This window comes from Spiribacter vilamensis (genome assembly GCF_004217415.1).
GTDB lineage: Bacteria > Pseudomonadota > Gammaproteobacteria > Nitrococcales > Nitrococcaceae > Spiribacter > Spiribacter vilamensis.
Genome location: NZ_SHLI01000001.1, coordinates 455,428 through 512,268, shown reverse-complemented (window position 1 = coordinate 512,268; position 56,841 = coordinate 455,428). Strand labels below are relative to the sequence as shown.

54 protein-coding genes, 1 tRNA gene and 1 riboswitch (2 of these 56 cut by a window edge) are annotated in these 56,841 nt (G+C 64.0%); of the genes, 32 read left to right on the top strand and 23 right to left on the bottom strand.

The window, feature by feature from the left end:
- The 9 genes in view from EV698_RS02575 to EV698_RS02535 are tightly spaced (at most 25 nt apart) and all read left to right on the top strand, a layout consistent with a single transcriptional unit that may run on beyond the window.
- Positions 1-1,277, top strand: the 3' portion of a protein-coding gene (locus tag EV698_RS02575) for a putative bifunctional diguanylate cyclase/phosphodiesterase (protein WP_130502602.1). The gene continues 799 nt to the left of window position 1, outside the view; only the last 1,277 of its 2,076 coding nucleotides appear in the window; its start codon lies off the left edge, out of view; its stop codon occupies positions 1,275-1,277.
- The gene (locus EV698_RS02570; RefSeq protein WP_130502601.1) at positions 1,277-2,398 is read left to right on the top strand and encodes an FIST signal transduction protein; all 1,122 of its coding nucleotides are present in this window, start codon (positions 1,277-1,279) and stop codon (positions 2,396-2,398) included. The genes EV698_RS02575 and EV698_RS02570 overlap by 1 nt, the downstream gene beginning before the upstream one ends.
- Complete coding sequence (locus tag EV698_RS02565; RefSeq protein ID WP_130502600.1) at positions 2,398-4,539, top strand: response regulator; 2,142 nt, start codon at positions 2,398-2,400, stop codon at positions 4,537-4,539. Before EV698_RS02570 ends, EV698_RS02565 begins: the two co-directional genes overlap by 1 nt.
- Positions 4,526-5,038 carry a putative pterin-binding protein gene (locus tag EV698_RS02560; protein ID WP_207220474.1) on the top strand — a complete coding sequence of 171 codons (513 nt, stop codon included), beginning with the start codon at positions 4,526-4,528 and terminating at the stop codon, positions 5,036-5,038. Before EV698_RS02565 ends, EV698_RS02560 begins: the two co-directional genes overlap by 14 nt.
- 20 nt (positions 5,039-5,058) lie before the next feature.
- Entirely contained in the window at positions 5,059-6,843 is a 1,785-nt protein-coding gene (locus EV698_RS02555) for a response regulator (RefSeq protein ID WP_130502599.1), read from the top strand.
- 25 nt (positions 6,844-6,868) lie between these two features.
- Complete coding sequence (gene recC / locus EV698_RS02550; RefSeq protein WP_130502598.1) at positions 6,869-10,336, top strand: exodeoxyribonuclease V subunit gamma; 3,468 nt, start codon at positions 6,869-6,871, stop codon at positions 10,334-10,336.
- Complete coding sequence (recB, locus tag EV698_RS02545; RefSeq protein ID WP_130502597.1) at positions 10,333-14,043, top strand: exodeoxyribonuclease V subunit beta; 3,711 nt, start codon at positions 10,333-10,335, stop codon at positions 14,041-14,043. Before recC ends, recB begins: the two co-directional genes overlap by 4 nt.
- Complete coding sequence (gene recD, locus EV698_RS02540; protein WP_207220473.1) at positions 14,036-15,952, top strand: exodeoxyribonuclease V subunit alpha; 1,917 nt, start codon at positions 14,036-14,038, stop codon at positions 15,950-15,952. Before recB ends, recD begins: the two co-directional genes overlap by 8 nt.
- A gap of 4 nt (positions 15,953-15,956) precedes the next feature.
- The gene (locus EV698_RS02535) at positions 15,957-16,313 is read left to right on the top strand and encodes a thiol-disulfide oxidoreductase DCC family protein (protein ID WP_130502595.1); all 357 of its coding nucleotides are present in this window, start codon (positions 15,957-15,959) and stop codon (positions 16,311-16,313) included.
- On the opposite strand, the gene EV698_RS02530 is transcribed toward EV698_RS02535, so the two are convergent.
- From EV698_RS02530 to EV698_RS02520, 3 genes are read right to left on the bottom strand one after another with little or no spacing between them, the layout of a single operon-like run.
- Positions 16,310-17,422 (bottom strand): mandelate racemase/muconate lactonizing enzyme family protein, encoded by a 1,113-nt coding sequence (locus EV698_RS02530; protein WP_130502594.1) that lies wholly within the window; start codon positions 17,420-17,422, stop codon positions 16,310-16,312. The two genes, EV698_RS02535 and EV698_RS02530, sit on opposite strands and share 4 nt — an antisense overlap.
- Positions 17,419-18,600, bottom strand: coding sequence for an iron-containing alcohol dehydrogenase (locus EV698_RS02525; protein WP_165385696.1), 1,182 nt, complete (start codon positions 18,598-18,600; stop codon positions 17,419-17,421). Before EV698_RS02525 ends, EV698_RS02530 begins: the two co-directional genes overlap by 4 nt.
- Complete coding sequence (locus EV698_RS02520) at positions 18,597-20,087, bottom strand: aldehyde dehydrogenase family protein (protein ID WP_130502592.1); 1,491 nt, start codon at positions 20,085-20,087, stop codon at positions 18,597-18,599. The genes EV698_RS02525 and EV698_RS02520 overlap by 4 nt, the downstream gene beginning before the upstream one ends.
- A gap of 130 nt (positions 20,088-20,217) precedes the next feature.
- On the opposite strand from EV698_RS02520, the gene EV698_RS02515 reads away from it, so the two are divergent.
- A complete protein-coding gene (locus EV698_RS02515; RefSeq protein ID WP_207220472.1) occupies positions 20,218-21,123 on the top strand; it encodes a LysR substrate-binding domain-containing protein in 906 nt (301 codons plus the stop codon).
- Positions 21,116-21,829 (top strand): glycosyltransferase, encoded by a 714-nt coding sequence (locus tag EV698_RS02510; protein WP_130502591.1) that lies wholly within the window; start codon positions 21,116-21,118, stop codon positions 21,827-21,829. The genes EV698_RS02515 and EV698_RS02510 overlap by 8 nt, the downstream gene beginning before the upstream one ends.
- Before the next feature lie 6 nt (positions 21,830-21,835).
- Here EV698_RS02510 and EV698_RS02505 read toward each other — a convergent pair whose 3' ends face one another.
- Positions 21,836-23,071, bottom strand: a complete 1,236-nt coding sequence (locus EV698_RS02505; protein ID WP_130502590.1) for a D-amino acid dehydrogenase — start codon at positions 23,069-23,071, stop codon at positions 21,836-21,838.
- A 155-nt stretch (positions 23,072-23,226) separates the two neighbouring features.
- Positions 23,227-23,317, bottom strand: a riboswitch (glycine riboswitch).
- 51 nt (positions 23,318-23,368) lie between these two features.
- On the opposite strand from EV698_RS02505, the gene EV698_RS02500 reads away from it, so the two are divergent.
- Positions 23,369-23,962 carry a YqiA/YcfP family alpha/beta fold hydrolase gene (locus EV698_RS02500; RefSeq protein WP_130502589.1) on the top strand — a complete coding sequence of 198 codons (594 nt, stop codon included), beginning with the start codon at positions 23,369-23,371 and terminating at the stop codon, positions 23,960-23,962.
- On the opposite strand, the gene EV698_RS02495 is transcribed toward EV698_RS02500, so the two are convergent.
- On the bottom strand, positions 23,934-24,815 hold the full coding sequence (locus tag EV698_RS02495) for a copper resistance D family protein (RefSeq protein ID WP_130502588.1): 882 nt from the start codon (positions 24,813-24,815) through the stop codon (positions 23,934-23,936). The two genes, EV698_RS02500 and EV698_RS02495, sit on opposite strands and share 29 nt — an antisense overlap.
- On the bottom strand, positions 24,816-25,190 hold the full coding sequence (locus EV698_RS02490) for a copper resistance CopC family protein (protein ID WP_130502587.1): 375 nt from the start codon (positions 25,188-25,190) through the stop codon (positions 24,816-24,818).
- Positions 25,191-25,285: 95 nt separating this feature from the next.
- Between EV698_RS02490 and EV698_RS02485 the strand changes: the two genes are divergently transcribed.
- From EV698_RS02485 to EV698_RS02470, 4 genes are read left to right on the top strand one after another with little or no spacing between them, the layout of a single operon-like run.
- Positions 25,286-25,672, top strand: a complete 387-nt coding sequence (locus EV698_RS02485) for a DUF2237 family protein (protein ID WP_130502586.1) — start codon at positions 25,286-25,288, stop codon at positions 25,670-25,672.
- 15 nt (positions 25,673-25,687) lie between these two features.
- Positions 25,688-27,232, top strand: a complete 1,545-nt coding sequence (locus EV698_RS02480; protein ID WP_130502585.1) for a BCCT family transporter — start codon at positions 25,688-25,690, stop codon at positions 27,230-27,232.
- 11 nt (positions 27,233-27,243) lie between these two features.
- Complete coding sequence (locus EV698_RS02475; RefSeq protein ID WP_130502584.1) at positions 27,244-28,323, top strand: flavin monoamine oxidase family protein; 1,080 nt, start codon at positions 27,244-27,246, stop codon at positions 28,321-28,323.
- Positions 28,320-29,117: a hypothetical protein gene (locus EV698_RS02470; RefSeq protein ID WP_130502583.1), complete on the top strand. Its 798-nt coding sequence runs from the start codon at positions 28,320-28,322 to the stop codon at positions 29,115-29,117. The genes EV698_RS02475 and EV698_RS02470 overlap by 4 nt, the downstream gene beginning before the upstream one ends.
- Here the strand turns inward: EV698_RS02470 and EV698_RS02465 are convergent.
- From EV698_RS02465 to EV698_RS02450, 4 genes are all read right to left on the bottom strand, one after another.
- A complete protein-coding gene (locus EV698_RS02465; RefSeq protein ID WP_130502582.1) occupies positions 29,114-30,067 on the bottom strand; it encodes an MBL fold metallo-hydrolase in 954 nt (317 codons plus the stop codon). The two genes, EV698_RS02470 and EV698_RS02465, sit on opposite strands and share 4 nt — an antisense overlap.
- Before the next feature lie 11 nt (positions 30,068-30,078).
- Positions 30,079-30,642 carry a biotin transporter BioY gene (locus EV698_RS02460; protein WP_130502581.1) on the bottom strand — a complete coding sequence of 188 codons (564 nt, stop codon included), beginning with the start codon at positions 30,640-30,642 and terminating at the stop codon, positions 30,079-30,081.
- Between the two features lie 141 nt (positions 30,643-30,783).
- Positions 30,784-31,353, bottom strand: coding sequence for a GNAT family N-acetyltransferase (locus tag EV698_RS02455; protein WP_239016184.1), 570 nt, complete (start codon positions 31,351-31,353; stop codon positions 30,784-30,786).
- Positions 31,328-31,633: a type II toxin-antitoxin system TacA family antitoxin gene (locus EV698_RS02450; protein ID WP_165385695.1), complete on the bottom strand. Its 306-nt coding sequence runs from the start codon at positions 31,631-31,633 to the stop codon at positions 31,328-31,330. Before EV698_RS02450 ends, EV698_RS02455 begins: the two co-directional genes overlap by 26 nt.
- 164 nt (positions 31,634-31,797) lie before the next feature.
- Between EV698_RS02450 and EV698_RS02445 the strand changes: the two genes are divergently transcribed.
- A complete protein-coding gene (locus tag EV698_RS02445) occupies positions 31,798-32,880 on the top strand; it encodes a TRAP transporter substrate-binding protein (protein WP_130502579.1) in 1,083 nt (360 codons plus the stop codon).
- 4 nt (positions 32,881-32,884) lie between these two features.
- On the opposite strand, the gene EV698_RS02440 is transcribed toward EV698_RS02445, so the two are convergent.
- The 3 genes from EV698_RS02440 to EV698_RS02430 are packed head-to-tail and all read right to left on the bottom strand — an operon-like array spanning position 32,885 to position 35,968.
- The gene (locus EV698_RS02440) at positions 32,885-34,255 is read right to left on the bottom strand and encodes a TRAP transporter large permease (protein ID WP_130503975.1); all 1,371 of its coding nucleotides are present in this window, start codon (positions 34,253-34,255) and stop codon (positions 32,885-32,887) included.
- Positions 34,255-34,818: a TRAP transporter small permease subunit gene (locus EV698_RS02435; protein ID WP_239016183.1), complete on the bottom strand. Its 564-nt coding sequence runs from the start codon at positions 34,816-34,818 to the stop codon at positions 34,255-34,257. The genes EV698_RS02440 and EV698_RS02435 overlap by 1 nt, the downstream gene beginning before the upstream one ends.
- A gap of 7 nt (positions 34,819-34,825) precedes the next feature.
- Entirely contained in the window at positions 34,826-35,968 is a 1,143-nt protein-coding gene (locus tag EV698_RS02430) for an iron-containing alcohol dehydrogenase (protein ID WP_130502578.1), read from the bottom strand.
- A 215-nt stretch (positions 35,969-36,183) separates the two neighbouring features.
- Between EV698_RS02430 and EV698_RS02425 the strand changes: the two genes are divergently transcribed.
- The 5 genes from EV698_RS02425 to EV698_RS02405 all read left to right on the top strand — a co-directional run bounded on the left by EV698_RS02425 (position 36,184) and on the right by EV698_RS02405 (position 41,097).
- On the top strand, positions 36,184-37,203 hold the full coding sequence (locus EV698_RS02425; protein ID WP_130502577.1) for an amino acid ABC transporter substrate-binding protein: 1,020 nt from the start codon (positions 36,184-36,186) through the stop codon (positions 37,201-37,203).
- Between the two features lie 90 nt (positions 37,204-37,293).
- On the top strand, positions 37,294-38,481 hold the full coding sequence (locus EV698_RS02420; RefSeq protein ID WP_130502576.1) for an amino acid ABC transporter permease: 1,188 nt from the start codon (positions 37,294-37,296) through the stop codon (positions 38,479-38,481).
- A gap of 3 nt (positions 38,482-38,484) precedes the next feature.
- The gene (locus EV698_RS02415; protein ID WP_130502575.1) at positions 38,485-39,585 is read left to right on the top strand and encodes an amino acid ABC transporter permease; all 1,101 of its coding nucleotides are present in this window, start codon (positions 38,485-38,487) and stop codon (positions 39,583-39,585) included.
- 17 nt (positions 39,586-39,602) lie between these two features.
- Positions 39,603-40,406, top strand: coding sequence for an amino acid ABC transporter ATP-binding protein (locus tag EV698_RS02410; protein ID WP_130502574.1), 804 nt, complete (start codon positions 39,603-39,605; stop codon positions 40,404-40,406).
- A gap of 16 nt (positions 40,407-40,422) precedes the next feature.
- Entirely contained in the window at positions 40,423-41,097 is a 675-nt protein-coding gene (locus EV698_RS02405) for a response regulator (protein ID WP_130502573.1), read from the top strand.
- Positions 41,098-41,102: 5 nt separating this feature from the next.
- On the opposite strand, the gene EV698_RS02400 is transcribed toward EV698_RS02405, so the two are convergent.
- The 3 genes from EV698_RS02400 to ppsR form a co-directional block, all read right to left on the bottom strand.
- A complete protein-coding gene (locus tag EV698_RS02400) occupies positions 41,103-41,525 on the bottom strand; it encodes an Rrf2 family transcriptional regulator (RefSeq protein WP_130502572.1) in 423 nt (140 codons plus the stop codon).
- Positions 41,526-41,537: 12 nt separating this feature from the next.
- Positions 41,538-42,017, bottom strand: a complete 480-nt coding sequence (locus EV698_RS02395; protein WP_130502571.1) for a DUF1249 domain-containing protein — start codon at positions 42,015-42,017, stop codon at positions 41,538-41,540.
- Positions 42,018-42,079: 62 nt separating this feature from the next.
- A complete protein-coding gene (gene ppsR / locus EV698_RS02390) occupies positions 42,080-42,901 on the bottom strand; it encodes a posphoenolpyruvate synthetase regulatory kinase/phosphorylase PpsR (protein WP_130502570.1) in 822 nt (273 codons plus the stop codon).
- 77 nt (positions 42,902-42,978) lie between these two features.
- Between ppsR and ppsA the strand changes: the two genes are divergently transcribed.
- Together ppsA and EV698_RS02380 are read left to right on the top strand one after the other, a co-directional pair.
- Positions 42,979-45,354, top strand: a complete 2,376-nt coding sequence (gene ppsA / locus EV698_RS02385) for a phosphoenolpyruvate synthase (RefSeq protein WP_130502569.1) — start codon at positions 42,979-42,981, stop codon at positions 45,352-45,354.
- Positions 45,351-46,190 (top strand): sulfurtransferase, encoded by an 840-nt coding sequence (locus EV698_RS02380; RefSeq protein WP_239016182.1) that lies wholly within the window; start codon positions 45,351-45,353, stop codon positions 46,188-46,190. Before ppsA ends, EV698_RS02380 begins: the two co-directional genes overlap by 4 nt.
- Before the next feature lie 13 nt (positions 46,191-46,203).
- Here EV698_RS02380 and orn read toward each other — a convergent pair whose 3' ends face one another.
- The gene (gene orn / locus EV698_RS02375; RefSeq protein ID WP_130502568.1) at positions 46,204-46,764 is read right to left on the bottom strand and encodes an oligoribonuclease; all 561 of its coding nucleotides are present in this window, start codon (positions 46,762-46,764) and stop codon (positions 46,204-46,206) included.
- A gap of 73 nt (positions 46,765-46,837) precedes the next feature.
- Between orn and rsgA the strand changes: the two genes are divergently transcribed.
- From rsgA to EV698_RS02345, 6 genes are all read left to right on the top strand, one after another.
- The gene (rsgA, locus tag EV698_RS02370; protein ID WP_130502567.1) at positions 46,838-47,725 is read left to right on the top strand and encodes a ribosome small subunit-dependent GTPase A; all 888 of its coding nucleotides are present in this window, start codon (positions 46,838-46,840) and stop codon (positions 47,723-47,725) included.
- Positions 47,722-48,216, top strand: coding sequence for a hypothetical protein (locus tag EV698_RS02365; protein WP_130502566.1), 495 nt, complete (start codon positions 47,722-47,724; stop codon positions 48,214-48,216). The genes rsgA and EV698_RS02365 overlap by 4 nt, the downstream gene beginning before the upstream one ends.
- Entirely contained in the window at positions 48,217-48,702 is a 486-nt protein-coding gene (locus EV698_RS02360; protein ID WP_130502565.1) for a hypothetical protein, read from the top strand.
- A gap of 237 nt (positions 48,703-48,939) precedes the next feature.
- Positions 48,940-49,899: a glycine betaine ABC transporter substrate-binding protein gene (locus EV698_RS02355; protein ID WP_130502564.1), complete on the top strand. Its 960-nt coding sequence runs from the start codon at positions 48,940-48,942 to the stop codon at positions 49,897-49,899.
- 81 nt (positions 49,900-49,980) lie between these two features.
- Positions 49,981-51,003 (top strand): ABC transporter permease, encoded by a 1,023-nt coding sequence (locus EV698_RS02350; protein WP_130502563.1) that lies wholly within the window; start codon positions 49,981-49,983, stop codon positions 51,001-51,003.
- Between the two features lie 15 nt (positions 51,004-51,018).
- Positions 51,019-52,080, top strand: coding sequence for a quaternary amine ABC transporter ATP-binding protein (locus tag EV698_RS02345; RefSeq protein ID WP_130502562.1), 1,062 nt, complete (start codon positions 51,019-51,021; stop codon positions 52,078-52,080).
- Positions 52,081-52,163: 83 nt separating this feature from the next.
- On the opposite strand, the gene EV698_RS02340 is transcribed toward EV698_RS02345, so the two are convergent.
- Together EV698_RS02340 and EV698_RS02335 are read right to left on the bottom strand one after the other, a co-directional pair.
- On the bottom strand, positions 52,164-52,511 hold the full coding sequence (locus EV698_RS02340) for a carboxymuconolactone decarboxylase family protein (RefSeq protein WP_130503972.1): 348 nt from the start codon (positions 52,509-52,511) through the stop codon (positions 52,164-52,166).
- Between the two features lie 19 nt (positions 52,512-52,530).
- A complete protein-coding gene (locus tag EV698_RS02335) occupies positions 52,531-53,460 on the bottom strand; it encodes a cation diffusion facilitator family transporter (protein WP_130502561.1) in 930 nt (309 codons plus the stop codon).
- A gap of 84 nt (positions 53,461-53,544) precedes the next feature.
- Here EV698_RS02335 and EV698_RS02330 point away from each other — a divergent pair, with 84 nt between their 5' ends.
- Together EV698_RS02330 and EV698_RS02325 are read left to right on the top strand one after the other, a co-directional pair.
- Positions 53,545-54,315: a 3-hydroxybutyrate dehydrogenase gene (locus EV698_RS02330; protein ID WP_130502560.1), complete on the top strand. Its 771-nt coding sequence runs from the start codon at positions 53,545-53,547 to the stop codon at positions 54,313-54,315.
- Positions 54,315-55,358 (top strand): patatin-like phospholipase family protein, encoded by a 1,044-nt coding sequence (locus EV698_RS02325; protein ID WP_130502559.1) that lies wholly within the window; start codon positions 54,315-54,317, stop codon positions 55,356-55,358. The genes EV698_RS02330 and EV698_RS02325 overlap by 1 nt, the downstream gene beginning before the upstream one ends.
- A gap of 10 nt (positions 55,359-55,368) precedes the next feature.
- On the opposite strand, the gene EV698_RS02320 is transcribed toward EV698_RS02325, so the two are convergent.
- From EV698_RS02320 to EV698_RS02305, 4 genes are all read right to left on the bottom strand, one after another.
- Positions 55,369-56,025, bottom strand: coding sequence for an NADPH-dependent FMN reductase (locus EV698_RS02320; RefSeq protein WP_239016181.1), 657 nt, complete (start codon positions 56,023-56,025; stop codon positions 55,369-55,371).
- An 80-nt stretch (positions 56,026-56,105) separates the two neighbouring features.
- Positions 56,106-56,196, bottom strand: a tRNA-Ser gene (locus tag EV698_RS02315).
- A 36-nt stretch (positions 56,197-56,232) separates the two neighbouring features.
- On the bottom strand, positions 56,233-56,565 hold the full coding sequence (locus EV698_RS02310; RefSeq protein WP_130502558.1) for a DUF1820 family protein: 333 nt from the start codon (positions 56,563-56,565) through the stop codon (positions 56,233-56,235).
- Positions 56,566-56,684: 119 nt separating this feature from the next.
- Positions 56,685-56,841, bottom strand: partial view of a peroxiredoxin gene (locus EV698_RS02305; protein ID WP_130502557.1) — the 3' end only. Its footprint extends 506 nt past the window's final position; only the last 157 of its 663 coding nucleotides appear in the window; its start codon lies beyond the right edge, outside the window; it ends in the stop codon at positions 56,685-56,687.

The window sequence follows — 56,841 nt, the reverse complement described above, 5'->3', positions numbered from 1 at the left end:
ACGAACTCACGGACCTGCCAAGACATCGGCATTTCAACCGAGTACTCCGCGACCACATCAGCAAGCAGGGCGGGCAACCCTGGTCGGTCACGGTGATCGAAATCATCGGATTGAGCCGGATCAACGCAATGCTTGGCATCAGCGCTGGCGATCAAATAATCGCCACCTTTGCCCAGCGTCTAAGGGATGTTCTCTCCGCGAATGCTGTGGCGGGACGCCTTGAAGCCAATACCTTTGCAATCGCCTCACCCGTCGACACCATCGATATCCCAATCGCAGACTACGAGGAATGGCTGGCGCCGTTAGCCAGCTCCTTGTCGGTGGCGGGCGAAGAGGTGTTCGTCGATTTCTCCGCAGGCGCGAGTCTCTATCCAAGCGATGCCAGCGACGCGGAAACGTTGATCAATCGCGCGCAGTGGGCGCAGCAGTCGAATCGCGACCGCCGGGGTCATCGGCACGTTATGCTTTACCCGGAAACCGAAGGATTGGAAGAAAGCGGTGTCCTGAGCCTCGAAAGCGATATTCGCAAAGCCCTGGGGCGGGGAGAATTCTTCCTTGTCTACCAATTCCAGCAACCGGCCGACGGCGGGTCTTTCAACGGCGTAGAGGCGCTGCTGCGCTGGCGCCATCCCATTCATGGCGTTATCTCCCCTGGCCGGTTCATCCCCATGCTCGAGGAAATCGGGCTGATTGGCGATGTCGGCGAGTGGGTCCTCGATGAGGCCTGCAGGCAACTGGCGATCTGGCACGAGGCGAACGCGACACTGGTGTTGGGCGTCAATATCTCGGCACAGCAATTCGAGCGCCGTGATCTCGCCGACCGCGTTACCCGAATTGCCCGTCGTCACCGGGTCGATCCGCGCACAATTGAACTCGAGATCACCGAAAGCATGGCCATGCATAACCCGGACGCCAGCCAACGCATCCTGGAGCAACTTCGAGTCGCCGGATTCCGGCTTGCCATCGACGATTTCGGGACCGGTTATGCGTCCTACGAATCATTGCTGCGGTTTCCGATAGATACGCTGAAGATCGATCGAAGCCTTATCGAGGCGGTGACGGGCGATCGGCGTAACCGGTCAGTGATCCGGTCGATAAACTCCCTCGCCGACGGGCTCCGGTTCAAGACGATTGCTGAGGGTGTCGAAACCCAGCGCCAGCGCGACTACATGCATGCCCTCGAAATCGATGCCATTCAGGGATTCCTCATTCATCGACCCATGGAAGCAGACGCCTGCACCGGTCTGCTGACCGCCTCCTCCAAAGAGGAGGAGTAATGCGCGCCGAATTCGATCCGACCGGCACCGTGGCGGGGCTTGTCGAGGCTGTACGACGACTCCACGTTGACCCGACTGTGCATGCGGCTCTGGTGTTTGCCGCGGACGGTAACAACCTGCCGACGGAAGCGATGCATGCGGCCATCACCGCGTCGCCTCTGCCCCTGCTGGGCGGCATCTTCCCGGCGGTTGCCTATCGCAGTAAGAGCCACGAGCGAGGAACCCTCGTTGTAGGGCTTGACCAACTCCCCGACTATGGCGTTGTCGGCAACCTGAGCGCCACCAATACGGCGTTCGAGAGATCCATTTCGGCGTTCACGGACGACTGGCCCGACAAGCCCCGGGACACCACCTACCTGGTGGTTGTTGACGGTCTCGCCGCCCGGATCAGTGACCTGATCGAGGCCCTGTTCTTCAGTCTTGGCCTGGAGCAGAACTTTATCGGAGGGGGCGCCGGCTCGCTCAGTTTTCGTCAGTCGCCCTGCATCATCACCCCTGAAGGGCTGCACGAGGATGGCGCCCTGGTCGCCCGGCTGGCGGTTCGCAGTGCCATTGGCGTTAGCCATGGATGGCATCCGATCAGCAGGGCAATGACCGTCACCGAAAGCGAGGGTAACCGGGTACGGACCATCGACTGGCAACCGGCGGCCGAACTCTATGCCCGCGAGGTCTTCGCCCACGGCGGCCAGCAGATCGATGCGGACAACTTCTTTTCGATCGCCAAATCCTATCCCCTGGGGATCGCGCGGTACGGGGCGGAGGTTGTGGTCCGCGACCCGCTGATGATGAACGAGGCCGGTGAAATCGTCTGCGTGGGTGAGGTACCCGCCGGGTGCCCCATTCGGCTGCTGAACGGCGACGTAGATACCCTGCTCTCGGCGGCGGGTAATGCTCGACGTGAGGCCATCACGACTCGTCCGCAGGAAGCGATCGACACTGCGCTGATGTTTGACTGCATCTCGCGCGTGCTATTTCTGGGTGACGAACTGGGACGCGAACTGTATGCCGTGGGAGCCGGCACACCGATCCATGGCGCGTTCACGCTGGGCGAGATTGCCAATAGCGGGCGCGACTATCTCGACTTCCTCAATAAAAGCATCGTCTACGCGATTCTCGATTGATGAGCGATCAGCGCCCGCCTCTCACACATTCCATCCCCGAATCGGATCTGCTCTACGAGATATCCATCTCGATCGGCCAGAGTCTTAATCTCGACGAGATGCTCACCGAGAGCCTGCGCAAGATGCTGCGCGTTCTCAACTGCGTCAGCGGGTGCGTGCTGCAGTACACGCAGTCAGCTGACAACGATGATCGCGAAGCATCGTCGCTGCAGTGGCGCTATTCACTGGCATTGCCACGCACATTGACTCGACAGTGCGATTTTCAGCAGCTCATCGACTGGCTGGAATTGCCCGATCGCGACACCGAGCTGCCCCGCCTGGCCAGGCGCCTGCCGGCCCGACTCCCCGATCCCGCCAGTGACGGTGAAGACTACGTCTTTGACCTGCCCAATTTCGGAATCCTGCTGCTGCGGCGGCGGGGCAACGGTTTCACCCATAGCCTGCTGATGTCGCTGGCAGGACTGATGGAAAAACTGGCCAACGCCGCCCGCGCCTGCCTGTACGAAAGCGAGCTTCAGTACCAGATCGACCAGGCCAATGCGGCCAGCCGGGCCAAGAGCCAGTTTCTGGCCAACATGAGCCACGAGATCCGAACGCCCATGAATGGCGTCCTCGGCATGCTCGACCTACTGGCAGAGACCTCGTTGCAGACTGACCAGCGCCAGTATATCGATCTGGCCCGCAATAGTGCCGATCATCTGCTTGAAATCGTCAACATGGTTCTTGATCTGTCGAAAATCGAGGCCGACAAGTTTGAGCTTCGTCCCCAGAACTGTGACGTCCGTGCCCTGATCGGGCAGATTGTCCAGGCCCATACTCCCCGGGCAATGACTCGCGGGGTACGTCTGTACTGCACCCTCGACCCGCAACTGCCGGGGTCGCTGGTGGTTGATCCGGTGCGCCTGCAGCAGATCATCGACAACCTGCTCAGTAACGCACTCAAGTTTACCGATGAGGGCCATGTTGAGCTGCAAGTCGCCATGGCCGGGGCATCCGGCCCCGGCACTGACGGTATGCTGCCGATCGCATTCACGGTATTGGATACCGGCGTGGGCATTTCGCCGCATCGCCAGCGTCATGTGTTCGATTCGTTTGAACAGGCCAGCAACGCCAATGATCGCCCCTTTGAAGGTACCGGACTGGGGCTCGCCATTACCCGGCAGCTGACGGAACTGATGGGCGGCCAGATCTCGATGACTAGCGAGGAGGGCAAAGGAACCGTAATGCGGGTCGATCTGTTCCTTGGCTCGGGCCCTGCGCCCATGGCCGAGAAGAGCGTAACCGCCGGGACGAACGTACGACGCGTACTGACCATCGATGACGATGTCCGCGATGGCGCCCTGGCGCGAACGCTGTTTGAAACCCTCGGCGTCGAGGCGGTTATCGTCCCCGACATCGCCGAAGCCGTGTCGCAGAATGAGAAAGCCAGTGCCTGCGCCTCCGCATTCGATCTGATCCTCATGGATGCCCGGCTGAGCGCAATGGCCCATGATGACGCCGCCCTCGGCCCGATCCATGCCCTGCAGGCAGCCGGAACCCCGCTGCGGCTGGTCACTGACACGCTGGGTGCCGAGGCCGCCCACCAGGCGGACCGGCTGGGTGTTCCGCAGCCGATGTCCAAGCCGCTATCGATCCGCACAATTCGGACACTCCTGCAGACACTCGACCCTGCCCCGGCGCAGCCAACCCACTCAGTGAGAAATCGTGATCAGCGCCTTGCCGGCCTGCATGTCCTGCTGGCCGAGGACAACTCGGTCAATCGCATAATGGCCGAAAAGCTGCTCGAGAAAAACGCAATGTCGTTCCAGACTGCCGCAAACGGCGAAGAGGTCGTGGCGCGCTTCCACGAGACGCATTTTGACGTCATCCTCATGGATATCATGATGCCCGGTATGGATGGCGTGGAGGCAGCCCGTCATATCCGTGACCAGGAAAAGAGATATCGTCGCGCTCCCACGCCAATCGTGGCCGTGACCGCCAATGCCATTCAGAGCGACCAGGCCCAATATGCGGCAGCGGGAATGGAAGGTTACGTCACCAAACCGCTCAATGCCGATCGACTCAAGGCCGAGATCGACCGGGTCCGACAGAGAGCCCTCGATTGGCCAATCAATGAGGAACCTCCCAATGGCCAACAGTAGATCTACCGCCGCACTGATCGCCATCACTGCTTTGCTGGCACTCTGGAGCACCGCCTCCAGCGCACTGGAGGCCCCGGAAGGTCGGGTCATCCTCACTGTCGGCGGCGACATCGGAACCACCAACCGTGGCGATCAGGCGGTATTCGATGCCGAGATGCTCGCCGAACTCGAGGGCCGCAGGCTGGAGACCGAAACGCCCTGGCACGATGGACCCAAGACCTTCAGTGGCCCCCTGGCCCGGGCAGTACTCGATGCGGTGGATGCGCAGGGTGTGCAGATAACGGCAACCGCCCTCAACGACTACGGCGCCGAGATCCCGGTGGACGACTTGCGGGACTACGACGTCATCCTTGCCACCCACAAGGACGGCGAGCGCATGAGCGTGCGTGAGCGAGGCCCGATCTTTGTCATCTACTCATTCGACAGCCACCCCGAGCTCCACCGCGAAACCATCTACGGCCGCTCGGTCTGGCAGGTCAACCGACTTCACGTCGAATAGACGCCGGGCAGGATGCTCATGTGGGCCTGACGTTTCATAAACGCTTCTCAACCCTGATCCCACTGGGCGTGCTGTTCTTTGCCTTGATGGCGGTCGGAGTTTTGACGCTGCAAAAGCAGCGGGCGCTCGATGATGTGCTGCTCGAGGATGCGGTCTGGGCCACGTTCCAGCTCGACCGCGAACTGAAGAGTCTGCGGATTTCCCTGCTGCGTGCGACGCCCGAGACGGTTGCCGAGGTCAAGCTCAACTACGACATCCTCTACAGCCGTATCAATGTACTCCAGCGGGGTCAGGTCGCCGACCTGGTCCAGTCGGTGGAGGTTCGTGACTACAACGTCGACTCGCTGCTCGAGCGCATCAAAGCGCTGGACGGGCGCATAAGCACATTGAGCGCGAGCAACCTCAACGAGCGTCGTGAACCGCTTCTGGCGACGCTACAGCGGATTCAGGTCGGAACCGGCGACCTGCTCCTCGCCACCAACCGACATTTCGCCCGCGAGCGCCAGAAAAGCCGTGAAGGCCAGATCCGGATGATCCAGACGGTGCTGGTTCTCGCCGCGCTGGCGATGCTGGCCGGCCTGATGCTGGTCCGTCAGCTGCGCCGTCAACGCGCCTCACTGGAGGCTTCCAACCGCGAGCTGGAAACCGCCCGGGCCGAAGCCGAACAGGCCAGCCAGGCCAAGACCGAGTTCCTCGCCGTTATCAGCCACGAGGTGCGCACGCCGCTGAACGGCATCTTCGGGCTGACCGATATCATTCAGCAGGAGCTCACTCCGCAGTCCCGCGCCTATCGCTATTTGCAGACACTGCGCGCCAGCGCCGATGCCGTGTTCACGGTGGTCAACGATATCCTCGATTACTCGCGCATCCGGGCCGGCAAGCTCTCGCTGGTGCATCGACCGTTCTGCCTGGACGAATTCCTAGAGACCCTCTGCCGGGGTTACAGAATCCAGGCACAGCACGGCCCAATCACCTTCCACTGCCATTACCCCGACGACCTTGGTGACGTGCGCGGCGACCCCGATCGGCTCCGCCAGGTACTGATGAACCTGATCGACAACGCGTTCAAGTTCACCGAGCAAGGCCATGTCGCGCTGTCCGTAGAGGCCGAGCAGATCAAGGATCGCCTCGATTTGCGCTTTCATGTCGCCGACACCGGCTGCGGGATTGGTCTCGAGGATCAGGCAACGCTTTTTCAGGCCTTTTCGCAGGTGGATACATCGTTGACCCGGACGCACCAGGGCTCGGGGCTGGGTCTGGTCATCAGTCGGGAGTTGATCGACGAAATGGGCGGTGACATCCACATTGATAGTGAGCCCGGCCGTGGCAGCCGTTTCGAGGTGCACCTGCGACTGCCGATCGCCGCGTCATCGACAGCCGACGCCATGGCCAGTGACTCGGCCGAGGCGCCGACGGTACCGACTCGGATCGGTCGAATCCTGGTGGTCGAGGACAACCCCGTGAATCAGCTGGTGGCCCGGGCGATGCTCTCGAAGATGGGACACCGGGTTGTCGTTGTCGAGAATGGTCGCCAGGCCCTCGAGCAGTTCGAGGCCGAGACATTCGACCTGGTGGTCATGGACATGCAGATGCCGGTCATGGATGGACTGGAAGCCACGCGGGAGCTGCGGGCGCGCGGCGCGGCGCTGCCGATTATCGCGATGACGGCAAATGCCATGGACGAAGACGAGCAGCGCTGTCTGGATGCCGGCATGCAAAACGTAGTCAAAAAGCCGGTCGACGCCACCGAACTGGGCGCCACAATCGAGCGCTATATACCGCTCACTCCGAGTAGCGACTATTAACTGAATCGGCCGGGAACGCGTTTTCATGACAGAGACATTCACGCCGGGGTTGGCGGCCATCCACGGTAACCGACTCGAAACGCTGCGCGATCTGATCGTCAGTCACCTGCAGGCGAATCCTCCCGCGCCGCTCGAGACGGAAACCTTTCTGGTGCAGTCGAATGGCATGGCGCAGTGGCTCAAGCATGCCTTCGCCGCGTCCACCGACACCACCGGGGGCGGCGTGGGCATCGCCGCTGCCCAGCGTTTTCTGCTGCCCCAGTCATTCCTCTGGCAGGCCTGCCGCACCGTGCTCGGCCCCAGCCGAATCCCGGAGACGTCGCCATTCGAAAAGACCCGCCTGCAGTGGCGGATCTATCGACTCATCCCCGATCAGCTGCAGGCCCACCCGCAGACATTTGCCGCCCTGGGTCACTACCTGGGCGATGATCCCGACCCGCGCAAGCGCCACCAGCTCGCTCGGCGGCTTGCGGATCTCTACGACCAGTACCAGGTCTATCGGCCGGACTGGTTGACCGACTGGCTCGCCGGCAACGACGTCCTGCGCGACGGACGCGGGCAGACCACGCCAATGGATGCCGCCCTGCAATGGCAGGCGCAGCTGTGGCGGGCCATCCACGCCGACATCGGCGCCGGTGCCGAGGCCCTCTCGCGGCCGGCCATTCAGGCGCAGTTAATCGCCGCGCTGGACGACGCCGAACCGGGCGAATGGCCATCGCTGCCGCGGCGCCTGACCGTGTTTGGTGTCACCTCGATGCCGCGCCCGGTCCTCGATGCCTTGCATGCCCTGTCCCGGCATTGCCAGATCCTGCAGCTCGTGCAGAACCCGTCGGGCTATTTCTGGGCCGATCTGGTCGAGGACCGTGACCTGCTCAAGCTCGATCAGCGCCGCCATCAACGCCACTTCGGTACGCCGGGACAGCCGCTGCTCGCGGCATGGGGCAAGCAGGGCCGCGACTTCATCGCGCTCCTCAACGAAATCGACCAACCCGAGCGATATCGCGACTGGTTCCAGACCATCGACGCCTTCGAGCCACCGATCCCGTCAACGGCATCCATTGGCGACTATCCGCTTCTCGAGCAGATCCAGCAGGATATCTTCGACCTCACCCCCCTGCCCTCGCCCGGTGACGAGCGATTGCTGACCGCGGACGACTCGATTCGCTTTCACCGCGCCCACAGTCGGCAGCGCGAGGTGGAAGTCCTCCATGATCGGCTGCTGGACGCCTTCGAGCGCGCCGCGCGCACCGATCGGCCGCTGCGGCCGCGGGATATCATCGTGATGGTGCCCGATATCGACACCTATGCCCCGGCCGTCGAGGCGGTATTCGGCCGACTCGACCGCTACGACCGCCGCTATATTCCCTACACCATCGGCGATCGTCACACGCGCAGCGAGGCACCGGTGGCCACGGCCATCGAACGACTCACCGACCTGCCCAATGCACGACTCACCCTGGGCGAGGTGCTCGACCTGCTCGATGTACCGGCATTTCGGCAGCGCTTCGGGCTTGGCGAGGAGGACCTGGTCATCCTGCGTGAATGGTGCCGCGAGGCCGGCGTGCGCTGGGGACTGGATGCCGAGCGTCGCGAGTCCCTCGATCTCGCCCGCGGTTTCGAGCAGAACAGCTGGCGATTCGGGCTGCGGCGCATGCTGCTGGGCTATGCCGTGGGGGCCGGTGACGCCTGGCAGGGCATCGAGCCCTACCCGGAAGTGGGCAGCCTGGATGCCGAACTGCTGGGTCCGCTGCGTGCTCTCCTCGACACCCTCGAGCACCATGCCGAGGCGCTGCGCGAGCCCGGTCGACCCGGCGAATGGGCGGACCGGCTGAGTGCGCTTATCGATGACTGCCTGACCCTGCAGGGCAATGAGGAACTGGCACTCGAGTCGCGGCTCGATGACGCCATGACCGAGTGGCTGAACGCCTGTGACGAGGCTGCCTTCGATGATCCGATCCCGCTGTCGGTGGCCCGCGATGCCTGGCTCGAGGCGCTGGAAGACGAGGGCCCCAGCCAGCGATTTCTCGCCGGGCGGGTCAACATTTGCACCATGATGCCGATGCGCAGCATCCCGTTCCGCCAGGTCTGCCTGCTGGGTATGAACGACGGCGAATACCCGCGCACCAAACCGCCGGTCGACTTTGACCTGATGGCTGCCGGCGGGCAGTACCGGCCCGGCGATCGATCCGGTCGCGACGATGACCGCTATCTGTTCCTGGAGGCACTACTCGCCGCCCGCGATCACCTGCATATCAGCTGGATCGGGCGCAACCCGCACGACGACAGCGAACTGCCCCCGTCGGTACTGGTCAGCCAACTGCGCGACCACCTCGATCGCGGCTGGACGCTCGATCAACCCGGGGACGGTGGCACGGCGGTAGCCCCGCATCTGACGGTCGACCATCCGCTGCAGCCTTTCAGCACCCGCTATAACGGCGAGGGGGAATATTTCACCTATGCCACCGAGTGGCAGAGCGACACCCGGCCCATTGGCGAGTCGCCGGTACTTGCCCCGCCATTGCTGGATACGCCGCAGGCGCTCGGCCTGCGCGATCTGGCAATGTTCCTCGGCGACAGCGCCGGGCACTTCACCGGCGAGCGGCTCAAGCTGCGCTTTGACGAGACCCGCGATGCCACGCCCGATAGCGAGCCTTTCGAGCTCGCCGGTCTCGACCATTACGGCGTTCAGGATGCCTTGCTGGCGCCACTGCGCCGGCAAAACCCGCCCGACGATCCGCAATCGGCCATCGCCGCCGCCGGGGCGCGACTGCAGCGCAGCGGCCAGTTGCCGGTGGCGGGCATGGGCCGGATCGCCCTCGATCAGTCCGTCGCCCAGGCGCTGCGCGCGGCCCGGCGCTGGCAGGCCTGGCGGGCCAGGGGGCCTCAGCCGGAACCCCCTCAAGAGCTGCGACTGAACCGCGATGTCGATGGTCAGGCCTTCATCATCGAAGACTGGACTGCCGATCTTTATCGACTCGACGACGGTGAGCGACTGCGACTGGTCCTCAAGGCCGGCGACACGGTCAAGAAAGGTTGCTCTCACTACCCGCGCCTGCTCACCGACTGGGTGCAGCATCTGGCGATCAACGCCGCCGGCCTTCATGCCCGCAGCGTGATCATCGCTCACGACGCCACCCATCAACTCCCGGCCATGGCCCCCGAATCGGCGGCAAGGCCCCTTGATGACATCCTGCGGGGCTGGCGAGCGGGGCTTGAACGCCCCCTGCCGCTACCGGTGCGGACCGTCTTCGCGCTGCTCGGGCAGGCCAGCGGCAAACCGGTCAACGCCGAAACGGCGCTAGCGCATTACGAGGGCTCGACCCACCAGCCCGGCGAGATGACATTCGCGGGCAAGGGCGCACTGCGCCGATGCTTTCCCGATGCCGCCTCGCTGTTCGAGCCGCGTACCGACGCCGGCCCCCTATTGGTTGTCTGGGCCAACCGGCTCTACCAGCCCCTCATTGATGCATTGTCCCGGGAGGATGAGTCGTGACTGATCCACAACCCCTCGACGTCCTCGCCGCCCCCCTCGAGGGCCACCACCTGATCGAGGCAAGCGCCGGTACCGGCAAGACCTTCACACTGACCGCGATCTATCTGCGTCTGGTGCTGGGACACGATCCGGCAGACCCGGAGCGCCGGCCCATGCTGCCGCCCGAGATCCTGGTGATGACCTTCACCCGCGACGCGACCAGGGAGCTGCGTGACAGGATCCGCGCGCGGCTGGCCACCGCCGCTCGCTGCTTTGCCGGCGCGGCCGACCCGGACCCGGACGACGGCATCCTCGGCGCGCTACTGGCGGCCTATCCGGATCCCGATATCCGCCAGCGCCATGCCGATCACCTGCGCGCGGCAGCCGACTGGATGGACGAGGCCGCCATCTACACCATCCACAGCTTCTGCCATCGCATGCTCCAGCAGCATGCCTTCGAGGCCGGCAATGCGTTTGCGCTCGAGCTCAGTGAGGATACCGACCTGATCACCCGCGAAGCCATCGAGGACTACTGGCGTGAGACCGTCTACCCCCTCGACGCGGCGCAGCTCGACGCCCTGGGGTTCATGCTCAGCGGCAAGTCCGAGGATCCGCGCCCCTCGGTGGAGCGCTTCGCGGCCAACCTCCAACCGCTGCTGAGCCGGTGCGATTCCCTGCCCTCTCCGGCCGACGATGACCCGATGGCGTCAATCAGACCCGGCGCCGAGCGCGCCGCACGGGCAGTGGACGCCCTTCGACGGGCGGTTGCGAGCGACCTCGAGGGCTTTGACCAGGCCCTCGGCGACGCGCGAACCAGCGGTTGTCTACCGGGCAACCGCAAGCCCACCACCAAAACCTGGGCCAGCACCCTCAAACCGGCACTGGCGGAGTGGGTGGCCAACCCCGCTCAGCCGCGCCCGGGCATCGATGTCGGTCAGGTCAGTCTCAGCACGCTGCGCAACGGCACCCCCCGCGGGCGTACGCTGCCCGAAGCGCTGGCCGAGCATCCGATTGCAACGGCTGCCGACGAGCTGCAGGCCGCGCAGACCGCGCTGGCGGGCGCCGCGGGGCCGTTCTACGCCCATGCCGTTCGTTGGGTGGCCCGGCGTGTCGAGGCCACACAGCATCAGCGCGGGGTCCTCGGGTACAGCGACATGCTGACGCGCCTGCGCGATGCACTGGATCAACCCGATGCCGGTGCCCGCCTGGCGGCAACAATCCGTCAGCAGTTTCCGGTGGCCCTGGTGGACGAGTTCCAGGACACCGATCCGGTGCAGTACCGGATCCTGCAAGCCATCTACCCCGCCGATGCGCCGGCCAGCCTGATCCTCATCGGCGACCCCAAACAGGCCATCTACGGCTTTCGCGGCGCAGACCTGGCAACCTACCTGAGCGCGGCGGCGCATGTCCCCGTCGGACAGCGCTACACGCTCGACCGCAATTATCGCTCAAGCACCGGCATGGTGGAGGCGGTCAACACCCTGTTCGGCGAGTCTCCATTGACGCCGGGCCCGTTCCATCCCGATGCCATTGATTTCGCGCCGGTGGCAGCCAATGGCCGGAGCGAGACGCTGTGGATCGGCGATCAGCCGGCGAGCGCCATGACGCTCTGGCAGCTCGAGCAGGAGGACACCCCCGACGAGAGCCTGCCCCTGCCGGTCTATCGCCAGCAGATGGCCGAGGTGGGTGCCGAGCAGATCCGCCAGCTCCTCGACCGCGCCGCGGAGGGCGACGCCCGGTTCGAAAACGGCGGAGCGCCTCGAGCCGTGCAGCCGGCGGATATCGCCATCCTGGTCCGCAGCGGCCAGGAGGCCGGGCTGATCCGCGCGGCTCTGCGGCGACGGGGGCTGGCATCGGTCTATCTGTCGGATCGCGACAACGTCCTCAAAACCCCCGAGGCCAGCGATGTGCTGCGCTGGCTGCAGGCAATGGCCACACCGGAATCCGAGCGCCGGGTACGCACCGCGCTAGGCACCGCCAGCATGGGTTACGACTGGGCGACGCTGGATGGCCTGTTCAGCGACGACGCGCGCTGGGAGGCCGCGCTCGAGCAGTTCCAGGATTATGGCGAGCGCTGGCAGCGCCAGGGCGTCCTGCCCGCGCTACGCCAGCTTATCCATGATCACTCCCTGGCGTCGCGACTGGCGATGCAGGACAGTGGCGAGCGCACATTGACCAACCTGCTGCAGATCAGCGAACTGCTCCAGGAAGCGGCCGCCACCCTGGACGGTTCGGGCGGCCTGATCCGATGGCTGGATGAAGCCATGCAGCACAGGGGCGAGTCCCCCGCCGATGATCGTATCCTGCGACTCGAAAGCGACGCGGCCCTGATCAAGGTGGTTACCATCCACAAATCCAAGGGCCTCGAGTACCCGCTGGTTTTCCTGCCGTTCGTCTGCAGCTACCGCAGCGCCAGGGCGGAGCCGCCGTTCGTGCGGACCGGCGACGACGGCCCCGAGATCGCCTTCGAGGCCGGCCCCGACGACACGGCCGCCGCCCAGGACCGTCAGCAGGCCGAGGACATGCGTCTGCTCTACGTCGCCATCACCCGCGCCGTCCATGCCTGCTGGCTGGGCCTGGCCCCGGTGCGCGAGAGCGCGAAGACCAGGCCGGGAACGGTTCACCTGCAACGCTCCGCGATTGGCCGACTGCTCGGCTGGCCCGATGCGGCCACGCCCATGGATCTGGGTCCTTGCCTCGAGGCCCTTGCGCGCCGGAGTCAGTCAGTGACCCGCGAGCGCATCCAGCCCGCGTCGGTACCCGCAGCAGCCGCGACGTCCGCGGTGGCCCCGCTACCGGCCATGGCCATTGCTCGCCACTACACCAGCCCTGCCCCGGGCCAGGCGCGATGGTGGATCGCGAGCTACAGCGCCCTGGTCGAAGACGGCCCGCGGGCGGCGATCCCCGGCACCGCTCAGGCGGACATCCTCGCCGAGGAAAGCCGTGACGCGCCGCTGGCCCCTGCCGCACCACCGGACTCGAGGACCGATGCCCTGGCGGCCATCCCGGCCGGCCCGGCCACTGGCACCGTGATCCACTCGCAACTCGAGGCGCTCGCCAGTCGGCAGTTTCCGGGCGCGGACGATCCCGCCTTCAGCGCGATTGTCGATCGCGGTCTGCGCGGGCAACGCTGGCGGCCCTGGGTGCCCGCCATTCGCGACTGGCTGGCCGCCGTCACCGACTCCGATCTGCCCTTGCCGGGCGCGGCACCCGTCCGGCTCAGCACCCTTGATGCAGAAGCGTTTGTTGCCGAGCTCGAGTTCCTGGTGGCCATCGGCCGGGTCCGGGCCAGCCGCATCGACGCGATCATTCAGCGCCACACCCTGGGGGGCGTTGGCCGTCCCGCGCTGGGGGAGAATGAACTCAATGGCATGATCAAGGGCTATATCGACCTGATCTTCTGCCACGAGGGCCGTTACTGGGTCATGGACTATAAATCCAATCGCCTTCCTCCCTCCGCCGATGCCCGTCCTTCGGAGGCCCTCGAGCAGATCGTTCGCGAAAAGCGCTACGACGCCCAGTACGCCCTCTACCTGTTGGCGCTCCATCGATTGCTGCGGGCGCGGCTCGGCGACGCCTACGACTACGACATCCATGTCGGCGGAGCGGTGTGCTTTTTCCTGCGCGGCATCAGCCAGAGCGGCCGCGGGATCCATGCCGAGCGACCCGACCGGGCCCTGGTGGAATCCCTTGATGCGCTGTTCAACGAGGAGCCCGAGCATGTCTGAGATAGCACCCATTCGAGCTACCACGCTGCCGGCGCGGCTCCACCATTGGTTCGACGATGGCTGGATCCGGTCCACCGACCTGGCCCTGGCCGCCCTGCTCGCCGAGCAGGGTGGAGAGACCGACGAAGTGGTCCTGGCACTGGCCGCTCTGGCGAGCTACACGGTCGGCGCGGGGCACACCCGCCTGCGCCTCGACGAGCTGATCGAGGCACCGGCAATGCTCTGGAGCGAAAGCCCCGCCACCGACAGCGACGCCGAGACGCCCATCGAATGGCTCGGAGCCCTGGCGCTCGATACCCTGCGCGTCCGTCTGACCGTCGCGCGCAGCGTCGAGGCGGTCAATGCGGGCGATGCGGGCGATACGGCCGTTGACAGTGACACCGCCACCCCGCTGGTGCTGCAGGGCAATGCCCTCTATCTGCGCCGCTACTGGGCCAATGAACGACTCATCCACTCGACCCTCGAGGCCCGACTTGCCGAAACGCTGCCCGCGCTACCGGGGCTGACGGAGCGCCTTGACGGGCTTTTCCCGCGCACCGATCGCCACCCGGACTGGCAGCGCGTTGCCGGCGCCCTCGCCACGCGGTCGCGCTTCACGCTGATTACCGGCGGCCCCGGGACCGGTAAGACGCGAACCGTGCTGCGGCTCCTGGGGCTTCTGCAGGCCGAGCGCATGGACACCCACCCCGAGGAGCCCCTGCGCATTCGGCTGGCTGCCCCCACCGGCAAGGCGGCCGCCCGGCTTGGCGAGTCGATCAGCGGCGAGGTGGATGCCTTGCCGCTGCGGTCCGCCGTGCGCGACGCCATTCCGCGATCGGTCAGCACGCTGCATCGGCTGCTGGGCCCGCGCCCCGGCAGCCGGCGCTTCCGGCATGATCGCGACAACCCCCTGCACGCCGACCTGGTGGTGGTGGACGAGGCCTCGATGATCGACCAGGAGCTGACCGCACGCCTGCTTGATGCCCTGCGCCCCGAGACGCGGCTGGTACTGCTCGGGGACAAGGACCAGCTGGCATCGGTGGAGGCCGGCGCCGTTCTGGGCGAGCTCTGCGCCGGCACCGAGCAGCCCCACTACACCGCCGAGACCGTTGCCTGGGTGAAGGCCAACAGCGGTGATGATATTGCCGACTGGCAGGCGGGCGGCAGCCGCTTGCAACAGCAGATCGTTCGACTGCGCGACAGTCGCCGATTCGGAGCGGACAGCGGCATCGGGGCGCTGGCCGAGGCCATTCGACGCGGCGATTCGGCCCGGGCTAACGCCCTGCTGGATAGCGACGCGGCCGATATCCAGCGCCTCGAACTGGCCGGCGCCAACGATGCGGGGATCGCGAGGGCGGCCTGTCAGGGCTATCAGGCGTATCTCACCGAATTGCAGACCACGCGCCCCGCCGGTGATGACCGCGATGCCACCGAGCGGTGGGCTCGAGGCGTGCTGGCGGCATTCAGCCGCTTCCAGGTGCTGACCACGGTCCGCCACGGTCCGCTGGGAGTCAGCGGACTCAACGAGCGCATTGCCGCAGCGCTGCAACAAAACCGGCTGATCGATCGGGCCAGTGGCTGGTTTGAAGGGCGTCCCGTAATGATCACGCGCAACGACTACGAACTGGGCCTAATGAACGGGGATATCGGTACCTGTCTGATGACTCGCCTGCCCGGCGAATCCGGGGCACGGCTGCGAGTAGCCTTTGAATGGCCCGACCATCGCATTCGCCTGGTCCTGCCCAGCCGGCTTGATGCCGTCGAGAGCGTTTTCGCCATGACCGTGCACAAATCCCAGGGCTCGGAATTCGACCATGTGCTGGTGGTGCTGCCCGAGGGCGGGCCCGGCCGGACACGGCCCGAGCTGCTCTACACCGCGGTCACCCGCGCCCGGACGGGTGCCGTGATTGCCCATCCGCAGGCACAATGAGTAGATGACACAGCCCACGCTCTACTACGACGGCAGCTGCGGCATGTGCCGCCGCGAGATTGACCATCTGCGTCCGCGCCTGGCGCCCCAGATCGACCTGGTGGACATCAGTCAGCCCGGCTTTCGCCCACCGACCGGCTATCAGCTGGGGGACATGATGGCCCACCTGCACTTTCATGACGGCCAGCGCATGCACGTGGGCCTGAGCGCGTCGCTGGGCTACTGGCATCGGGCCGGCGGCGGTTTCCGCTGGCTGGCGCGGGTGCTTGCCCTGCCGGGGCTGTTCCAGTGCGGCAACTGGGCCTACAACCGCTGGGCGGCATGGCGCCTGCGCCGCCTGCACTGCAAGCCGCCGCGCTAGGACGTCACCCGTGTCTGCGCCAGCCAATCCTCGTCCAGCGTGATCCCCAGGCCAGGGGCGTCACCCAGGTCCAGAACGCCCTGATCATCGGGCCGCACCGGTGTCACCAGGGGGAAGTCACGCCGCTCCGGCGTCCACTCCGGCGGATCATAGGGCAGCTCGATAAACGTCGTCCCCACGCTGCCGGCGGTCAGATGGGCATTGGCAAGCAGTCCGATCCCGTTGCCCCAGGTGTGGGGAGTGAATACACACCCGGCGGCCGCGACCTGTTCGGCCAGCGCTCGCAGGTGCGTCATCCCCAGCGAGCACACGGCATCGGGCTGATAGACGTCCAGGCACTCGCGCTCGAGCAGGGTCTGGAACTCATGCCACTCGCGGGTCATTTCGCCGCCGGCGATCAGCAGCCGCGTATCCCGACGCAGGCGGCTCATGCCGGCGTAATCACCGCGGTGCAGCGGCTCCTCCATCCAGTAGACGTCATGACGCTCGAGCTCACGGGCCACCTCAAGTGCCTGCTCATACGCCCAGGGCGGCTGGGTATCCCAGGGCATACGCCAGCCCTGGTTGCAGTCCACCATCAGTGTCAGGGCGTTACCCACCGCCGCGCGAACCCGCTCGAGGACCGCGAAATCCTCCTCGAGGGTCGCCCGCCCGAAGCGGATTTTCATCGCCGCGAAGCCCTCGGCCTGCATCCGACGTGCCTGGGCCGCCATGGCATCGGGCGAGCGGTGGACACCGCTGGAGGCATAGCAGGCAATCGACCCACCCTGACCACCGGCCATCCGCCAGGCGGATCGTCCCTCGATCTGGCCGACCAGATCCCAGAGCGCGACATCCAGTGCCCAGGGCCGCCCGGCATGGAAGCCGATATTGCTCAGGACTTCGGCATGACGCTCGAGTACGCACGGATCCTCGCCGATGAACAGATCGAGATACCCGGACAGGCCATGCATCGGATCCCCCGATCCGATGCCGACACGCCCCTCGTCGTCCTCGACACGCACAATCGTGGCCCCGAACCGGCGACGCGGGCGGGTATCCCAGGCGGCGGGAAACGGCGGATCGAGGGGCAGTTGATGATGACTGATGCGGATATCGCGAATCATCATGACGCGACCTCGCCGGTGGCGGCGTGATCCAGGCAGCACGCGGCCACGCGATCGGCCAGCATGGTCAGCTCATCCTCCTGCGCCACGCGGGCGTTGTTACGAATCATCGGCCGGTTGGGTTCCGCCGCCATCTCGGCGGCAAGCGCCGCCGCGTCCACACTCGCTGGCAGAACACCGCGCGCGAGTGCCGGGAAATCCACCTCTGCCAGCCAGTCATCGAATGCCGGCACCAGGCCGGCCGTATCGTCATCGCCAATGCCGAACGCGTCGGCAGCCGCATGATAGCGGCTGATGTCGGCATCGATGCTCCAGCCGAGGCTGGCCTGGAGGCCCACCGTGACCGCGACACCATGGGGGACGTGGTAGAGACTGCCCAACGCATGGCCGATATTGTGGGCCATTCCAGTGCCACCCGCGTCGATCGCAAGACCCGCCAGCGTCGCGGCGAACTGCATGTCCGCCGCGGCATGGACGTCATACGGGTCACGCCGATAGGTCGACAGTGCACCCCGCGCCCGGCGGATCGCTGCTAGTCCATAGGCCTCGGTGAATACGTTGGCGCCCTGTCCGGTCAACGCCTCGAGGCCGTGGACAAAGGCATCGAGGCCCGTGCCGACGATCATCCCCGGGGGCACACTCGCGGTGAGCGTCGGATCGAGGATGACCGTATCCGGGGCCATGTCCGGCGCCCATGCCCACAGCTTCCGGCCGCCGTCGTCACTGACGATCGCCGTATGGGTGACCTCGGAGCCGGTCCCCGATGTCGTGGGAATCATGACCGCGGGCCAGCGCGCCGGCGGGACGTTGCGCCCGAGGACGAAGTCCTCCGCCGGCAGCGCTGTCGCGGCCAGGCTCGCCACCAGCTTGGCACTGTCCAGCGCGCTCCCGCCGCCGAGGCCGACAATCACGGCATCCCTGAGCTCGCGGGCATAGCCTGCCCCGGCGTTGATGGTGGCGAGCGTGGGTTCACCGTGGGGACAGATAAAGCGGTGACAGGGTCGCCCCGGCGGCAGGGCCGTCTCGAGCCGGTCAACCAGACCGGCCGACTCCATGCCTGCATCGGCAATGACAATCACCGGCGCTGGCGTGGCGGGCAGCACCTCGGTCAGACGCTGGAGGGCATCGACACCGGCGACAATGCGGGGCGTCGCGGGACTATCGAGATCAAGGGCGGTCATACGGCGATCCATGTCGTTTTGATTTCGGTGTATTTATCGAAGGCGTGCAGCGAGCGGTCGCGACCGATCCCCGACTGCTTGTAGCCGCCAAACGGAGTGGCTACCGAGGCCATGTCGTAGCAGTTGACCCAGACCGTGCCGGCGCGCAGGCGGCGCGACGCACGATGGGCATCGGCCAGCCGATCGGTCCACACCGACGCCGCCAGCCCGTAATCGGAGTCGTTGGCAATGTCGATCGCCTCTGCGAGGCCGTCGCACTCGATCACCGCCAGCACGGGGCCGAAGATTTCCTCGCGGGCGGCATCGAGGCCGTTATGAATGTCGCGCAGGATCGCGGGGCGCATATACGCACCCCCCTCGGGACGCTCGACGCGCTCGCCGCCGATCACCCGGCCGCCCGCCTGATGGACACCATCGAGGTACGCCTGGACGCGCTCGAGATGTGGCGCGGAGATCATCGCCCCCATGACGGTTGCCTCATCGAGCGGATCGCCGGGCTCGAAGCCGCCCATCATCGCCTCGAGCCGGGCGATCAGGTCATCGGCAACGGCGCGATCGACAATCAGCCGGGAGCCGGCATGACAGGTCTCGCCCTGGTTATACCAGATGCTCCAGGCGATGGCCTCGGCGGCGGCATCGAGGTTTTCACAGTCCCGGGTGACGATCTGCGCCGACTTGCCGCCGCACTCGAGCCCCACCTTTTTCATGTTCGACTCGCCGCTGCGCACCAGCAGGTGTTTGCCGATCTCGGTGGAGCCGGTAAAGGCGATCGCATCCACACCGGGATGGCTCGCCAGCGCATCACCGGTGACATGACCGCGGCCCGGGAGGACCTGGAACACGCCCGCCGGCACGCCGGCCTCGTGGGCGATGCGACCCAGTAAAAGGCTGGCCAGCGTGGATTCCTCGGCGGGTTTGAGGATGACGCTGTTGCCCGCCGCGAGTGCCGGTCCGATCTTCCAGCCGGCGATAATCAGCGGGTAGTTCCACGGCACGATGGCCGCCACCGTCCCTACCGGCTCGCGGCGAATACTGATCACGGCGTCATTGCCGCCGGGCGCCATCTCGTCGTAGAGCTTGTCGATGGCCTCGCCGTACCACTGGATAGTGCCGGCAAAGGCGGGGACATCCACTGTCGTGGTCTGGCCGATGGGCTTGCCGGTCTCGAGTGTCTCAAGCAGGGCGAGGCGATCGGCATTCGCGCGGATCCCGTCGGCGAAGCGCAGCATGATCGCCTTGCGTTCGGCGGGGTCGAGATCCGCCCAGGCGCCTGCCCGGAAGCGGGCGGCGGCGATTGCGACGGCGTCATCGACATCTCCCGCCGTCCACTCGTCCACTGCGGCGAGGGCCTGGCCGGTGGCGGGGTTATCGGCGGTGAATGTGGCGTGATGACGGGGCGCCCGCTCGGCGCCGTCGACGAAGGCCCGGGTGGGGCACTCGATCGAGGCGGCAGCGGCGTGCCAGTCGGTGGTCTCGGATACGGCCATGATGTCGATTCTTCCCTTGCGCTTAAGTAAACACCGCAAGGTTTATCAACTAGCACTATGGCCATTCAATCGATAATATCGCAGTCGAAATTTGCATTTTACTCAACCTGCATCGAGGAAAGCGTGAATAATGGCGACTGACCTGCCGTCGTTGAATGCCCTGAAGGCCTTCGAAGTGGTGGCGCGCTGTCGATCGATCACGCGGGCGGCGGCGGTGCTTCATGTCACCCCCGGGGCCGTGTCACGGCAGTTAAAGCAACTCGAGGCCGAGCTCGGCGAGACACTGGTAATCCGCGGAGCACGCCAGACAAGCCTTACTCCGAGCGGCATGCTCCTCATGGAAACGGTGTCGTCATCACTCGATCAGGTGCGCCAGACAGTGAGCGACCTCCGCGGCGGTCAGCACCGCCGTCGCCTGGCACTGAACATCCCCAGCACGCTCGCGAGCCGCTGGCTGATGCCGCGCCTCCACGATCTGCGGGCAATCGACCCGGCGCTGATGATATCCATCCGAACCGAGGCCAAGGACCGACTATCGCAGCGCGATGGGCTGGATGCGGCGATCCGCTTCGGGACCGGGGACTGGGCGGCGCTGCACAGCAGCCATCTGTTCCAGGAAAGGCATGTCGCGGTAGCGTCTCCGGCGGTCCGCAGCTCGCTGGTGCGCGACGATGGTCGGGTGTCAGTGGCCGAGGCGACTCTGCTGCATGTATTAAAGCGCGAGGGGCGATACCTGTCCTGGCCGCACTGGCTCGACGCGGCCGGCATCGACGGCGTGGATGCGGCGCGGGGATTCGAGTTCGATACCCTGGATCTGGCTATCGAAGCGGCCATCGCCGGCGTGGGGGCGACCATTGCCGACTGGCATATGGTCGCCGGTGATATCGCTGCCGGCCGGCTCGTGCAGCTCCTTGAAACCGTCGTGCCGGGTACGCAGTCCTACTGGTGGGTCCGCCCCCCCGACTCGCCACTCATCGGTCCGCTCGAGACATTCGAGCGCTGGCTGCGCTCGACGCTGGAGATCGACCATGCCTGAGCTTTCCATCATCATCCCGGCCTGGAATGAGGCCGGCTATCTGCCAACGACACTCGCAACGTTGCAGGCATCGCTGCAGGCCCTGTCACTGCCGGCGGAGATCATCGTGGTCGATAACGACTCCACTGATGACACCGCAAGCATTGCGGCCGCCGCTGGCGTCCGCGTCGTGCACGAGCCGGAACACCGCATCGCCCGGGTACGTAACGCGGGGGCCGAGGCGGCCAGTGGCGAGTGGCTACTGTTCGTCGACGCCGACACCCGTGTCGAGATCGCGCATCTCGAACGGATGCTTACAGCGATCGAGGAGTCCTGCGCCGGGGGTGGTGCCTCCATCGGATTCGATCGGGTCCAGTCGGTGCCGCAGCGGATGGGACTTGCCACCTGGAATGCCCTGTCACGTCGGTTTCGGCTAGCCGCCGGTTGCTTCGTGTTCGCCAGGGCCGATCTGCATGCCGCGATCGGCGGATTCAGCGAGCACCTCTATGCCGGCGACGAGATTGGCTACTCGCGCCAGCTGGACCGCCTCGGCCGGCGGCAGGGCCGGCGTTTCGTGATCATCGATGCTCCACCGGTGATCAGCTCGGCGCGGAAAATGGACTGGTTCCGGCCCTGGCAACATGCACTCGTGCTCGCCACGTTCGTGCTGTTCCCCTGGGCCGGTCGTTTCAAGCGACTGAGCTGGTTCTGGTACCGACGCCCCTGAGGCGGCCTAGCGCGCCGGGCTCGCCTGTAGCGACCCGACGGATGCGGCCTCGACCGTCTCTGCAATCTGCTCGGCGGTAACCGCCGACAGCGTCCAGCCGAGATGACCGTGGCCGGTGTTGTAGAACACCCCCGGCCGGCGGCCCTCGCCAACCCGCGGCATCATGTTGGGCATCATCGGCCGCAGGCCGGCCCAGGGCACGGCATGGCGGGTGCTCACCGCCGGGAAGCAGTCCTGGACCCAGTCGAGCAGCGGCTGGATCCGGTCGTGGCGGATATTGCGGTTATAGCCGTTGTACTCGGCCGTACCGGCGACCCGGAAGCGCCCCTCCCCCAGCCGGCTCGAAACCAGTTTGGTTTCGTCATCCAGCAGGCTCATCCACGGCGCGCCATCGCGGGAGGCCGCATCTTCCAGATCCACCGTGATGGAGTAACCCTTGACCGGATAGACGTTGACGCGGTCACCCAGCTGCGCCGCCAGCGGGCGGCTCGCCACGCCGGCACAGACGACGATGCCATCGAAGGATTCACGACCATCGGCGGTCTGCACCCAGACCCCATTATCCGCCGTGCCGACATCCTTGACGTCGCAGTCATAGCGCATGGTCGCACCACGCCGCTCGATCACCTGCGCCAGGCCGTGAGTAAACTTGTGGATGTCACCGGAGGAATCGCTTTCGGTGTAATAGCCCGCGTAATAGTCGCCGGATAGATTCGGCTCGATCGTGCGCATTTCCTCGGGTGATACGGCACGCCGCTCCAGTCCACCGGCGGCGAGCAGCCGCGTAACCTCCGTGGCGTGATCGAACGCGGCCTTGGTGCGGTAGAAATGGAGGATGCCCCGGCGCTCGAGATCGAAATCGATCCCCTCACGCTGTCCCCAGTCGAAGAGGTAATCGCGAGCGGCGATGGCGAGCCGGGCCGTCTCGGTGGTGTTGTCGGCGTACTGCGGGATCGCCTTGATGAACTCGGCGAACCAGCTGAGCTTGTGCCAGGAGGGCTTGGGATTCACCAGCAACGGTGCATCCGCGCGCAGCATCCAGCGCAGACCCTTGAGAATGGTCGGCCAGTGGTTCCAGACCTCGGCGTTGGAGGCCGAAAGCTGGCCGCCGTTGGCAAACGACGTCTCCATACCCGCATAGCGATGGCGTTCGAAGACCGTTACGTCAAAGCCGCGATTGATCAGCGCGTAGGCTGTGGTGATACCGGTGATTCCGCCGCCGATGACTGCAAAATGACTCATCGTTGTACTCCCAGTCAGGTTGTGTGCACCCGTCGCCCATGGCGACCCGTGCCCCTTCCGTCCTGGTGCCTGAGAGATTGACGGGCTGGCGTCGGCCACTCCGCTTGCTCCTTCGGCGAGTCGGCCCCTGGGGTCGACTACTTTTCGGAATTGTCACCGCGCAGACGGTCCGGTGGCCTGAGAGATTCCGGGGCGGTTGCTCCTTCGGCGCCGGCATCGAATGCCGGACTCTCCCACCTGCGCTAGAATTTGAGTTTCCCGGTTTTTACCAATGAATGCAATTGCCAGAGAAACTCAATGATTGTGCTTAATTATCTGCACGGCTTTAATTCCGCCGCCCTCGATACCGACGGCAAGGTCAGCGAGTTGCGCACCCGCTTCGACGTCAATCTGATCAACTACGACAGCTTCGCTTCGCATGATGCCATTGTCGAAATGATCGACGCCCAGCGCGTGGCTGCGCCGTCCACCGCTTTCATCGGCACATCGCTGGGGGGATATTTTGCCGCGCTCATGGGACAGCGGCTGGGATTGCCCGCCATCATGGTGAACCCGAGCTGTGATCCACACTGGGCCCTGGCGCACTATCGCGGCGTCACCCTCGAGAATTACAAGCTGCCCGACCAGCCACCGCAGGCACTGACGGCGGCAACCATCGAATCTTATGCGGGTACGGCCCTGTCGGCCGATCCTGCGGACTATCCGATTCCCCCGCTGCTGGTGCTGGATAGCGGCGACGAATTGCTTGACGCGGAGGCCACCCGGCAAGCCTACGCCGGACTGGGCGAGGCACTGGTTTTTCGCGGCGGGTCACACCGCTTCGAGCACATGGGCGATGCCCTCGACGGGATCGAGGCCTATATCAACCGCCAGGCCCCGTCAGCGTCGTGAATGTCGCACTGACGACCACGATCAGGCCAATCGCCGACGCCTCGATGACCAGCGAGCGGCGCATCGCGTGACCTGATCCGGGCCGACCGCTTATCAATGCCGGCGTGAGCGCGCGCCTGTTGATGGCGGCAAGTAACAATACCAGCGCAAACACGCCGAGCTTGACGGCAAAGAGCTGGCCGTAGGCGGTCTGGAGCGCGGCCGGCAGCCCACCGGTCAGGGTGTTGAGCGTAATCAGGCCGGCAACCACCAGAACGGCCACCACGCCGATGGCCTTGCGACCGAAATCCTCCGCGACAATTGCCGCCGCATCACCGGGCTGGCCGCTTAGCCGGTAGAGCGGCAGTAACACGCCCACCCAGAAGCTCAGGCACAGCATGTGCACGACGAGCAGCACTTCGTCGTGCCATTCGGCGGTGCCACTGACGTGACCACTCAGCGTGAATGAAACCGCGATCAACACCACAGCGATCAGGGATGAGGCCGTCCCGGTTCGGCCGCGTATCAGTCCGCCGGCGATCAGCACCCCCCCGACGGCCTGGAGGGCCAGGGTCTGACCCAGGGCGCCGTTCGCCACCAGCGCCAGCAGCCCCGGATCGAGGGCGGCGGCCCAGTCATCCCCAGCGAGAAAGACCGCCTCGAGCATCAGCCGGGCAATGATCAGCGCCAGCGCCACCGGGACAATCGCTGCCGCGAACCGATACAGGGAACGACGCTCTTTCAACGGCAGACCATCGACGGTCAACGGGCAGAGAACGGACCCCGAGGCGATCAGGAGCAAAGCATAGCTCGCCGCTTTGACGGCAATCGCGAGACCATCGAAGCCGTTAACCCCGGCGATCACCTCGACCATTCAATCGCCGCTGACGCTAAAAGTAATTGTATCCGTCAGCGTATGACCATCCTCGGACAGACCCCGCCACTCGAGCTCGTAACGCCCGGCAGGCAGAGCTGGCGGCTCAACGGCAAGCGTTTCCGCGGCAGACCGTCCGGCAAGCGGGTCGACCGCATAGCTCTCCCCTGCCCCATCGGTGAGCGACACACTGACGATGCGCAGGGGCGAGTCGAACGAGACACTGATGCGCGTCGGTGCCTCGGCGATCGTCGCCCCGTCGGCGGGCTCGCTCGAGGCGACCATGGAGTGAGCGACCGCGCTGCCACTGGCCAATGCGAGCACCGCTGCGAGTGCGAGCACGAGGGCACGAATCGGGCTGCGAATCAAAAGCATGGGAGATCCTCGATATTCCTTGAGTATTACCCGATTTAACCTAAGCGTCAGTCCCCGCGTAGGCAACCCGTCCACTGCGCGGGTATAGTGGGAACATGGAAAAATTCAACGACACCAATGTTTTTGGCGACACGCTAACGCCCTGCGGGCAGGATCCATTGACGGGCTTTTACCGCGATGGCTGCTGTAGCACGGGTCACGCCGACGGCGGCATGCACACGGTCTGCGCCATTGTCACCGAGGCCTTCCTGTCGTTCTCCCGCAGCCGCGGCAACGATTTGACCGCGCCAGTGCCGTTCGCGGATTTCCCGGGGCTCAGTCCCGGCGATCGCTGGTGCCTGTGCGCCGGGCGCTGGCTCGAGGCCCATCGCGCCGGCGTTGCTCCGCCGGTGGACCTGGCGGCCACCCACGAGGAGACACTCGCAGTGATCGACTTCGAGACCCTGGCCGCCTACGCCGCACACGGCGGCGGAACCGGATAACCGACGGGGCCAGCAGTGCGGGGGGAAGCCCGAGAGGATCACTTTTTCGCCACGGTCAACCCGACGGTTTTCACCGCCTCGGCCCTGGTGATCGGCGGTTTTGTTGGCTTCGGCGTTCTGTTGCCCGACCAGGCAACAACGCTGTTCGAGCACATGAACGGCTTCATCACCGAGTACCTCGGCTGGGGCTACCTGGTGGTCGTGACGTTTTTCGTCGGCTTTCTGATCTGGCTGGGCCTGAGCCGGTACGGGACCATCCGCCTCGGCCAGCCGGGAGATCGACCGCATTTCCGCTTCGCCGCCTGGTTCGCGATGTTGTTCAGCGCCGGCATGGGGATCGGTCTGGTCTTCTGGAGTATCGCCGAGCCCATCCTCCACTACCAGAACCCGCCGACGGGCCCGGGCGGCACCCCACAGGCCGCCAGCCAGGCGATGATCTACAGTTTCTTCCACTGGGGGCTGCATGCCTGGGCGGTCTATGTCGTCCTGGGTCTGTCGGTGGCGTATTTCAGCTTTCGTTATCAACTGCCGCTGACCATCCGCTCGGTGTTCTATCCGCTCATCGGCGACCGGATCTACGGGCCCATCGGACACACCATTGATGTGCTCGCCGTCTTCGGCACCCTCTTCGGCCTTGCCACCTCCCTCGGATTCGGGGCGATGCAGCTTAATACGGGCCTCAACGAGCTGGTCGGCATGCCCGTCGCGCCGATCTGGCAGGTCGGCATCATCGCCAGTATCACCGGGTTTGCGGTCCTGTCGGTGATCTCCGGGCTCGACCGGGGGCTCAAGTGGCTCAGCATCTTCAACCTGAGCCTGGCACTGGTGCTACTCGCGTTTATCTTCGTTGCCGGTCCGACGCTGTTTCTGACCCGATTCCTGCTCGACTCCATCGGCGGTTACTTCCAGCAACTGGTCGGGATGAGTCTTTCCACCGGCGCCATGCAGGGCGCCCAGTGGCACAAGGACTGGACCATGTTCTACTGGGGCTGGTGGATCGCATGGTCACCCTTCGTGGGCATATTCATCGCGCGGATTTCCCGGGGGCGGACGATTCGAGAGTTTATTGTCGGCGTCCTCGCCCTGCCGACCCTGTTCGTATTCGCCTGGCTCACCGTGTTCGGCGGCACGGCACTGCATATGGAGGTGTTCGGCGGCGACGCGGGCATCGCGGCGGCGGTCAGCGAGGACACAACCGTCGCGCTCTACCGAACACTCGCCGAGCTCCCCTGGACAACGCTGTCCTCGGCGCTGGCAACGCTGCTCATCGCTACCTACTTCATCACCTCGTCGGATTCGGGAACATTCGTGGTCGACGCACTGATCTCGCGGGGTGCCAAGCACTCCCCGCGGCGCCAGCGGGTGATCTGGGGCATCACCGAGGGGGCCGTTGCAGCAACACTGCTGCTGGTTGGGGGTGAAACCGCCCTGCAGGGCCTGCAGACCGGTGCTCTCACCGCAGGGCTTCCGGTGGCGGTCATTCTCGTTATCTGCTGCGTCAGCCTCCTGCGCGCGCTGCGCTATGAATCCCTCGGCACAGACATCCAGCCCATTCGCTAGAGACTCGCACCATGACTGAAACATCGCTGGCGATAATCGGAGCCGGCCTGGCCGGCGTGACAGCGGCGCGGGTTGCCCGGGAAAACGGCGTCACGCCCCTGATCCTCGAGGCGAGCGACCGGATTGGCGGCCGCATCGAGGGACTGCGTACGGATGATGGCCGGCTTGTCGGCGACCTCGGGCCCTCCTGGGTCTGGCCGCCCTTCCAGCCTGTTATTGAGCGCTGGCTGGAGCGGCTGGAGACACCGGTCTTCGATCAATACGAGCGCGGTGACGCCGTCCTGGATGGCTTCGCCGCCGAGCCATTCCGACACCAGCTGCCGGGGCAATACGGCATGGCGCGGATCGTCGGCGGCCCGAGCCGCCTGGTCGAGGTGATGGCGGCGCCGCTCGCCGCCGACCGGTTCCGCTACCGGCAGACCGTGCAGTCGATCGCGACGCGCGCGGACGGACGACTGCAGATCGACACCGAGGCAGGCGCCACGGTCATCGCCGATCAGGTGCTGATCGCAGCGCCCCCGCGACTAGTTGCGGAGCGGATCACATTGCCGGCCGGCATCGACAGAGCGGTTGTTCAGGCACTCGCCCAACTGCCGACCTGGATGGCGGCGCAGGCCAAGGCGGTGATCCGCTATTCGTCCCCGTTCTGGCGCGACCAGGGGCTATCCGGACGGATTGCCAGCCGTATCGGACCGCTGTTCGAGGCGCATGACCACACCAGTGCCGATGGCGACGCGGCGCTATTCGGCTTCGTATCAACCCCCCTGAGCGAGCGCGATCCGGCAACCCTGCGCCGGGCCATCGTCGAGCAACTGACGCGTTGTCTCGGCCCGGACGCTGCCCGACCCGATGCGGTCGTGCTGCGCGACTGGGCGCTGGATCCGGCGATCTGCTCGACGGCCGATCGCAACGAACCGCCCGCCCATCCGTCCGTAGGGCCAGCGATCCTTCGATCGCCGCACCTCGACGGCCGGCTGTGGTTCTGCGGCGCCGAGACTGCCGATCAAAGCCCCGGGCTGATCGAGGGCGCACTGGTAGCCGGCGAGAACGCCGCCAGTGCGGCACTGGCGCAACGCCCGAATGCCGCGTGAGCGGTGATAAAGCACAGTTCGATGCCTACATCGGAATCGACTACTCCGGTGCGGCGACGCCCGATCGGGGACTGACCGGGCTGAGGGTCTACACGGCAGAGGGTACGCAGCCAGTCCGTGAGGTCAGGGTCGATAACCCGGGTCGGCGTCACTGGAGCCGCCGCGCCATCGCCGGGTGGCTTCAGAGGCGACTCGCCGGGGATGATCGGGTGCTGGTCGGCATTGATCACGGCTTTTCCTTTCCCATCGCGTGGTTCGAGTACTACGAACATCCAGCGGACTGGGACGCGTTCCTCGCGGATTTTCGTGCCCGCTGGCCCACCGATCGACCCGACTCCACGGTCGAGCAGATCCGCCGCGGTCTTCTCGGAGCGGGACGCAATGAACCCGGCGATGCGCGCTGGCGACGTCTGGCAGAGCGACCGGTGGGCGCGAAATCCGTCTTCCACTTCGATGTACCCGGGTCGGTCGCCAAATCGACCCATGCCGGATTGCCCTGGCTGGACCATCTTCGACGTCACATCGGAAAGCGCCTCCATGCCTGGCCGTTCGATGGCTGGAGCATCCCGCGCGGCTGTTCAGCCATCACCGAGATCTATCCATCGATCTGGGCCGGCGATTATCCGCGTGGCGAACGGACACAGGATCAACACGATGCCTACGTCGTTGCCCGGGCGCTCCAGCAGGCGGATCGGAACGGGGAACTGGCGAGTTACCTGCAGCCGGCACTGGATACCCGGACCCGGGCGGTAGCGGCCTGTGAGGGGTGGATACTGGGCGTCACCGGACCCTAGCGCGTGGCCCGCCTTGCCTGCTTCTGCCGCCAGTGCCACAGCCCCTCGGCCGTCAGCCACAGGTCGAGGCCGAAATCCCGCTCGAATGCCGCCGACTCGATCCCCGCAGGCAGCCACTGCGCCCAGCCCTCGACCAGCCGCCGCAGCAGATCCTCGCTGGAGTCCGCCTGCCCGGTCCAGTCGACCGCGGCCTCGAGCATGGCCCGCAACCGATCGGCGGCGATTCCCGGAACATCGATCACGGGGAAGTGGGCCGGCGCCACGCGGCAGGGTTGCAGTGCCCGGATCCGCGCTAGCGTCCGGTAGTAGGCATCGGGATCGAACTGTGGCGGGGGGACAACCGGTACCAGGAACGGCGATGTTCCCTCGGCATAGCCCGGATAGCTCGCGCCGAAGGCATCACCGGCGACAAGCACCGCTGACAGCGGATCATGCAAGCTCAACTGATGCCAGGCATGGCCAGGGGTGTGGATCACATCGAGTTGCCGGGCGCCCACGGTGACGCTCTCGCCGTCATCGAGTGAGACTACGCGCGTCGCCGATACCGGTGTCAGCGGTGCATACTCGCGATCGAAGAATTCATCACCGTAGAGCGCCCTGACCCCGGTTTCGAGACGTGTCGGGTCGATCATGTGGGTCTCGCCGGAGGGATGAACCCCCAGGCGGGCGCTGGGCAGCGCCGCCATCAACCCGCCGGCCCCACCGGCATGATCAAGGTGCACATGGGTGGGAATGACCCAGTCGACGGCGTCACGATCGACACCGTTTGCATCAAGACACGAGAGAATACGCGGCACGCTGTGCCCGACGCCGGTGTCGATGATCGCGGCGCGGCCGTTATCGATCACCAGGTAGGCGGCCGTGTGTGCGGCACGCAAATACCCGGTATCGACCTGTATGAGACCCGACGCGATGGTAACGCCGGCCGGATCGACCGCCTCTGCCGGCATGCGTGGGCCCCTTAGCGTTGGCGCGAGATATGGGCCATGCCCCAGGCCACAAGCCCGGCGCCGATGACCTTCAGAATCGCCCCGGGGATAAACGGCATGAACCCGGCAACGATGGCCTGCTCGATACTGCCAACCCACACGGCCAGCCAGGGGATCCCCAACGCATAGACCGGCAGGTTACCCAGCGCCGCGGCGGCAATCGCCGTCAGCGGATGGCGCACCCAGCCACGGAGCGCCAGGTAACCGGCGAGCCATGCCGCGGCGACCATCCCCAGCAGATACCCCCCCGTGGGACCGGCCAGGTACGCAGGACCGCCGCCGCCGACAAAGACCGGCAACCCGACAAGCCCTTCCGCCAGATAGGTCAGAACGGTCGCGGCACCCAGCACCGGTCCGTAGACCATACCGAGCGCCAGCACAACGAAGGTCTGCATGCTGAAGGGTACCGGCCAGAACGGGATTTCGACCCGTGCCGACAGCGCAAGCAGCACGGTACCCGCCAGCACCGACACGACCTGGCGCAGGCGATTGCCCCGTGCCCAGTCGGACACCAGGGACGGTGTATAAGTCGTCATCGTGAACCCCCTGAATCAGTTGGACGTTGAAGGTAGCAAACCCCGGGGCCGTCGTCAGCCATCGTTTGTAGCGGATTCGCTATCCGGTTTGGCTGACGCCTTCATCATCAGCAAGATCGCCGCCGCCGATACCAGAGCAAATTAGACCTTGCCGGCCTCGAGCATCGTCAAGAATAGCTGGTGATGGTTATCGGGGAAGGTGCGGAATCCGTAGTGCTGGTAGAAAGGCACGGCCGTCTCGTCCTTGGCCTCAACGACCACCAGGGCGGCACCGATCGCCGCCGAATGGGTGCGCGCGCGCCGGAGCGCATCAACCAGCAAGAGCCCACCCAGGCCTTGTGCGCGGTCGCGCTCATCGACGGCCAGGCGGCCCAGCAGAATAGCCGAAACCCTCGGATAGCTTGCCATCTTGCGTGCCGTCTCCTCGGGGAGGGCGCCTAGCGCGGCGCTGTTCGAGCTTAGCGTATAATACCCGCGGATCCGGCCCGGATCGGTCGGGTCTTCGAGCACATAGGTGACGGCTCCACGGCGACGCATTTCCTGCGCAGCTTGTGTCTGCAGGTAGGTATCCAACGCGGGCACGCCACAATCGAAGCGATTCCGATCATGCCGCTTTTTGTCGAGCGGCTGGGTAGCCCAGAGCGAGTCGGCCGCCGTTCCCGAGCTCATCACCCGAACAATGCGATCAGGTGCGCCCCGTGTACGCGTCATGCGCTCGCGCGGCACGCTGCAGCGCGGGGTTCGGCAGCGGATCCTCCTCAAGCAGAGCGGAAACCAGAACCTCACGATCGCGGTCGGTAAGATCCATCGTCTCGTGCTCGCGGATGATCTCTCGGGCCGCGGAACGCGCGTGCGAAACCACAAAACTTGACACATTCATGCCCGCGAGCTCGGCCGCGCGGGCGAGCAGCTGCTTGTCCTCGGCAGTCACACGAGCATCGAGGCGCTGCGTCCGACGATCGGTTTCGGGCGTATGATTGACAGCATCCATGATCATCCCCTGGAAGTTTGCGGGCGTTGCGCAGGCAATGTCCGGAGTGTGTGTCAAATGTCTGTACAGGTCAACAAGCCGTACAACGCATCCGCGATCCCGACACCATTGCGACCGGGGAAGGCCCACATTAACCTGACATTTTCTACTGGAGGAGAGGCACTATGGATCGTCGCGGTTTTATCAAGGGAGCAGGAACGGGGCTGGTCGCCGCGGGCGGCATCAATGCACCGGCCGTTATCGCGCAGCCGCAGCGGTTTCGCCTGAACCTCCTGACTTCCTGGCCGGCATCACTGGATAACCTCTACGGGACGGCGGAGTATTTCGCCCGCCGCATCGAGGCCATGACCGATGGCGAGGTGCGCGCCCGCACCTCCCCCGGGGGCGCCGAGGTCGGGCCGACCGAGGTCTACGATGCCGTCTCCAGCGGTGCGTTCGAGGCCTGCCACACGGCGCCCTATTACTTCATCGGTAAAAACCCCGCCCACGGCTTTTTCACGTCCCTGCCCTTCGGCATGACCCTCGAGCAGCAGAATGCCTGGATGACCGCGGGCAACGGGCAGGCGCTGTGGGACGAACTCAACGCCCAGGACAACCTCATCGCCTTCCCCGGAGGCAATACCAGTGCCCAGTGCGGCGGCTGGTTCAACGTCGAAATCAATTCGCCCGAGGATCTCCAGGGCCTGCGGATGCGCTTCCCGGGCCACGGCGGGCGGGCGATGGCCAAGGCCGGCGTCAATATCCAGCAGCTGCCGGGCGGTGAGGTATTCACCGCCATGGAGCGCGGCGCACTCGATGCCGCGGAATGGGTCGGCCCCTATGATGACCAGATCCTCGGGATGCAGGACGTGGCGCAGTACTACTACCTGCCGAGCTGGGCGGAGCCCAGTGCCATGCTCGGTTTCTACTTCAACCTCGATGTCTGGAACCGCTTCCCCGCGGATATCCAGGCCCAGATTCGCGCCTGCTGTGCCGAGGCCAACAACTGGATGGCCGCGCAGTATCTGGCGAAAAACCCGATTGCCCTGCAGGAACTCGAGGCCGGCGGCGTGAGCGTCCGCGACTTCCCGGACCCGGTCCTGGCGGCGTTCCGCGAGGGGGCCGACGAGGTCCATGCCGAGGATATGGAGCGCGCCGACTACGCCCGCATTTATGAGGACTGGTCGGCGTTCCGGGATCGGCTGCGCGGCTGGGACCGGATGAACAGCTACCGCTATCGCGAGTTCATCTACCGCGACGCCGACTGATCGCTCAGTCGGCGAGCCCCGGTAGCCAGGTTACGAGGCCAGGGAAGGCGACGATGATCGCCAGCATCATCACCTGAATAGCGATATAGGGCAGGATCCCCGCATAAATCGCCCGGGTCGGTACCGCCTCGGGCGTTACCCCGCGCAGGTAGAACAGCGAGAACCCGAACGGCGGCGTCAGAAACGAGGCCTGCAGGTTCATCGCGATCAGGACGGCGAACCACAGGGGACTGAGCCCGAAGCTCTCGGCGATGGGGGTGACGAGCGGGACGACGATGAACGTAATCTCGATAAAGTCGAGGAAAAAGCCGAGCACGAAGATCGTCAGCATCACGAACAGGATGAAGCTCATCTCGCCACCGGGGAGCGCGAGCAGGAAGTCCTCCACCAGCCACTTACCGCCCATGGCGCTGAAGACCGTCGCAAAGACCGTTGCCCCCACCAGGATCGTGAATACCATCGCGGTCAGTCGAACCGTTGTATCGGAGACCGAGAACAGGTTGCGCCACGACAACTTGCCGTAGGCGAGTGCCAGCAACAGGGCCCCGAAAGCGCCCATGGCACCGGCCTCGGTGGGCGTGGCGATGCCGAAAAAGATCGTACCCAGCACCGCGCCCACCAGTGCGAGCGGTGGTACGAGGCAACGCAGGACCGCGAGCCACAGCGGGCCGGCGGCGCCGCGATCATCCGCCCCATCCGGCAACGCCGGTGCCGCCAGCGGGCGCCGCCAGGCCACCAGGGCAATCCACAGAATGTAAGCCACCCCCAGCATCAGGCCGGGAATCAGCGCCCCGACAAACAGGTCACCGACATTCACGCCCATCTGATCGCCGAGGATGATCAGGACAATCGACGGCGGGATGATCTGCCCCAGTGTGCCGCTGGCCGCAATGGTCCCGGTGGCGAGGCGCTGGTCGTAGCCGTACTTGAGCATCACCGGCAGCGCCAGCACCCCCATCGTCACCACCGAGGCACCGACCACGCCGGTGGCCGCCGCCAGCAGCATGCCCACCAGCACCACCGAGATGGCAAGGCCGCCCCGCAGCCGGCCAAACAGGCGTCCCATGGTCTGGAGCAGGTCCTCGGCGAGGCCCGAGCGCTCGAGCATACTGCCCATGAAGATGAAAAACGGCACCGCCACCAGGGTGTAGTTATTCATCACCGAGCCATAAACCCGCTGCGGCAGGATATTCAGCCGCGCAACCCGAAACAGGGGCTCCCAGGGCAGGCTGATACCCAGGCCCGGCAACCAGTCGCTACCGATGACCGTGAACAGCAGCCCCGTCCCCGCGAGGGCGAATGCCACCGGGTAACCAGTCAGCAGGAACAGCAGCAGCACGGGGAACATCGCCAGGGGCAGGAGTTCGACGAGCATCATTGCTCGAGCCCGCGCAGCGTGGCGACGGCCTTCACGGCCTGACTGAGCCCCTGGAGCAGCAGTAGGGCGAAGCCGATCAAAAGGACGGTTTTGATGGGATAGAGAGGGAGCCCACCCGGGTTGGGACTGACTTCAAGCCGCGACCAGGCGACGCTGACATAGTCGATGCTGTAGATGATCATGACGACACAGAACGGGACCAGGGCCAGCATCGTACCGAGTAGATCCACCCACGCCCGCAGCCGGGGGGTGAACCGGGTCTGGAGGATGTCGACCCGGATATGCCCGTTGTGGCGCAGCAGGTAGGCACTGCCGAGCAGGAAGATAATGGCAAAGGCCTGGATCTGCGCCTCGAGCAGGGCATTGGAGGAGAGCTGCATCCCCAGCCTCGCACCGAGATAGCGACCAATGACGTTAATCACCCCGAGCGCTATGAGGAGCAGTGCGACGCCGCGCAGGGCGACGCCGATCCAGTCGCTGAGGGCATCGATGGCCCGGGAAAAACGCAGCAGTACACGCATCAGGTCGCGGAGTATGGCGAAGCGGTGATCTGTCGACAAGCAAGGGTCACCATGCCTGCTCCATCATCTGCACCAGTCGGTCCGCGGGCAGTACAACCGGGTTGCCCTGCATCGATGACGATTGCTCGGCCGCGGCGGCGATCGGCGGCAGTTCAGCCGGGTCCAGTCCGGCCTCGCGCAGTCCGGGCAGTCCCTGTGCCCGGGACCACGCCGCCAACCGGTCGATCGCGACTTCGGCTTCACATCCGAACGCTTCGGCAATCCACCGCTCGACCTCGACAATGCGCCCGGCAATCCGTCCGCGGGTCGCTTCTCGATTGGCGCGCAGGGCTTCCGGCAGCAACGCGCCGGCAATCGCGCCATGGGGCATATCGGTGACACCGCCCAGGGGTCCGGCGAGTCCATGGACCGCGCCGAGTTTCGCATTGGCGAGGGCGAGACCACCGGACAGGCTCACCCAGGCCATGGTGTCGCGCGCGGTGGAATCCTCCGTGGCCATGAGTGTCCGCAACGCAGCGAGCCCCTGCGGAATCGCATCGCGGCAGAGGGCATCGGTAAAGCGATTGGCGCGGCAACTGATGAACGGCTCGATCACCTGGGTGATGGCATCCAGGCCGCTTGCGAGTGTCACCGCGGCCGGCGTGTTATCGGTGAGCGCCGGGTCGACGATCGCCACGTCGGGCAACAGTCGCGGATCGCGCAGCGAGACCTTGCGACGCGCAGAGGGGACATCGATAACGGAGTTGTAGGTTGCCTCCGTCCCCGTGCCGGCCGTGGTGGGGAGCGCGATGAACGGCAGTGGTGTCGCGTCCAGCGGGGCGTTATCACCGACGACCTCGAGATAATCCACCACATCGCCGCTAGCGGGAATCAGACCGGCCACGGCCTTCGCCGTATCAATGACCGAACCACCCCCGAGCCCGATCACGACATCCACGTCGTCATGGCGCCCGGCCACGACGCCGGCCTCGATGAGCGCGACATCGGGCTCGTGCGGACAGGCATGACGGGTCGGCGGGCAGTTGGCGGCGATCAGTGCATCGATGAGCCATTGCGACCGGCGAGGATTCGCACCATGGATGAGCAGTGGTCGCTTGCCCCGCGCGCATACCGCTTCGACGGCGTGGGCTGCGGCGTCCCGGCCAAAGCGGATATGACGGGGCAGATGCAGATCGAAGGCGGGCTCCATGGGTGATCTCCGGCAATAGACAAATCGTTACGCTCGCCCATGGTGCAGGTTTCACCGCCCTTGTCCAGACTGGTGCATTCATGACATAAAGAGGTGCGGCGTATTTCGCGGAAAATGCCGACGGAGGAGAGTATGGCGACACTGGCATAAAGTTTGCTTTGTATTTAGTGCCATATTGGCTTTGCACACCCTCGAGAAAAGAGAGGAAAGCAGGAATGAAAAAGACGATTATCACAATGGGCCTCGCAGCGTCGGGATTGCTGGCATTCGCCGGCACGACGCAGGCCGCGACTTTGCAGGACGTAAAGGACGACGGCGAACTGCGCTGTGGCGTCAGTAACGGACTGCCCGGTTTTTCACAGCCCGACAACGACGGTAACTGGGCCGGTATTGACGTCGACACGTGCCGGGCGGTCGCCGCTGCGGTGCTGGGTGACGCGGACGCTGTCGAATTTATCCCGCTGACCGCTGCCGAGCGTTTCACTGCGCTGCAGTCGGGTGAGATTGATGTTCTCACGCGGAATACGACCTGGACGACGACCCGCGACACCTCGCTGGGACTCAACTTCACCGGGACCAACTATTACGACGGTCAGGGCTTTTTGATCAAAAAGGACCTGGGCGTTGACAGTGCCTACAGCCTGGATGGTGCCGCCATCTGTATCCAGGCGGGTACCACGACCGAGCTCAACCTCGCCGACTTCTTCCGTGCCAACGACATGGAATACGAAGCCGTTGTCTTCGATACCTCCGAGGCTAGCGCCCAGGGCTTTGACAACAACCGTTGCGATGTCCTCACCTCGGATACGTCACAGCTCGCCGCGCTCAAGACCCAGCTGAGCGACCCCGATTCCGCGGAGATCCTGCCCGAGGTGATTTCCAAGGAGCCGCTCGGCCCCGTGGTACGCCAGGGTGACGATGAGTGGTTCAACGTCGTGAAGTGGGTCCTGTTCGGCCAGATCAACGCCGAGGAGTACGGCGTCACTTCCGAGAATGTCGACGACATGATGGACTCCGACAACCCCAGCGTTCAGCGGATCGTTGGAACGTCGGGCAACATGGGTGAAATCCTCGGCCTCGATGATGACTTCATGGTCGATGTGATCAGCCAGGTCGGTAACTACGGCGAGATGTTCGAGCGTAACGTCGGACCCGATACACCGCTGGGCCTGCAGCGTGGGACCAACGCGCTCTGGACCGAGGGTGGCGTGCTCTACGCACCGCCGTTCCGGTAAGGCGGACGCCTTACTGCCATGACGCCCGGGGGCGGGCTCCGGCCGCCCCGGGCCCCTTTCAACTCATAATGACGGGACAGGCCGGTACCCATGAGTAGCGACCGCGGGCCGCTGAGGCCGGACAACCCCAAACCATGGAATGATCCGCGGGTAAGATCCGTGGTGTTCCAGATCCTGGCAGTTTCAGCGGTTGCCTGGGTGGGTTACTCGCTGTTCCAGAACACGATCAACAACCTTGCCAGCCGCGGCATCAGCACCGGTTTCGGATTCCTCGATGCGACCGCGGGCTTTGGCATCATCATGAGTCTCATCGAGTACGACGAGACCATGACCTACGGCCGAACCTTCCTGGTCGGACTGAGTAATACCCTGCTCGTCTCGGGGCTGGGCATCCTTTTCGCTACGATCGTCGGCTTTATCGTCGGCATCGCTCGACTGTCCACCAACTGGCTGGTGGCCAAGGTCGCGCTGGCCTACATCGAAATCTTCCGCAACGTGCCGCTGCTACTGCAGATCTTCTTCTGGTATTTCGCGGTACTGGGCTCATTACCCGGCGTCCGTAACGCGGTGAACGTCGGCGATGTGGCTTTCCTGAGCAACCGCGGTATCGTTATACCGAAACCCGTTTTTGAAGCGGGCGCCGGCTGGATTGGCATCGCCGTGCTGCTCGCACTGGCGGCTTCCATCGCGCTCGTCACCTGGGCCCGCCGCCGCCAGGCGGCCACCGGACAGATCTTTCCCGCCTTCCCGGTTTCACTCGCAATGATTGCAGGCCTGCCCACCCTCGCCTACTTCGTGATGGGGCAACCGGTTGGCTGGGATGTCCCGACATTCGGCACTTTCAGCTTTTCCGGCGGCGTCACCGCCATCCCGGAGCTCGGCGCCCTGCTGATGGCGCTGACGATCTACACCGCCACATTCATCGCCGAAATCGTCCGTTCAGGCATCGTATCGGTCAGTAGCGGTCAGACCGAGGCGGCGCTGGCACTGGGACTGCCTCCGCGGCGTGTACTGCGGCTTGTCGTAATCCCACAGGCATTGCGAGTCATTATCCCACCACTGACAAGCCAGTACCTGAATCTCACCAAGAATTCGTCGCTCGCGGTGGCGATCGGCTACCCCGACCTGGTGAACGTATTCATGGGGACGTCTCTGAATCAGACCGGCCAGGCCGTCGAGATCGTCGCCATGACCATGTCGGTCTACCTGGCGATCAGCCTGAGTATTTCCCTACTCATGAATTTCTACAACCGCGCAGTCGCGCTCAAGGAGCGTTGAAGCATGGCAGCCCATCAGCCGCTTCCCAGCCAGCCGGCACCGGTGACCCAACGCGGTATCTTCCGCTGGCTGCACGAGAATCTGTTCTCGACCTGGTTCAACAGCCTGGTCACGCTGATCGTTGGCTACTTCCTGGTTACCACGCTGGTACCGATGATCGACTGGGCCTTTTTCAGCGCCGTGTTCGTGGGCGCGGGTGCCGACGCCTGCAACCCCGACGGCGCCTGCTGGGTATTCATTGAACAGCGCTTCGGCTTCTTCATTTACGGGTTCTATCCACAGGAGCTGCGTTGGCGCCCCACCCTGGCCTTTGTGCTGTTTGCCCTGGCCGTTGTGCCGCCATTTCTCCCCTCTCCGCCGCGCCTGCGTCGATGGATCGGGATTTTCGGACTCACGGGTTTGCCAATCGGTGCCTATATCCTGATTGCCGGGGGCTTTTTCGGCCTCGAGCCGGTCAGGACCTCTCAGTGGGGCGGGCTGATGCTCACCCTCATCCTCTCGTACGTGGGTATCATCGCGGCCCTGCCGATCGGCGTCGTGCTTGCCCTCGGTCGACGCTCGGAAATGCCGGTCATACGCGGGATATGCGTCATCTTCATCGAGTTCTGGCGCTCTGTCCCCCTGATTACCATCCTGTTCATGGCATCCGTCATGCTGCCCCTTTTCCTCCCGGACGGCGTGAGCTTTGACAAACTCATGCGGGCGCTGGTGGGGATTGTCTTCTTCCAGGCCGCTTATATGGCCGAGGTTGTACGCGGTGGGCTACAGGCCATTCCCAAGGGACAGTACGAGGCCGCCGAGGCACTGGGACTGGGCTACTGGCGACGGATGCGGCTGATCATCCTGCCGCAGGCGCTCAAGATCGTGATACCGGGGATCGCCAACACCGTTATTTCCCTTTTCAAGGACACAACGCTGGTGCTCATCATCGGGCTGTTCGACCTGCTCGGTGCCGTCAAATCCACCATCAGTGATCCGGCATGGGACAATGTCATGGCGGAGGGATACCTGTTTGTCGCCTTCTGTTTCTGGGTCTTCTGCTTCGGAATGTCCCGCTACAGTCATGGCATCGAGAAAAAGCTCGATACCGGACACGCCAAATAATCGGAGAGAACCGCGACATGGAAAACAACAGTGCAGCGCCGGAAACCGATGCCATCGGCACTCCGGTCGCCTCGGCCGTCAGCAACGAGAACATCATCGAAGTCTCCGACCTGAACAAGTGGTTCGGCGATTTCCATGCGCTCAATTCGGTCAACCTGACGGTGCAGAAGGGCGAGCGAATCGTCGTCTGTGGCCCGTCCGGATCCGGGAAATCGACGCTCATCCGCTGCCTGAACCACCTCGAGCCCCATCAGCGCGGGCAGATCACCATTGATGGCGTATCCCTGAACGCCGATGTCAAGAATATCGAGGCCATCCGTCGCGAGGTCGGCATGGTCTTCCAGCAGTTCAACCTCTTCCCTCATCTGAGTGTGCTCGAGAACTGCCTGCTAGCACCGATCTGGGTGCGCAAAACGCCCCGCCGGGAGGCAATCGAGATGGCGATGAAGTATCTCGAGCGGGTGCAGATCCCCGAGCAGGCGGACAAGTATCCGGGCCAGCTGTCCGGCGGTCAGCAGCAACGGGTCGCGATTGCCCGGGCACTGTGCATGGAGCCCAAGATCATGCTGTTCGACGAGCCGACTTCGGCACTCGATCCGGAAATGATCAAGGAAGTGCTCGATGTCATGGTCGAGCTCGCCGGCAGCGGTATGACCATGATCTGCGTCACACACGAGATGGGCTTCGCCAAAACGGTTGCCGACCGCGTCATCTTCATGGACGGTGGACAGATTGTGGAGGCAGCGCCACCCAATCAGTTCTTCACGAACCCGGAACAGCCACGCACCCGGGAGTTTCTCGAGCAGATTCTCCAGCACTGAGGGAACGGATGACTGGATGAAGCGGGCCCTGATCGTCGACCCCGATGCGGGTGAACAGCGCCGCATCAGCGACATCCTGCTGACGATCTGGCCGCAGATTGACCTGGTAGCCACACCCGGCCTCAAGGCGGCTTATGGTCATTTTGGTGGTTCCATGCCGGGCCTGCTCATCACCGACTTCTACCTGCCCGATGGCTCCGGGCTGGAACTGATTGAGCAGACCCGGATGCTCTACCCCGGTTCGCCCCGAGTGATTCTCACCCGCCACGATGATGATCCCCACCTCCTCGCGGCACTGCGCCAGGGTGTGGACGGTTATATTCTCAAGGATCAGGGAAGCGACGGGACCCTGCAGCTAATGGCGGCAATCGGCAATGGTGACCCCGGGCTGTCACCGGAGATTGCGCGGCGCATGATGCAGCGGTTCGAAGAACGCCCGCCGCATTCCGACCAGGGTGATTCACTCGTGCGACCCGGTGCCGAGTCGACAGGCCTGACCCGGCGCGAGGTGGAGGTACTCTCGCTTCTCTCGCGGGGCTGGGATCGCCATCGCGTGGGTAATGCGCTCGTGATCAAGAGCTCCACGGTAGCCGGTCACATCAAGTCGATTTATCTCAAGCTCAATGTCTCTACCCGCGCCGAGGCAACGCTTGCGGCGGTCAAGCTGGGTCTCGTCGACCTTGAGCACTGAGCGACTTACTGAGTAGCGGCAATTAACGCCGGGTCAGCGGCGAGATCCGCGAGGCTGATACTGCCAAGGAAGCCCTCTATCTGATCGGAGAGCTCGGCCCACAGGTCGTGGGTAATGCAGCGGGTCCCGTCAGCGCAGTCTTCCTCACCGCCACAGGCGGTGGCATCCACACGCTGCTCCACCGCGAGGATCACCGCCGCGACGCTGATGCGATCAGCTGCCAGGGCCAGCCGATAACCGCCACCGGGGCCTCGCACGCCATGGACGAGTCCATGCCGACGCAACTGGGCAAAGAGCTGTTCGAGATAGGAAAGCGAGAGCTCCTGGCGCTGAGAGATATTGGCGAGCGTCACCGGACCATTCTCCTGATGGAGGGCGAGATCCATGATGGTGGTGACCGCGTAGCGCCCTTTCGTGGACAAACGCACCGGACGCGACGCCTAGACCGACCAGCGCCTTGCGGCCGGCCGCAGAACGACCGCATGGCCGTCGGTTGCAGGGAACCCATGCCCCTCGCCCAGGCAGTACAACAGCCAGCGCATAAGGAAGCGGTTGGTGGCCCAGCGCCATGCGAGCATCTCTTGTGCCGGGGTCGGGGCCTCGGCTTCGGTCCTCAGCACTTCGGCCACCCGGGCATCATGATAGATGCGGACCTGCAGATCGGGCAGCGACTCGTCACCCTCCGGTCGCGGAAAGCGGTGCGTCAGCATAAGCGTCGTTGTATACGGACAGCGTTCGATTACCTCGAGATGCAGGTCGGGCCCGCGATCCACGCTCGAGACCTGTGCATCGCGCTGGCCGTCGAGCTGCGGGACGAGTCGGCGCAGGTAAATGTAGTTGCTCTCGTAGAGCTCCATCAGCGCCGCGAAACTGCCATCTGGCGCCCGCTCGGCGACGAGAGTACCGGTCTGCATAATCATGCCGTAATCCTAGCACAGGCACCGAACGGGCGACGCCCCCGGCTGGCAATGCAGCGGCGAATTTAATACAGTCGCCGCCGTAGTTGACGGGACTGGATGATCATGGCGGCGATCTCTTCGATGGACATCGTCGTCGTGTTCGAAAAAGGCAGCTTCTCCTGGTGAAAGAGCCCCTCGGCGCGGACGGTTTCGTACTGACACTGACGCAGCGATGCGTAGCGGGTGTTGGCGCGTCGCTCGGCCCTTATCTGCGCCAGCCGCTCGGGCCGGATCGTGAGCGCATAGACTCGAGAACGATAGGGGCGCAAAACCTCCGGCAACCGACCACTCAGCAAATCATCATCGGTGAGCGGATAGTTCGCGGCATAGATGCCGTACTGCAACGCCATGTAGATGCAGGTCGGCGTCTTGCCGCAGCGCGAAACACCCACCAGAATCACGTCGGCCTGTTCATAATGGCGTACGGCGGCGCCATCGTCGGCGGAGAGGGCGTAGTTCATGGCATCAATGCGTAGCTTGTACGCGCCCGGGTCGGCAATGCCGTGGCTTCGCCCGATGGTGTGGCTCGATTCCATGCCCAGTTCGCTTTCCAGCGGCCCGATGAACGTGTCGAAGAAATCCAGCACGACGGCATTGACCCGCCGCAGGCGATTGCGCAGGCCGGCGTCAATAATGGTGCTGAAAACGATCGGCCGCGACTGGTTACGTCGCCCCGCCGCCTCGATCTGCTCGATCGCCGCATCCACCGCTTCGGGGCTGTCGGTAAACGGGATGCTGACCGGTGAACAGTCGAGTGCGAACTGGGTCAGCAGACTCTGGCCAAGCGTCTCGGCCGTAATGCCGGTGCGGTCGGAGATATAGAAAACGCTGCGCGCGTCGGACATGGCAGAACTCAACTCGATGAACCACAATCGGCAACCAGTGTACCGGTGTGGACAGAACTTTTAACGGGAGAGCGGTAGTGAGCGAATACGTAGTCTGGTTCGAGTCGCTCGGCATGAATGATGTCGAGCGCGTTGGCGGCAAGAATGCCTCCCTCGGGGAGATGATCAGTAATCTGTCCGATGCCGGAGTGCAGGTACCGGGGGGATTCGCGACCACGGCACAGGCCTACTGGGACTTCCTCGACGAGAGCGGGCTGCGGCCGCGGATCGAGGCGGCGCTGGAGGGGCTCGATATCGACGATGTCCAGGAACTCGCCCGGGTTGGCGCCCGGATTCGCGAGATGATTGTCGAAACCCCCTTCCCCGCCCGCCTGCATGATGAAATCACCACGGCGTGGCATCAGCTGGTCGAACGGTCACAAAAAACCGACCTGTCCGTGGCGGTGCGCTCATCGGCCACGGCCGAGGACCTGCCCGATGCCTCCTTTGCCGGACAGCAGGAGACCTTCCTCAACGTTCGCGGTCTCGATGACGTCATGCGCACGATCCGCGATGTTTTCGCCTCCTTGTTCAACGATCGGGCCATTTCCTACCGCGTTCACCACGACTTTGCGCATTCCAAGGTCGCACTCTCCGCCGGTATCCAGGAGATGGCGCGCACCGACATCGGGGCCTCGGGGGTGATGTTCACCATGGACACCGAGTCGGGCTTCCGCGATGTGGTGTTCGTCACCGCCTCCAATGGCCTCGGCGAGACGGTTGTTCAGGGCTCGGTCAATCCGGACGAGTTCTACGTCCACAAGGCCACGCTTGCCGCCGGGCGCCCCGCCGTATTGCGACGGACACTGGGCGAGAAGGCCATCAAGATGGTCTATGACGATGACCCAGACAGTCAGGAAACGGTCCGTATCGTCGAGAACCCCGAAGCGGACCGGATGCGGTTCTGTCTGACCGATGAAGACGTCGAGTCGCTGGGCCGGCAGGCCATGACCATCGAGAATCATTACGGTCGCCCGATGGACATCGAATGGGGCAAGGACGGCGAAACCGGTCGGCTCTACATCCTCCAGGCCCGCCCGGAAACCGTGAAAAGCCGCGATGGCGGCCAGAGCCTCAAGCGCTATCAGCTCCACGAGCGCGGTCAGGTAATGGTCGAGGGACGCGCCATCGGGCAGCGTATCGGCGCTGGACGCGTGCGCGTGGTCGACGACCTCAACGACATGCACATGGTGGAGGCCGGCGATGTGCTGGTCACCGACATGACCGACCCCGACTGGGAACCGATCATGAAACGCGCCTCGGCGATCGTTACCAACCGCGGTGGACGCACCTGCCATGCCGCGATTATCGCCCGCGAGCTGGGCATCCCCGCCGTGGTCGGCACCGGTAATGGCACCGATCGCCTCACCGACGGTACCGAGGTGACCGTTTCCTGCGCCGAGGGCGATACGGGCTACATCTACCGCGGCATTCAGGATTTCGAGATACGCGATATCGAGCTCGGCAACATGCCGGAGTTGCCGTTCAAGATCATGATGAACGTGGGCAATCCGGACCGCGCCTTCGATTTCGCCCAGTTGCCCAACGCCGGTGTGGGGCTGGCCAGGCTCGAGTTCATCATCAATCGGATGATCGGCATCCATCCCCGTGCATTGCTGGAATACGATCAGCAGTCGGACGACCTCAAGGCCGTGATCGACAATCAGATCGCCGGCTATGACTCGCCGGTCGGCTTCTATGTCGACAAGCTCGCCGAGGGGATCAGCACACTGGCCGCGAGCTTCGCCGATCAGCCGGTGATCGTGCGCATGTCCGACTTCAAATCCAACGAATACGCCAATCTGATCGGCGGTGAGGCCTACGAGCCCGAAGAGGAAAACCCGATGATCGGGTTCCGCGGTGCCTCGCGCTACATCTCCGAGGATTTCCGCCCGTGCTTCGAGCTCGAGTGCCAGGCCCTGCGCAAGGTGCGCAACGAAATGGGGCTGACCAACGTCTGGATCATGATCCCCTTCGTACGGACCCCCGATGAGGGTCGCAAGGTCGTGGAGATGCTGGCTCGCAATGGCCTCGAGAAGGGCAAGGACGGGCTGAAGGTCATCATGATGTGCGAACTGCCCTCGAACGCCGTCCTCGCCGACGAGTTCCTGGAGATCTTCGACGGCTACTCCATCGGATCCAACGACCTCACCCAGCTGACCCTGGGGCTGGATCGGGATTCGGGGCTGGTCGCTCACCTGTTCGAGGAACGCGATCCCGCCGTCAAGGCATTGCTGCACATGGCCATCCAGGCAGCGAACCGGGCCGGCAAATACGTCGGCATCTGCGGCCAGGGTCCGTCCGATCACCCCGACCTGGCCCGCTGGCTGATGGAAGAAGGCATCGACAGCATCTCCCTCAACCCGGACAGCGTGGTCGAGACCTGGCTGTACCTCGGTGGTGAGACCGCGTGATCGCCGACGCCATGCCGCTGGTGATTGCGCCCGAGCATCTCGCCGCGCAAGCGAACAGCAGTCACCTGCAAGTGGTCTTTGTCGGCGACGGGGCGGTCTTTGCACAGGGCCATATCGAGGGGGCCACCTGCATCCGCTACAGCGACCTCGTCACCGCGCGACCACCGGCCGGTGGTGTTCTGCCACCGGCATCGGATCTGGCGGGTGTGCTGGGGGATGCAGGCATCACGCCGGCCACCCATGTGGTGGCGTACGATGCCAGCGGCGGTGGCGCCGCCTCGCGTCTGCTCTGGACTCTTGACTGTCTTGGCCACCGGCACTGGTCGCTTCTCGATGGCGGGCTGGGCGCCTGGCAGGCCGATGGGCGGCCGCTTGTCGAAGGCGCTTCGAGTACAACCGAACCGGCACCCGCCTACCCGGCGGTAACGGACGATGCCGTTGCCCGCGTGGGCGCCGATTATATCCAGGCCCACCTCGACGATCCGGATGTCGTGATCGTTGATGCAAGATCACCGGGTGAATACCGGGGCGAGGTTATGCGTGCCCGTCGCAACGGCCATATCCCCGGCGCAGTCAATCTCGAGTGGACCGACAATTTCGATCCCGACCGCAATGGCCGTCTACGCGCGGCATCGGCGCTGGCCGAGGAGTATGCCGAGCTCGGCGTCACCCCCGATCACGAGGTCATCACCCACTGCCAGACCCATCACCGATCGGCGCTGACCTATGTGGTGCTTCGATACCTCGGCTTCGAGCGGGTGCGTGGGTATGACGGCTCATGGTCCGAGTGGGGAAACGATCCCGCTCGACCGGTGAGCACACCGACGGACGGCTGAAACCGCACGCGGATCAGCCGCCGCGCGCCGCCTCACAGAGAAACCGCGACCGATAGTGGCGCAGCTCGTTGATGGAATCGCGGATATCATCCAGCGCGAGGTGCGAGGCGTTCTTCTGCGTGCTTTCAACCGCCGCCGGCATCCAGCGCCGCGCGAGCTCCTTGAGGGTGCTCACATCGATGTGACGATAGTGGAAATAGCGCATGAGCTCGGGCATGACCCGGTGGAGAAAGCGACGATCCTGACAGATGCTGTTGCCACACATGGGCGACGCACCGGCCGGCACCCACTGCTCGAGAAAACGCAGTGTCTGTCGCTCGGCCTCCGCCTCGTCGACGCTGCTCTGGCGAACCCGCTCGATGAGCCCCGAACCGCCGTGCTGGCTCTGATTCCACTGATCCATTCCATCAAGCACCGTCTCGGGCTGGTGAATCGCCAGAACGGGCCCCTCGGCGAGGATATTGAGTTCGGCATCGGTTACGATCGTGGCGATTTCGATGACCTGATCGTTGTCGACGTCAAGACCGGTCATCTCCAGATCGATCCAGATGAGATTATTCGCCGAGTAGAGCATAGGTACGGATTCCGATTACATGAATGGGCTGTCCAGTCTATCAAAGCCCCTTGCCCGCAGGATGACGCCGTAGATGCATGAATCAATGGCTCGCGTCGTCATGGCTAGCGGCGATCACTGCCTCGTCGCCGACAGCGACGGCAGTCTTAACCGCTGCCGCCCCCGCCGTCGACGCGACCCGCGACCGGTTTGCGGTGACCGGGTGCAGTGGAGCGCCGATGCACCGGACGGCTGGATCGATGCGATCGAGCCCCGTCGCAACCTGATCGAGCGCGGCGACTTTCGGGGACGACCCCGCGGGCTCGCGGCGAACGTCGATCGAATGGTCCTGGTGATCGCGCCCGAGCCTGCACCCGACGCCCTGCTTGTGGATCGTTATATCGTCCTTGGCAAGGCACTCGATATCCCGTTACTCCTCTGGTGTCACAAGCAGGATCTGGCATCGGCCGCCGGATCCATGCCGATGCAGGCGATCCGGCAACGTTGCGAGGATATGGCGATCCCGATCATGACCGGTAGCACGCACGATCCGGACGCACTCACCCGGCTGGAGGCCGCCACGGGCGGCGAGACGCTCATCCTCGTCGGACAGTCCGGTGTCGGCAAGTCATCGATTACCCAGGCGCTCGTTCCCACGGCAAGCCTTCGGATCGGACAGATATCGGCGAGCAGCGGTCAGGGCCGGCATACCACCAGCGAGACGACGCTGTTCGATCGCCCCGACGGCGGTGCGCTCATCGACTCCCCCGGCGTCCGGACGCTACGTCTCGATCACCTAAACCCGAGCGCTGTTGATGCCGCCTATCCGGTGATCGCCGAGGCCACCCGACACTGCCGATTCAATGACTGCCGCCACGGCACCGAGCCCGACTGCGGCATTCGCGAGGGCATCGCCGCCGGCTGCATCGATCCGGAGGCGCTGAAACGCTGGCAACGCCTGCGCGAGGAAACCGCCCGATGACAATCTTTTTCGCGATACTCGCGGTTGTTGCCGGGGCTTTACTAGGCTATCGGCAAGGCTTCGATGCCGTGACCGGGGCGCTTTTCTCCGCCGGTGAGCTCATGGTGCTGGTGGTGCCGCTGGTCATTATCGCCATTGTCATGGCCGCCTACGCGCAGGCCCTGCTACCGCGGGCCGTGGTCGAGCGATGGCTGGGGCGCGATGCGGGATGGCGCGGTCTTTTCATTGCGATCGCCGCCGGCGCAATCACACCCGGCGGGCCGTTCATGGCGTTCCCGCTGGTGGTCGGACTAAGGTCGGTCGGGGCGTCATTCCCCGTGTGCATCACCTATCTCACGGCCTGGTCCGTGCTCGGTATCCAGCGCATCCTCATCTGGGAGCTACCGTTCTTTGGCCTCGACTTCGTCATCCTGCGCCTTGCCGTTTCGCTCCCCCTGCCCCTGATCGCCGGTCTCGCTGCACAGTGGCTGGGCGATCCGGTCCGTCGCTGAATGCTGTATGCCTATCTCAGTGTGCTGGTGCTGGCGCTGGCACTCGGCGTGCTCGGGCATCGCCACGCCGCGGTGCGGCATCGCACAGTCCTGCAGGGGGCATGGCAGCAGCTCGCACCGCTGCTGATTCGCCTACCCATTGCGCTGATTGCCGCGAGCTTTATCGGCGAACTCATCCCGCAGGCCCTGTTCGGCCGCTGGCTGGGTGAAAGCTCGGGTATACAGGGGATCCTCATCGCGTCGCTGCTAGGCGGTATCCTGCCGGGCGGACCCGTGGTGGCGTTCCCGCTGATTCTGGTATTCGAGCGCGCCGGCGTCGGCCTGCCGCAGCTCGTGGCCGCACTGACCGGATGGTCCTGTTTCGCCCTGCATCGGACACTCGTCTTCGAGCTGCCGACGCTGGGCTGGCCCTTCGTCTGGAGACGTTGGCTGGTCAGTCTCCTCCTCGCCCCGCTGGCCGGTCTGATGACGCTCTGGATCCTGTGACGCGGCGCAACTATTTGCGCTCGTCAGAAAAGTTGATCTATAGTTGAATCATGTTCCAAACGGAGACCGGGTAATTCGAATCCCGATTGACCGATCCACAGAAAACCGCACGCCACGTGCCAATCAGTTTTCGCTCCCACTGCGGCTTCCTTGCGCCACTGGTCCTCAGACGGGTCAGCTGGCGTGTGGGAGTCGAGTGGCAAATGTTTTCAATAACGCAAGAGAATGGAGCTAACCATGAGTAAGCGTCCCCTTTACGCCCTGGCCCTCGCCGGTGCAATGGTCCCGATGGCCGCCAACGCCGAGTGTGGCGAGGTGTCCGTCGGCGAAATGAACTGGACGACCGGCGGCATCATGACCGGCATCACCGAATTCCTGCTCGAGCAGGGCTACGGCTGTGATGTGAAGGTCGTGCCATCGCAGACCACGGCAGCGATTTCATCCCTCGCCGAGAACAACGAACCCGATATCGTCCCCGATATGTGGGTGAATTCCGCACCGTCCTACTTCGATCTCGCAGAGCAGGGCAAGGTCCAGAAGGCCTCGGACACCTATACCAAAGGTGGCACGGAGCACTGGCTCCTGCCGAGGTACCTCGTCGAGGAGCATCCCGAGCTTGGAACCATCGAGGGGGTTCTGAATAACCCCGAGCTCGTCGGTCGCTTCAACAACTGTCCGGACGGCTGGGGCTGCCGAATCGTCAACGACTCCCTCATCGAGGCGCTTGATCTCGAAGGGAATGGCATCGAGGTGTTCAACCACGGCTCGGGTCAGACCCTGAAGGCGTCCATGGCATCCGCCTACCAGAATAAAGAGCCCTGGTTCGGCTATTACTGGGGTCCGACGGCGCCTCTCGGCAAGTACGACATGGTCAGCATCGACCTTGGCGAGTACAAGCCCGAGGTCCATGCCAACAACCAGGATCCGGAGTCTGATGAGGTTGGCGTTTCGGCCTTCCCGTCCGCAAGCGTCTTTAACATCGTCACCACTGACTTTGCCGAGCGCGAGCCCGAGGCTTTTGCGATGCTGCAGAACATGACGGTCGAGAATGAGACGATGAATGAGCTGCTCGCCTGGTACACCGACAATGAGGCGACCAATGACGAGGCTGTTGTCCGCTACCTGCAGAACAATCAGGAAGAGTGGATGAGCTGGATCAGCGAGGACGCGAAGGCGAACCTGCAGGGCATGTTCTAAACCGCTACCGTCAGGGAAAACTCAGGCGTCGGGGCCATGGTGTTCCGGCGCCTTTTCTAGTTCCGGAGAAGGAATCCGCCAATGGCGACTTATGATTTTATCTTTGACAGCCTGGGGCTTCGAGACTGGTGTGGTACCCCCGGGGGCGGCAATACGAGCATGGCCGATCTGCTCAAGAGCCAGGAGACAACGGAGCCCTCGCTCTGGGAGACACCCTTTCCGTCTCTCGATACTTTGCATGATGCCTGTCCGGCCATTGCCCAGACCCGGGATTTGACGGGTGGTCTGGAGAGTGGCTTTCTCAGTGTCAAGGACAGCCTGAAATTCGTTCTTGACCCTCTCACCGCGCCGCTTAGCTGGTTCCTCGAGGGCGCACTGGGCATGTTCCAGAACATGCCCTGGTTCGTCATGATCCCGTTGATGCTTGCCGTTGTGTTTATCGCGTCCAAATCGATGAAGCTGGTGGCGATGGTCGCGATCATGCTGCTATTCCTCGCGTTTATCGATCACTACACCTATGCCATGCAGACGCTGGCGATCATCGTAGTGTGTTCGCTGCTTTGCGTATTACTGGGCGTGCCCATCGGCATCGCTATGTCACGGAGCGACAATCTGCAAAGAGGAATCACACCGGTCCTGGACATGCTCCAGACACTGCCGCCGTTCGTTTACCTGATCCCGCTGATCTTCCTGTTCTCGGTCACCGAGCCGAAGCTCTACGGTATTGCCATTATCCTCTACGCCATCGTCCCGGTCATCCGGCTGACCAACCTGGGGATTCGGCTGGTCGACAAGGACGTGATCGAGGCCGCCGATGCCTACGGCATGACCGATCGGCAGAAGCTCTACGGCGTGCAGATCCCGCTGGCGTTGCCGAACATCATGGCGGGCGTAAACCAGACCATCATGATGAGCCTCGCCATGGTTGTTATCGCGTCGCTGGTCTCGGCCCCCGGCCTGGGTGTGCTGGTCCTGCGTGGTATCCGCAACCTTGAGCTGGGTGTGGGGCTGGTCTCCGGACTGGGCATCGTCCTCCTCGCCGTCATCCTTGACCGTGTGACCAAGGCCGCCCTGGCCCGCGTCAACACGTCGCAGCAGCAGTAAAGGGAGGTCGATCACATGAGCGATCAGGTCAAGATCTCGATTCAGCATCTCTACAAGATTTTTGGTGATGACCCGGACTGGGCGCTAGAGCACGTCAAGGCCGGGGTCAACAAGACCGATCTGCTGGATCAGTACGGCCATGTCCTGGGGCTGCAGGACATCAACGTGGATATAGACAGCGGCAAGATCACCGTCATCATGGGACTGTCCGGATCGGGGAAATCCACCCTGATCCGCCATCTCAACCGCCTGATCGAGCCCACGGCGGGGAATATAACCGTCAATGGCGAGAACGTCCTTGACTATGACGAGGACAACCTGCGGCGACTGCGTCGCGAGCACATGTCGATGGTGTTCCAGAAGTTCGGGCTCCTGCCCCACCGCACCATTGCCGAGAACGCGGCCATGCCGCTCATCGTGCGGGGCGGGAAAAAGCAGGAATCGCTGGCGGAAGCGAGCAAGTGGCTCAAACGCGTCGGCCTCGAGGGCAACGACAACCAGAATCCCCATCAGCTCTCCGGCGGGATGCAGCAACGTGTCGGTATCGCCCGGTCGCTGACATCCAACTCCGACATCATGCTCATGGACGAGGCCTTTTCGGCACTCGATCCTCTGATCCGTACGGACATGCAGGATCTGCTGCTCGATCTGCAGAACGAGCTGCAGAAAACAATCGTGTTTATCACTCACGATCTGGATGAGGCGCTCAAGCTCGCCGACCACCTGGTCATCCTCAAGGACGGCTACATCGTCCAGCAGGGCGAACCGCAGGAGATCCTGATACGGCCGAACGATCCCTACATCATCGACTTCATCAGCGACATCAACCGCGCTCGCGTTCTGCGGGTACGTTCAGTGATGGAGTACAAGCGTGAGGCGATCGAAGGACCCATCGCCGGCGATGTTGATGAGGACACCAACCTTGAATCGGTTATTGCCGCTTCGGAGGGCAATACCGAGCTGACCTACCGCGTTGTTCGGGATGGTGAGCAGGTCGGCGTCATCGATATGCGCATGCTCATGAAGGCCCTGGTACCGACCGGTGCCTCGGAGGATGGCGCTCGCGGTAAGTACTGAACCGTACCGTTACGCTCATCGACACTAAGAGGCCCCTCTCACTGGAGGGGCCTTTTCGTTGGGGAAGTCTTCAGAGATCCGGATCAGGCCTCTTCCGCGAAGGCGTCAAAGGCCTCGAGTGCCTGTGCGCCGTACACAAAGGCGGGACCGCCGCCCATGTACAGGCAGACACCGATGGTCTCGAGGACCTCGGCCCGCGTCGCACGGTAGCCGGCGGCCGCTTTTGCGTGGAATGCAATGCAGCCTTCGCAGCGGATTGAGACGCCAATAGCCAGTGCCATCAGCTCTTTGTCCTTGGCGCTCATCGCGCCATCCTTTTCAGCCGCCTTGGCGAGCTGCGAGAACCCCTTGGCAACCTCGGGATGACCCTTACCGAACTGCTGCATCAGTGCCGTGAGTTCGTCGGTCGTTTTTGACCAGTCCTTGTACATCATCGTCTCCTGGATATTTTCAATGGGAAGTTACGTGACCGAATGTATTCGCGCCGGTGTGAGCATGCTCCGGGTGTTCGAACTCCAGTGTTGAATGCAGTATCCCGAAACCATTACCAAGCGCGGTCTTGAGCTCGGACTTGACCGCCTCCAGCCGCTGCCATCCGACCTCTGTCAGCACGACATGGGCATCCAGTGAAGCCTCGTGCTCCTGCATCTGCCAGAGGTGAACGTGGTGGACGTCCTGCACACCATCGACCTCTCGGAGCGTCGAGATGACGGCCTCACCGTCGATATCCGGCGGGCTGCACAGCATTAATGTCCGAATCGGCCCTCCGATCTCGGTGAGCCCGAGGTAGAGGATATAAACGGCAATACCAATGGTAATGGCCGGATCCACCCAGACCGCATCGAACAGGATGATCAGTGTCCCGGCCACCATCACGGCGATTGAAGCCAGCGCATCCGAGAGATTGTGCAGGAAAAGCGCGCGTATATTCACACTGCCCTTCTGCATTGAATAGGTCAGCAGGGCTGTAATGGCGTCGACGATAAGCGCCAGCGCGGCAACAACGACAACCACCCAGCCCGTCACTTCAGTCGGCTCGACAATCCGCATTATCCCCTCGTAGATCAGGTAGGCGCCGACGAGGATGAGCGTTGTGTAATTGACGAGCGCAGCGACGACTTCCACCCGCGCATAGCCGAAACTCATGCGGGCATCCGCCGGGCGCCGGGCAACTTTGCGGGCCGTAAAACCAATCACCAGCGACGCCATGTCGGAGAGGTTATGCAACGCGTCGGCGATCAGCGCCAGGCTCCCGGAGAGGATGCCGGCCACAACCTGCGCCGCCGTCAGCAGGCCGTTGACGACGATCGCGAGGAACACGCGCCGGTCGCCACTTTCGAAATCGGCGTGAACGTGGGCATGACTGTGGTGATGTGCCATAAGGGATCATACTGATTGGGGGCGTTCGCCCGACAGTGATGCAGCGCACACCATTATAAGCCATCAATTTCCGTGGAGATAACAATGGAACTGACCGACAGGATCTGCATCGTCACCGGCGGCGCGAGCGGCATAGGCTTCGAGATTGCCCGCACCTTTGCGCAGGCCGGCGGCAAGGTCGTCATCGCCGACATCAACGTCGATGCCGCGAATGACGCCGCGCGGGCGCTGGGCGAGGGACACACGGGCGTCGACATGGACGTCACCGACGAAGCGGCCGTGCAGCGTGGCGTCGAGAAGGTTATCGCGGAGCACGGCCGGATCGATGTCCTGGTGTCGAACGCCGGCATCCAGATCGTCAAGCGGGTCGAGGAGTTCAGCTACGCCGACTGGCGCAAGGTCGTCGCGATCCATCTCGACGGCGGATTCCTGACATCGAAGGCTGTGCTGCCCCATATGTATGCCCGGGGCAGCGGAACGATCCTCTATGTCGGGTCGGTCCATTCGCAGGAGGCCTCGGCCCTCAAGGCGCCCTACGTCTCGGCCAAGCACGGCCTGATGGGACTCGCGCGGACCATTGCCAAAGAGGGCGGGCCGCATGGCGTCCGCACCAATGTCATCTGCCCCGGATTTGTCCGGACACCGCTGGTGGACAAGCAGATCCCCGAGCAGGCGAAAGATCTGGGCATCTCCGAAGAGGAAGTCGTCAATGAAGTCATGCTGGGCGAAACCGTGGACAAGGAGTTCACCACGGTTGAAGACGTCGCACACACAGCGCTTTTCCTCGCAACCTTCCCGAGTAACGCACTGACCGGGCAGAGCATCGTGGTCAGCCACGGCTGGCGGATGGACTGATGGCGACATCGGCCAAGCCCGTCAATCTGGCGCTGCAGGGCGGCGGCGCGCACGGCGCCTTCACCTGGGGCGTGCTGGACCGTATTCTCGAGGACGAACGCCTCGCAATCGCCGGCATCTCCGGCACCTCGGCCGGCGCGATGAACGCCGTCGCGGTGGCTGATGGCTACACGCGGGATGGCCCGGAAGGCGCACGCGCCGCCCTCGACAACTTCTGGCGCTGCATGAGCGAAGGCGCCAGGGGCAGCCCGCTGAAACGCACTCCCCTCGACACACTAACGGGCTACTGGGGTCTGGATCGCAACCCCGTCTATTACGCGATGGACGCGATGTCGCGGATCGCCTCGCCGTATCAGCTCAACCCGGCGAACATGAACCCGCTGCGCGATCTGCTCGAGGAGAGTATCGACTTCGAGAGGGTGCGCCATTGCACCGCCTTCAAGCTGTTCATCTCGGCAACCAATGTCGAGACCGGAAAGGTCAAGGTGTTTCCACGCGAGCACCTGACCGCGGATATGGTGATGGCCTCGACCTGCCTGCCGACCCTGTTTCAAGCAGTCGAAATCGACGGGGTCCCCTACTGGGATGGCGGCTATATGGGTAACCCGGCGCTGTTTCCGTTCTACGGCAAAACCGGCAGCGACGACGTTGTGGTTGTCCAGATCAATCCCGTCGAGCGCAAAGGCGCACCGACAACGCCGCAGGATATCCAGGACCGGATGAGCGAAATCAACTTCAACAGCAGCCTGTTGAACGAACTGCGGGCGATTGACTTCGTTGACCGGCTGATTCGCCAGGGCAAGTTGTCAACGCAAGACTACCGCCAGGTGCGGGTTCATATCATCGAAAACCAGGCCGAAATGAAGCCCCTGGGCGCCTCGTCGAAGCTCAATACCGAATGGGCATTCCTCACCAAGCTGCGCGACATGGGCCGGGAGACGGCCGACCGCTGGCTTGATGAGACCGTCCCGCATATCGGCACACGGGCAACGGTCAATCTGCGTAAAATGTTCGACAGTATCGGCGGCGAGCACCAGGGATAGGGCAGCGTGGTCACGGAGCGTTTCGCTGCGACGGATCGCGGGTGAAGGCAGCGGGACGTTCAGCGCTTCCCTCTCTGCGCTGACGGCGGGTCGCCTCGGCCCACCAGACGAGCTGTGCCAGGGTTCGGCCAAGGTAATCGCTCCAGCGGTCGCCGTCGACGCCTGACAGGTAGCCCCCCTCCTCCTCGAATACTTCCTGTGCCCTGGGCACGTGGATCATCGCTGATACGGGCAGGCACCCGAGTTCGGCGAGATACGTCCGCATGTTGACGGCCGCCCGGGCCCCGCCCCACTGCCCGGCGGAATAGGTGGCGATCGCGCTCGGCTTGTAGGAGAAGAGCGAGCTGCCAAAGTGGTTGAGGAGATGGGCGAGCGCCGGGCTCATGGAGTGGTTGTACTCGGGGCTGGCCATGACGTAGCCATCGGCGGCTTCTATCCGCCGCGCCAGGTCATCCAGCGCCACGGGGGCTTTGCCCTGCGGATACGAGAATTGCGGCTTGAACGAACCACCGAGGTCGAATGCCAGCGGATCGACGAGCTCGACCTCGTGGCCGTCAGTCTCGAGCCAGCCCTTGCAGGCGCGCGCGACTCTGAGACCAAGTCGTGCAGGGCGCGGAGGTGTACTGTCGCGGACCGATCCGAGGAATACAAGGAAATTCATGGGCATGGAACAACTTCAGAGGGAGGGTTCGAACCCCGGCACTGCTTCAGACATAAAACAGGGGCCTGCAGCCCCTCTTTTATGTCTGGCGGAGAGGGAGGGATTCGAACCCTCGGTACGGGGTTACCGTACACGCGCTTTCCAGGCGCGCTCCTTCGACCGCTCGGACACCTCTCCAATAAGCATGCAGGGTAATTCACGGCGGGCTGTGGATCAATCAGTGCCGCGGCCCGGGCCGTAGACCGAGGTCGGGAAGGGAGTGACATTACCGTCGGCATCGGAAATCCTGGGAGCGCCTTCCTTTTCGACTTCATCCACGCGGACGATGGAGTGCATCGGGACATAGGTGCGCTTTACGCCCTCGAACTCGTTTTTAAGCTTCTCTTCCGCCGGATCGACAACAACCTGGGTACGCTCGCCAAAGGTGAGCTCTTCGATCTCGACAAAGCCGAGCAACCCACCGTCGGAGATATTGCGCGCGTAGATCTCGTAAATCTTGCCCTGGTTGTGAAATATCACTCGGTAAATGCGCTCTGAATACGCCATGCAACCCTGCCGGTCTTTGCTATTTATGGCGATAAGCCTAACACGGCACAGGATTCCGGCGCCGTGACGCGATGGCAGGACCCGGCCGGGACGATGAGCCCGCCCCGGCCATGATTGATTTAGTCGGTGGGCTGACGAGCGACACGCAGATAGGGCTTGAGGGTATCCCACCCCTCCGGGAATTTCTCTCTTGCCTGCTCGTCCGTGACCGCCGGCGGAATGATGATGTCGTCGCCATCACGCCAGTTGACCGGGGTCGCGACCGTGTGCCGCGCG

What these genes read in the sequence shown, in the direction of transcription:
- EV698_RS02570 (WP_130502601.1), top strand. Translation starts at nt 1,277, where the DNA reads ATGCGCGCCGAATTCGATCCGACCGGCACCGTGGCGGGGCTTGTCGAG.
- EV698_RS02565 (WP_130502600.1), top strand. Translation starts at nt 2,398, where the DNA reads ATGAGCGATCAGCGCCCGCCTCTCACACATTCCATCCCCGAATCGGAT.
- EV698_RS02560 (WP_207220474.1), top strand. Translation starts at nt 4,526, where the DNA reads ATGGCCAACAGTAGATCTACCGCCGCACTGATCGCCATCACTGCTTTG.
- recC (WP_130502598.1), top strand. Translation starts at nt 6,869, where the DNA reads ATGACAGAGACATTCACGCCGGGGTTGGCGGCCATCCACGGTAACCGA.
- recD (WP_207220473.1), top strand. Translation starts at nt 14,036, where the DNA reads ATGTCTGAGATAGCACCCATTCGAGCTACCACGCTGCCGGCGCGGCTC.
- EV698_RS02535 (WP_130502595.1), top strand. Translation starts at nt 15,957, where the DNA reads ATGACACAGCCCACGCTCTACTACGACGGCAGCTGCGGCATGTGCCGC.
- EV698_RS02530 (WP_130502594.1), bottom strand. Translation starts at nt 17,422, where the DNA reads ATGATGATTCGCGATATCCGCATCAGTCATCATCAACTGCCCCTCGAT.
- EV698_RS02525 (WP_165385696.1), bottom strand. Translation starts at nt 18,600, where the DNA reads ATGACCGCCCTTGATCTCGATAGTCCCGCGACGCCCCGCATTGTCGCC.
- EV698_RS02520 (WP_130502592.1), bottom strand. Translation starts at nt 20,087, where the DNA reads ATGGCCGTATCCGAGACCACCGACTGGCACGCCGCTGCCGCCTCGATC.
- EV698_RS02515 (WP_207220472.1), top strand. Translation starts at nt 20,218, where the DNA reads ATGGCGACTGACCTGCCGTCGTTGAATGCCCTGAAGGCCTTCGAAGTG.
- EV698_RS02510 (WP_130502591.1), top strand. Translation starts at nt 21,116, where the DNA reads ATGCCTGAGCTTTCCATCATCATCCCGGCCTGGAATGAGGCCGGCTAT.
- EV698_RS02505 (WP_130502590.1), bottom strand. Translation starts at nt 23,071, where the DNA reads ATGAGTCATTTTGCAGTCATCGGCGGCGGAATCACCGGTATCACCACA.
- EV698_RS02500 (WP_130502589.1), top strand. Translation starts at nt 23,369, where the DNA reads ATGATTGTGCTTAATTATCTGCACGGCTTTAATTCCGCCGCCCTCGAT.
- EV698_RS02495 (WP_130502588.1), bottom strand. Translation starts at nt 24,815, where the DNA reads ATGGTCGAGGTGATCGCCGGGGTTAACGGCTTCGATGGTCTCGCGATT.
- EV698_RS02490 (WP_130502587.1), bottom strand. Translation starts at nt 25,190, where the DNA reads ATGCTTTTGATTCGCAGCCCGATTCGTGCCCTCGTGCTCGCACTCGCA.
- EV698_RS02485 (WP_130502586.1), top strand. Translation starts at nt 25,286, where the DNA reads ATGGAAAAATTCAACGACACCAATGTTTTTGGCGACACGCTAACGCCC.
- EV698_RS02475 (WP_130502584.1), top strand. Translation starts at nt 27,244, where the DNA reads ATGACTGAAACATCGCTGGCGATAATCGGAGCCGGCCTGGCCGGCGTG.
- EV698_RS02465 (WP_130502582.1), bottom strand. Translation starts at nt 30,067, where the DNA reads ATGCCGGCAGAGGCGGTCGATCCGGCCGGCGTTACCATCGCGTCGGGT.
- EV698_RS02460 (WP_130502581.1), bottom strand. Translation starts at nt 30,642, where the DNA reads ATGACGACTTATACACCGTCCCTGGTGTCCGACTGGGCACGGGGCAAT.
- EV698_RS02455 (WP_239016184.1), bottom strand. Translation starts at nt 31,353, where the DNA reads ATGACGCGTACACGGGGCGCACCTGATCGCATTGTTCGGGTGATGAGC.
- EV698_RS02450 (WP_165385695.1), bottom strand. Translation starts at nt 31,633, where the DNA reads ATGGATGCTGTCAATCATACGCCCGAAACCGATCGTCGGACGCAGCGC.
- EV698_RS02445 (WP_130502579.1), top strand. Translation starts at nt 31,798, where the DNA reads ATGGATCGTCGCGGTTTTATCAAGGGAGCAGGAACGGGGCTGGTCGCC.
- EV698_RS02440 (WP_130503975.1), bottom strand. Translation starts at nt 34,255, where the DNA reads ATGCTCGTCGAACTCCTGCCCCTGGCGATGTTCCCCGTGCTGCTGCTG.
- EV698_RS02430 (WP_130502578.1), bottom strand. Translation starts at nt 35,968, where the DNA reads ATGGAGCCCGCCTTCGATCTGCATCTGCCCCGTCATATCCGCTTTGGC.
- EV698_RS02425 (WP_130502577.1), top strand. Translation starts at nt 36,184, where the DNA reads ATGAAAAAGACGATTATCACAATGGGCCTCGCAGCGTCGGGATTGCTG.
- EV698_RS02420 (WP_130502576.1), top strand. Translation starts at nt 37,294, where the DNA reads ATGAGTAGCGACCGCGGGCCGCTGAGGCCGGACAACCCCAAACCATGG.
- EV698_RS02415 (WP_130502575.1), top strand. Translation starts at nt 38,485, where the DNA reads ATGGCAGCCCATCAGCCGCTTCCCAGCCAGCCGGCACCGGTGACCCAA.
- EV698_RS02410 (WP_130502574.1), top strand. Translation starts at nt 39,603, where the DNA reads ATGGAAAACAACAGTGCAGCGCCGGAAACCGATGCCATCGGCACTCCG.
- EV698_RS02405 (WP_130502573.1), top strand. Translation starts at nt 40,423, where the DNA reads ATGAAGCGGGCCCTGATCGTCGACCCCGATGCGGGTGAACAGCGCCGC.
- EV698_RS02395 (WP_130502571.1), bottom strand. Translation starts at nt 42,017, where the DNA reads ATGATTATGCAGACCGGTACTCTCGTCGCCGAGCGGGCGCCAGATGGC.
- ppsR (WP_130502570.1), bottom strand. Translation starts at nt 42,901, where the DNA reads ATGTCCGACGCGCGCAGCGTTTTCTATATCTCCGACCGCACCGGCATT.
- orn (WP_130502568.1), bottom strand. Translation starts at nt 46,764, where the DNA reads ATGCTCTACTCGGCGAATAATCTCATCTGGATCGATCTGGAGATGACC.
- rsgA (WP_130502567.1), top strand. Translation starts at nt 46,838, where the DNA reads ATGCATGAATCAATGGCTCGCGTCGTCATGGCTAGCGGCGATCACTGC.
- EV698_RS02365 (WP_130502566.1), top strand. Translation starts at nt 47,722, where the DNA reads ATGACAATCTTTTTCGCGATACTCGCGGTTGTTGCCGGGGCTTTACTA.
- EV698_RS02360 (WP_130502565.1), top strand. Translation starts at nt 48,217, where the DNA reads ATGCTGTATGCCTATCTCAGTGTGCTGGTGCTGGCGCTGGCACTCGGC.
- EV698_RS02355 (WP_130502564.1), top strand. Translation starts at nt 48,940, where the DNA reads ATGAGTAAGCGTCCCCTTTACGCCCTGGCCCTCGCCGGTGCAATGGTC.
- EV698_RS02350 (WP_130502563.1), top strand. Translation starts at nt 49,981, where the DNA reads ATGGCGACTTATGATTTTATCTTTGACAGCCTGGGGCTTCGAGACTGG.
- EV698_RS02345 (WP_130502562.1), top strand. Translation starts at nt 51,019, where the DNA reads ATGAGCGATCAGGTCAAGATCTCGATTCAGCATCTCTACAAGATTTTT.
- EV698_RS02340 (WP_130503972.1), bottom strand. Translation starts at nt 52,511, where the DNA reads ATGTACAAGGACTGGTCAAAAACGACCGACGAACTCACGGCACTGATG.
- EV698_RS02335 (WP_130502561.1), bottom strand. Translation starts at nt 53,460, where the DNA reads ATGGCACATCACCACAGTCATGCCCACGTTCACGCCGATTTCGAAAGT.
- EV698_RS02330 (WP_130502560.1), top strand. Translation starts at nt 53,545, where the DNA reads ATGGAACTGACCGACAGGATCTGCATCGTCACCGGCGGCGCGAGCGGC.
- EV698_RS02325 (WP_130502559.1), top strand. Translation starts at nt 54,315, where the DNA reads ATGGCGACATCGGCCAAGCCCGTCAATCTGGCGCTGCAGGGCGGCGGC.
- EV698_RS02320 (WP_239016181.1), bottom strand. Translation starts at nt 56,025, where the DNA reads ATGCCCATGAATTTCCTTGTATTCCTCGGATCGGTCCGCGACAGTACA.
- EV698_RS02310 (WP_130502558.1), bottom strand. Translation starts at nt 56,565, where the DNA reads ATGGCGTATTCAGAGCGCATTTACCGAGTGATATTTCACAACCAGGGC.